Raw genomic sequence first — 55,404 nt, 5'->3', positions numbered from 1 at the left:
GGTAAATCATGAGTTTATTTAAACGAATTAAAAATATAATGAAAAGCCCAGAGCCACCGAAGCCGGAAAAGAGTCTTTTAACGTTAGCTCCTGGCGATATGATTGAAGTGTCATTAGTTATGTATGAATTAATTGGGAAAACGAGTATGCATTCGCGTAAGGAAATTGTTTTGACATTGCAAGATGGAAAAGACATTCGTTATTTAAAAATTGAAGATCGTGAAAATACGTATTACAAATTATATACACCAATTGATGGTCGCTTAGATTCAATTGATGAAATTCCGACGACAATTGAAATGGATGATACCGAGTACCATATGGAAGAACAATATAACGGACGTGTTGTTGTTATGGGAAAAACTCCATTCTCAGCTTCAGAAGAACAGTACGTATGGGAATTCCAATCAGATAATCGAAAATTATTGCGTATTGAATGGCAAAATGGTCGCACAATGATGTATGAGGGAGAAGCAATCATTCCTGCTGATGTACAAATTATAAGAGCAACGTAAGGGGGCGTAATCATGTCAAACCGATTGTTTACCATGATTAAATCGTTTGTAATCCCTATACTTGCTATCGTTATATTACTTGTTGTTGCTGGTTATGCCTTATCAGGTTGTCAAGGCGGGCAGACAAAGTCGATTCAAGACCGTTATCCACTTGAATCTGTTGCCAAGGAAGGTAAACAAGAATCTTACGTGTATAGGGCCGCCAATCGGTCAGTTCCTGAAGTAGCGAAGGAACTCATTAACGAAAGAGAACCGAAGCAAGCATCTAAAGAAGACGAAAATCAAATGTTCCTCGTTTATTCTGATAAGATTTATAACCTGCAAAAGGATAAAGAGAAACCATCTGATACGTTAATTGAAATAAGTAATAAAGAATTTGTCCGTCAAAATTACCAACCGTCCTTCTTGCAAGGATATATTATGGGTAGCATATTAAACGATATATTCGGTTCAAAAAGATCATCATCCGGTGATTACCGAGGATATAATGACAGACAAAATCATCAACCAGTTATTCCAGAAAGACCACCTACGAAAGAAGAAAAGAAAACCCCACCTCCAATTACGAAGGAAGGGAAAGGATCTATCATTAAGCGAGGCGATAATGTAGATTCGAAACCATCAGTAGGTGATAAGGGAAGTATTACTGAAAAAGGAAGTAATACGACGCCCCCACCTTCTACTGGAAGCAAGGGGAAAATTACGAAAACACCAGGCGGTTCAAGCGGATCAGATGTGAAGCCAAAATCATCTATTAAAACGCCGCCAAGGAATACATCTCCTCCGAAAACGAGGGTCGGTGGTTCAGGTAAGATTACGAAGAGAAGATAGTGTAGAGACCGAAAAGTGTAAATTGCTTTTTGGTCTTTTTTGTTATGGGAATTAATCCCTTTCAGTTGGTACGATTTAGGCATAAGGGGGCGAGTAAAAATATATCAGCGATTATTAGAATATATCGACCGTAATTTAAAATATATCAGCGATTATTGGAATATATCGACCACAACTCAAAATATATCAGCGATTATTGAAATATATCGACTTACCGACAAAAACTGACAACGATAGCAACTTAATAATAAACAGAGGGTGTGCCAAAATTTTGGCACACCCTCTGTTTCATAACGATTAATGAATATCACGTTTCTTGAAATTACCGCCTTTTACTTCTGCTACGTCATAAACTGTAATAAAGGCGTGTGGATCGATTTCATTAATAAGTTCTTTCATTTTACTTTCTTCTAAACGGTTAATTACGCAAGAAATTTCTTTGAATTTCTCTCTTGAATAACCACCGTATACTTCGTTATATGTTGCACTTCGGCCTAAACGATCGCGAATTGTTTCTACCATTAATTCAGGCTCTTTTGTAATAATTTTAAATGCTTTTGAACCACTTAAACCAACTTCAACGATATGAATCACTTTCGAAGCGATAAAGTAAGCAATTGCGGAAAGGATAGCTCCTTGAAGACCGAATACCGTTGATACGAAAATAAATACGAACATGTTTAAGAATAAAATAAGGTCACTCGTTCCAAATGGTAACTTACGAGAAAGCAATACAGCAAGCATATCGATCCCATCTAATGCCCCACCGTTACGTAATGCTAGTCCCATACCAAAACCGATGATAATACCACCAACAACTGTAACTAATAATGTATCGCCTTCAATAATAGCTGGTATTCCGTGCATGACAACGGTACCTACTGCTAATGAAGCAATTCCGATAATAGAATAAATCGCAAAGCTTTTACCGATTTGCTTATACCCTAACCAAACGAAAGGAATGTTAATAACTGCGATTAGAGCTCCTAATGGCAATCCAAATAATCTTGAACTAACGATACTTAAACCAGTCACACCACCGTCTGATACGTTATTTGGAATTAATACTGCTTCTAATCCGTACGCTGTGATAAATGCCCCAATAATAATCATCAAAGCTTTTGAAGCAATTTTTAGCTTATTGGGCTTGTTTTTGATAATTTTCTCCATATAATTTCCTCGTTTCAAACTAGTTTCTTATTTGTTACGTAATTCACACCTAAATTTTATTTTAACATTTAATTTGAAAAAATTCTCCTTTAATGGATGTATGCAGGGAATATTATCACCATATTATCTTTAAAATATTTTTGAAATCAGTATAAGAAATCCCATCCTTTCAAAGGATGGGATGCTATTAAGAAAATATAAAACTAAGTACTGATACGAATAAAGCGAAACCTAAAATAGTTCCACATATTTTCATATGGCGCTTACGTCCCATTACGACAATCGCAACATATTCGCGAATCATTGCGTTAGGCCAGTAATAAAATGCAGTTTTTGACCCGATTCCTTGGCTATTAAGACCAGCTTGTCTAGCGTATATGCCAGCGCGGAAAAGGTGGAAATTATTTGTGGTAAAAATACTTTTATATTTACCTTCAGGTTTTAAAGAATCCATAATTTCTTTAGAGAACAACATATTTTGATATGTGTTTACAGAGCGATTTTCTTGCACCGTATGTTCAAGAGGAATTCCTTTTTCAACAGCATAATTTTGCATTGCTTCTGCCTCTGGAAGACCTTCATCTGGACCTTGACCACCAGAGAAAATAATTGTTGGTGGTGTATTTACAGCTGCTTGTTTCCAATAGAAGTCGATAGCTTTATTAATGCGGCTTGCAAGTAATGGTGGTACTTTATCATTAATTAAGCCGCTACCAAGAACGATAATGAAATCTTGATTACGTCTTGGTCTGTTGAATTGGTATAAAAAATATGCGCTTAAGAAGTTAGATAAGTGTATAAAGAAATAGAAGCTTATAAGAGAAATAGCTGCAAAAATAGGCTCTAAATGCGATGAGACCAAACTTGCTGGGTTTATGATAGGGAGTAACATAAAGAATAACATCCCTAAAGCAGCAAGGAGTGTTAAACAGTTAGTGAACCGTCTTCCTTCTCGCTTCATTAAAATTCTAGCATTAAGAAATAGCCCAAACATTAAAGCAACAATACCGAAAGGAAGCATAATAAGAAGTGCTAAAATAGGTAAAATTATAATATAGCGTAGGACATCACTACTTGAATTTACAGATATAATCACACAAAAAAGAAGGAAAAAACAGACAAAGGAATTAAATAAAAAGCCGTTTATTATTTTTCGCGGATCTTTTAAATATGAGATAAGAAAAATAATAAATAATATAAGAGGAATAATTCCGAAATACATCATAAATATAGTACACCTCAATTTGTATAAGAATTTGACATACCTTTTATATTACATGATTTTATAAGTTAAAATGAAAGAAAAAGGATTTTGAATTTTCTCAATAAAATATATGGATACATATGTTACAATATATTCAAAGCGATATATTAAAAGTAAAATGGTTGAAAAGGCACTCAATAGAGTGCTTTTTCTTTTTGTATGCAATTGTGCATATTATATTTTTTTTCAAATGAAGAGGATTACAATATAATTTGTAGACAGACTTTATAAAGCAGAATTTAATACAAACATTTCCCTCTACTTTTTGTATCTAACAATCGTATAACAATAAATAATTCTGTTTTATAGTGTCTGTTTTTGAAAGGTGTCTTTTTTGAAGGCACCTTTTTTTATTAGTATAGATAATTTTCACTGTTAGCATAGTGTAAACTATCTATACTAAACATTAGCAATCTTCCGTATAAACATTATCAATTTACTATATATTCCAGTGGTGTTAACCTACATATGAAAGGCTTTCTTTTTCAAAATATTACCCCTAATAAAATTTTGAAGAAGTCAACTGTCTCCAAACTTGTCTTTATGCTTAAAGAAAAAGCACTCAAATTGAGTGCTTTTTCTTATTGAAACATGCTATTTTTCTAGGCGATTTTCATAAAATAAAAGTAAAGAAATGAAAGTGGGTGACAAAATGCCGGCAGTTGTGGAAGGTGTTATTATTGAAAACTGCAATGGAACAATTAATGTAGGGGATAAATATAACGTACAGCCGATTGAAAAGACGAAAGCTTATAATGGATCGGGATCATCAAATACAGGAATGAAAGTACAAACGTTTAGCGGGATTAGTACGGCGGATGTAAGGGATAATGATGCGTATGATCAAGTTATTCAATCAACGTTATAATTTTAAAATGCAAAATTGCATAAAGTAACATGTTTGTTGTATGTTACACTCTAGCTGTGAGCTGTTAATGATTCTTCTGTATTATAGTTGTTAGATTAGAAATATAACATCTTATCGAAAATCATACGTACAAAAAAAGACACTTCAAACGAAGTGTCTTTTTTTACTTTAGTGATACCCTTTAGCAGAGTCTTTATGAATTTTATTTTTAAAAATACTGTAGCTCCAAAGCTGATATCCAATAACGATTGGTACCATAACCATTGCAACGAAGAACATAATTTTTAAGTTTAATTGACTACCAGCTGCGTTATATAACGTTGTACTGTATGCATCGTTAATACGAGATGGTAACATTCTTGGGAACATACCTGCAAAGCCAGTTGTCATAAACATTGCGATTGTTAGGCAAACGAATGTGAATGCAAGGCCAATTTTATGTTTGTACACCATAATAAGTGCGAGTACACTCATTAGCATTGCAAGTACTGGAAGAATGAATAGTACCGGATATTCCGTAAAGTTTTGGAATAAGTTTGTCCGATTAGCAGTTGCTACATAGAAGATAGCTAAAATAATAGCAGCTGCCATTGAAAATGGTCTTGCGATTTTATAAGCACGATCAGATACTTCACCAGTCGTTTTAATCATGACCCAAAGGGCACCGGATACGACAAATATAGCAGTGAAGAAAAGACCACCTAATATACCGTAATGGTTTAGTAAGCTAAGTAAATTTCCTTCATAGCCATTTTTTCCGATTTGTAGTCCGTAATAAAGATTAGCGAACGTAACACCGAATAAGAAGGCGATTAGGAAACTGCCAATTGCAAATGCCCATTTACAAGTTTTTTGCCAAATTGGTGAATCATCTTTATGCATGAATTCCAGTCCAGCGGCACGAGCAAATAGTGCAAGTAATACTAAGAATAACGGTGTATATAAATAACTAAACATATTAGCATATGTGACTGGGAAGGCAGCAAATGTTGCGCCACCAGCTGTAATTAACCATACTTCATTACCGCCCCAGAACGGGCCAATTGCTTCTTGTAATTGATTTCGTTCTTGTCGGTCTTTCGTAACGAAAGGAAAAATCATTCCGTTACCAAGTGCATACCCGTCAAGAATGAAGTAAACTGTCCAAATCACGCCCCATAAACCGAACCAGATGATTGCAAGCATATCATGAGACATGAGCTACACCTCCCTCAGTAGCAGATTCTTCTAATGCGGCAGGTCCTTTTTTCGCGAACTTCAGCATTAAGTATACGTCTGCGATTAAAAGTAAAGTGTAGAATAAAATTAAACTAATTAATGAGAACCAAATTTGCGGGACAGATATAGGCGATACAGATTCTGCTGTACGCATTAGTTTATATACTGTCCATGGTTGGCGACCTACTTCAGCGACAATCCATCCTGCGTTAATCGCGATATAAGGAAGTAAGACAGACCATATTGTAATTTTTAAATAACGTTTTGAGTTTTCTAGTTTTCCTTTTCGGTTTAAATAGAAGCCATACCAAGTTAATGCCATAAAGAACATGCCGAGTGCAACCATTAAGCGGAAGCTATAATACACGAGGTTAACATTTGGACGTTCATCTTTCGGAATATCTTTTAAACCAACAATTTCGCCATTAAATGAATTTGTGTAGAAGAAGCTTCCGAGTTTTGGAATCGTAAGGAATTCAAAGTTCTTCTCATTTTTTACATCAGGAATTTGAACAATTGAGAAGCCTTGTCCTTTTCCAGTTTCCCAAACTGCTTCCATCGCAGCACCTTTTGCGGGTTGATATTTAGCTGCTGATACACCAGATTGATGTCCCATAAACGGTGTAATTGTTGCGGCGAATAAGCCTAACATTAAACCAAACTTAAATGATTTTTTGAAGAATTCTACTTCATTTTTACGTAATAAGTGATAAGCACTAATTGCCATAACGAAGAAAGCACCTACAATATAACAACCAATTACAGTATGGAAGAACATGTTCCAAGCGTATGGATTCGTAACGAGTGCCCAGAAATCATTTAATTCAGCGCGGCCGTTACGCACGACGTATCCAACAGGGTTTTGCATAAAGCCGTTTGCTGTAATAATCCAAAGGGCGGAAATGTTTGTTCCAAGTGCAACCATCCACATACAGAAGGCACGAAACTTTGGTGAAATTTTGTCTTTACCGAATAACCATATTCCCATGAAAGTAGATTCTAAGAAGAAGGCAACAAGTGCTTCAATTGCGAGAGGGGATCCGAAAATGTCTCCCATATATTTGGAGTACTCAGACCAGTTTGTTCCAAATTGGAATTCCATCGTAATCCCGGTTATAATCCCCATTACGAAGTTAATTGTAAATAATTTACCCCAAAAATTTGCCATTTTACGGTATGTTGGATTCAATGTGCGGGCGTATTGAGTTTCCATACATGCTACTAAAATGACAAGTCCGATTGTCAAAGGTACAAATAAAAAGTGATAAAAAATAGTAATTGCAAATTGAAAACGACTCAGTAACAGAACGTCGGACATAATAAATATTCACTCCTTTTTTACATTATCTACAATCAGTTTATAGTGAAAATACGTTTAAAGTATGTGAAACTTGTTACAAAGATGTGTGTATATTTTGAAAGAATTATGTCGATTATCTGAAAATATCTTATTTTTACTATAAAGCGATATCCTTTTTGAGTTTTTCATATTTTGGTACACTATTTATGTAGTGTAAACGAGAGAAAAGAGGGTCCTTTACTATGAAGTCATTAGAAGAGATTTTGCAGTACAATGAGAAATTTGTTGAAGAGAAAAAATATGAAGAGTTTGTAGCGGGGAAATTTCCAAACAAAAAAATGGTAATTATTTCTTGTATGGATACACGACTTGTTGAACTATTACCAAAAGCGATGAATATGCGTAACGGTGATGTGAAAATTATTAAAGTAGCAGGCGCTGTTATTTCACATCCATTTGGAAGTATTATGCGTAGTATTTTAGTCGCTGTATACGAACTTGGCGCTGATGAAGTATGTGTAGTTGGTCACCATGATTGTGGTATGGCAAAAATTCAAGCAAGCAGTACGATTGAGAGAATGAAAGAACGCGGTATAACAGAAGAGAAATTAGATATGCTTCGTTATTCTGGAATCGATTTAGAACAATTCTTGCGCGGTTTCTCTAGTGTGGAAGAAAGTGTAGAACATAGCGTATCAGTACTTCGCAACCACCCATTACTTCCGGAAGAAGTACCTGTTCACGGTCTTGTTATAGATCCTGATACAGGAAAATTAGATTTAGTTGTGAATGGTTACGACAATTAAGAATTTACTTTGTCATCCTTTTTATCTGGGACAGGATCAAATCCTCCCGGGTGGAAAGGGTGACATTTTAATATACGCTTACAAGTAAGCCAAAAGCCTTTGAATGCACCATGTTTTTGAAACGCTTCTAATCCATAATGAGAACAAGTTGGATAAAAACGGCATGTTGGTGGTGTCATCGGAGAAATGAACTTTTGATAAAAGCGTATAATCCCAATAAAAATCTGTTTCATAACGGTCTCCTTTTCAGCATATTCTTAAAGTATTATAGCACGACTGTACATAATACTTTACTAATGTGCATTTCCGTTATATCATATTGGATATAACGGAATTAAATTAAAAGCGGGAGAGATGTTGTATGCCATCAGTAGAAAGCTTTGAATTAGATCATACGATTGTAAAGGCACCTTATGTAAGACATTGCGGAGTTCACAATGTAGGTAGTGACGGTATTGTAAATAAATTCGATATTCGTTTCTGCCAACCGAATAAACAAGCAATGAAACCAGATGTTATTCATACGTTAGAGCATTTATTAGCATTTAATTTACGTAAATATATTGATCGTTATCCGCACTTTGATATTATCGATATTTCACCGATGGGCTGCCAAACAGGATATTATCTTGTAGTAAGCGGAACACCGACAGTACGAGAAATCATTGATTTATTAGAACTAACATTAAAAGATGCGGTTCAAATTACAGAAATTCCGGCTGCAAATGAAACGCAATGTGGTCAAGCGAAGCTTCACGACTTAGAAGGAGCACAACGCTTAATGAACTTCTGGTTAAGCCAAGATAAAGATGAACTTGAGAAAGTTTTTGGATAAAAAGAAAAACTGCCTGTGAAAGGGCAGTTTTTTTATTGTGCTAAGAGCGACCATACTCTTCTTTTGTATGAAAATATATTAGATACTCCAACATATAAAATAAAGGCAGAACAGAGAAAATAAACAAATGCTTTCGCTTTTTGTTGCTTCTTTATTTCATCGATTCCAAAAAGGATACACATAATACTTAAAAGGATAGACACGTAAGGTAAAAGAATAGTGAAGTTTGCAAAGAAGCTAAATAGGGCGAGAGAAAGAGCGATAGTGGCGATTATAATTTGAATGTTTTTTAACATGGAATCCCCCTTAAGTAGAAAGAAATAGTTACTGAGAGAAAATAATTATAAATGCTAAATTGGTCAAAATTTCATTCTACATATAACGAAAGTAGTTTGATATTAAAAAGAAGAATATGAGACTGGAAACGAAAAAATACGGGATACTCATTGATTTTCGTCCGGATTTCAATTCATTAATTCCTAGAAGAATAAAGAAACAACTGAGAATAAATTGTACGTATGGGAGAAGTGAAAAATTATCGGTAACATGGATATAAGTGCTTAGAATGAGTAAGAGAAGCATGAGAAATGCTAAAAAACTCCGTAATATAGTTAGAGTTAGCATTGTATAGCCTCCTTTAGACCATTTACTAGAATATTTCTGTGAAACCAATAAATAAAGCAGCGGCCCCTGCTAGTAGAGCGAGCAGACTACCTCCTGTTTGTCGTTTTAATATTTCCTCTAAACTTATGGTGAGGGCCATACCTCCTAAAAAGATGAACATATAAGGCATTATTTCTCTACTACCAGTAAAAAATCCATAGATTGCTATAGATAAGGCAATAAGTGATAAAGTAATCCGACCCCCTTTTAGCATAAAAGACCTCCTCTATTTTATGTAGGTAATAATGAGAACTATCCAAATGAAAGCACCGGCAATAATACAAATAAATCCAGTTGCTAATTCCTTTTTCTTTATTTGTTCAAATGCGATGAGAAACATTAAAGCCCCTAATAGAAATTGTGAAAGAGGTAAAAAATTATTTTGACCTGTATATAATCCAATTGCCGACATAACGATCACAGTGAGTGCTACTATGATGCGAAGTATACGAAGCATATTAGGAATTCTCCTTATTCTTTTTTGTATAAGGATTGTCTTCTAGTTTATCGACGGAATGTTTATAAGCATAGCCTTTATTAATTGTCATGATGGAGAGTACGAGGATGATTAGGACGATGATAATACCGATAATTAATATTTTGAACATAAAATCCCTCCTTTTCTTTATTTTACATAATTTTGTAATTGATGAAAACAATAGAAAATAAAAGGATGAAAGAAGGGTGTTACATGGAGACGAAAAAAACATATTATATATCAATAGGAAATGGTCAAATTTCACAAGTGAAGACGGCGGATACGTATAATTTTGAGATTTCCGCAAATGATGAGGAAATTACGGAATTAAGAGAGCACTTTGATCAAGCATATGTAGAAGATTTAGGGTCATTTGTACGCTCCCACGTTCCATTTGTTGAGTATCATCACGATTCAAATAATGACCGATATGATGAACAACTACAAAAAGCATATAAAATGATTTACGATTTAGGAAATCATGAGACGAAAGAATTAGTCGCGCAAATGGGAATAATCAATGGATTGTAATTGGATAATATTATGCAGAAAAGCGAGAATATGCTACAATTTGTGGTAGGAAAAACTTGTAACCATCAATAGGGGAGTAATGGCATGTACAAATTTAAAGATTATTACCACAACACTGTACAATTATCGTTTGAACGTTATCCATTTTCTCCTGAGCCAAAGCATGTTTGGGTTGTATGCCGGTACGGGGATCAATGGTTATTAACGCATCATTTACGTCGCGGTCTTGAATTTCCAGGTGGTAAAGTAGAACTAGGGGAAACACCGGAAGAAGCGGCAGTTCGAGAGGTTCATGAAGAAACCGGCGGCATAGTTTCTGATTTAACTTACTTAGGACAATACAAAGTATCTGGAAAAGACAAAATAATCATTAAAAACATTTATTTTGCAACAATTAGTGCGGTAGAAGAACATACGCATTACGAAGAAACGAAAGGGTCTGTTTTATTAAAAGACATTCCTGACAACATTAAAACGAATAGAAAATTTAGCTTTATAATGCGCGATGACGTATTAGCGCGTACGATGAAACATATAGAAGAAATCGGCTGTTTTACGAAGTAAAGTAGCCGGTTTCTTTTTTTTGTATGTAAGAATAAATGTAAATATATCTTTATATTATTTTGGGTATATTATACAATTTTGTAAAGATATATTTACATTTTAGGAGGGGAAAGATGGATAAAAGAAAAGAAACGACTGTTACTGTTTCGATGGTTAAATTAAACTTTTCTTTATTTTTTATAATAATTGCTTTGTCGTTTGGAATTGGTTATTTGCATATATTTCTTTCGGGTGGGGGCGGATTAAAGTTTCACTTTATCTCCACCTCTAAAAACGAAAGCACCTCCAACAAATCATCTACGATACGTGAATGCTTAAAATTCCCCCAAAACGAATCTTTTTTCCAAACACCAAGAATCCCTACTTGTTCAGAACCAAGCACATCGTTTTCTGGATGATCTCCAACATAAAGACATTCTTCTGCCTTCACATCTAGTCTTTGCAAAGCACGTTCGAAAATTTCAGGATGAGGTTTTTTAATTCCTTCAGCTTCTGAAACGAGAATGGTGTTTGTATACGTATGTATATGTAGTGCTCGAAGGTTGCTCATCTGAAATTCAGTAAAACCATTTGTAATAATACCAATTTTAATGTTTCGCTGTTTTAACTGTTGAAGTAGTTCATGCGTGTTTTTGAAAGGAATACAATGATGTTGGAAGTTTGTAATATAGTCGTGTAGTAGTTGTTCTTGCGTTAAAGTAGTAATGTTGTATTCGGAAAGGAGAGTAGCATATACTTTATCCTTCCACGTATAGCCATTATTATCGAGTTCAAGAAATCGAGAACAATACTTTGATTTCTCTATGCTCTTCAAATGTGAGGCGAAGCGATTATATTGCTCACAAATAAATTGTTCTAAAGATTGGCGCCGATCTAATAGTGTTCCATCTAAGTCGAATAAGATTGCACGAATCATGGGAAGCCTCCTTGCAGTTTTTATAATTAATTATCGCATATTCGTAAAAAAATGATTATGATATTTTGTAGAATGGAATAATGGGGGATTGTATGAAGAAACTGTATGGCAAGTTAGTGTGTTGTATTATAGCAAGCAGTTTAGTTGCAGGATGCGAGAGTGCTATCGAGGTTACGAAAGAAAAAGAAATTTGTAAAACAGAAGAAGAGTGCACGCAAATAGGAGATAAAACATTACAAAAAGTATATAAAAAGATAGAGGGACTTTCAGAACTTGAAAAAGTAGAGGATTATGACATAGAAGAGTATGAAAGTATGAATATGAAAGAGGCGGAACAGAAAAAAGAAGAGGATGACAATTACTTCTTTTTAGCTTCTTATTATATCGATGATGATGAAATTGTAGATCCTTATTTTGAGAAATTGGATCGTAAGAGATTGAATAAAGTTTTTGCAGATGACAAAGTAGCAAAAGATGATTTGTTAAGCCAGCGGCAAGATAGAGAGTATCATGAAACGTTATGGGACATGTACCGCACTCTCATTCCAGTGAAATATCGTGAGAATATAACAGGGTTGGATTTAATAACGGATGGTTATGACGGCGTTGTTGCCCATGTCATGCCAAGTATGGATGACCCGAGAGATTGGTTGCTTAGTTTAGACGTGCTCGATTCTGGGGTGAATATAGATGAAGTGATGAAAACATTAATTCATGAAACGGCTCACGTATTAACGATTGGGCATAAACAAGTACCAGTGGATAGGAAATATTTAGAGGCGTTTGATGAAGAGAAAGACATTTCATCATATCGAAATAAATGTAAAACGGTGTTCTTGAAAAATGGATGTGCGAGAAAAACTTCGTATATTAACCAATTTTATAATGAATTTTGGAAACCAATTGAGCAAGAGTGGACAGAAAAGAAAGTAGAAGAAAGTGAAGAGGCACAAATTGAATTTTATAAAGAAAAGCATGATGATTTTGTATCGCTGTATGGAATAACAAATGTAACGGAGGATATCGCAGATACATTTACAGCGTTCATTTTACAAGATTCAAAAAAGGTGAAAGAAGGAACAGAGTTAAAATATAAAAAAATTGCTTTCTTCTATCAGTTCCCTGAGCTTGTAAAAATGAGAGCGGAAGTGCTGTCGGGATTATATGATGTTTCAAAAACGATAGAACAACAAAGTGGAGACTAATGTGAGGTATGCTTTCGATATAGTTTCGTTAAAGAAAAGCGTGAAGAATTTTTAATTCTTTGCGTTTTTTTTATGTTGATAAAATTGAAAATTCTGTATTTTTATTAAAAAGAAGAAGGAACTTTCGGTATAAAATAGAATTAGTATAAAAATGTCACAATTTAGACACAATTATAATGCGCGTGTTGTAGGGACTATAAGTTTACTCTCGAGGAGGTAATGAAACGTATGAAAACGATTCTTGCTGTTGCTGGTCTCATTTGGGTAATGTCTCACGGTTTTCCGATTTTTGAAGGGGAGCAAATTCGTAGTGCTTTGAATGAAAAGTTTAATGATTATCATGTGATAGATCGAAAAGATAATGTCGTTACAGTACGTGTGAAAGACTGTTTCCATACAGTTACGGTTGCGGATGGAAACATTACAAATGAAACGAAAATGTGTGATAAAAGGTAAAAGAAAGAAGCTGACTATAGCGCACTGTTTTGAGTCAGCTTCTTTTTCTTTTTCCAATTAGAATTTTTTCAAATGCCTCAACAAATACATACATAAGAGTTGCAAGAACACATGTGAGTAGTACGCTAAGTAAGACGAGTGTGAAGTTAAAGACTTGGAATCCGTAGCTAATTAAGTAGCCAAGTCCTTGTTTGGAAACGAGAAGTTCTCCGAAAATAACACCGACCCAGGATAAACCAACATTTACTTTTAACGTTGAGATAATTGCTGGAAAGGATGCAGGGAGAACGACTTGCTTATAACATTGCCATTTATTTGCGCCAAATGTGTCCATCACTTTTATATAGTTAGAATCGACTTCTTGAAATGCACTGTAAATAACGAGAATGGTAATGATGATGGAAATGATTACTCCCATTGCGATAGAAGATGAAATGTTTGGACCGAAAATAACGATGATGATTGGACCGAGTGCAACTTTTGGCATTGCATTTAGGACGACGAGGTAAGGATCAAGTACGCGGGCTAGAAGTGGCATCCACCAAAGAAATGTGGCAATAATAGCACCGAGTACCGTTCCGAGAATGAAGCCTACTCCTGTTTCCAGCAATGTCGTCCATATGTGGACCCAAAGTGAACCGTCGATCCATTTCGTTAAGAAGAGATCCCAAATACTCGAAGGAGAACTAAAGAGTAAAGGATCGATCCATTCTTTTTTGCTAGCTATTTCCCATAGTGCAAAGAAAAGAATAAGTAGTAAAAGCTGTAATGAGCGAGCAATCCAAGCACGCCTGCGTTCTTTCTTTCGAAATTGTTCATGTAGTTGTTTTATATTATCCAAGTCGTTCCAGCTCCTTCCATATATCTTGAAAGAGGGCTGGGAAATCGTAGTGATGGCGTGCTTCTAACGGTGATAAAGAACGGATACTTTCCGGGACGATAAAGGTTTTTGCGATTTTTCCAGGATTCGCTTGCAGTAAATAAATACGATCACTCATCGCAATCGCCTCTTCAATATCGTGAGTAACAAGTAGTGATGTTTTCTTATATTTATTTAGTAAGTTGAAAACGAGTTCTTCTAGTTTTAATTTCGTTTGATAATCGAGTGCGGAGAATGGTTCATCTAGTAATAAAATTTTCGGATCAGTTGCTAACGTTCGAACGAGAGCAGCACGTTGACGCATACCGCCGGATAGTTCACGAGGATATTGTCCTTCTACCCCATGTAGACCGACTTGTTTTAAAAGATTTAAAGTATGTTCTTTCATCTGTTCATCATAAATCTTTCGAATATGAAGTCCAAGCATAATATTTTCTTCAATTGTTTTCCACGGGAATAAGTAATCTTGCTGCAACATATATCCCATAGATGAAGTTTTCGTTGTAATTGGTTCACCATCTAAAAAGACGATACCATCAATTGGATCAAGTAGTCCAGCAATGATTGAGAGGAGCGTTGTTTTACCGCAACCACTTGGGCCGAGTATAGAAATAAATTCGCCTTCTTCCACTTGTAAGCTCATATCTTCGAGAATAAGTTTGGCATTCTCTTTTGCGAAAAAACAGTGAGAAACGTTACGTATTTGTAAAAAACTCATACACTTCGCCTCTATTTCTTAATAACGCTTTCGGCAATTTTTGTATTGACGAGCGCTTCATGTGGGACTTCTTTTTGTAATTCACCAGCATCTTTCATAATCGTTTGGAGCTGTTTCCATTCTTCCGCATCTAGTAGTGGATTTGTCGCATAAGAATGTTGTTTTTTATACCGTTCAATTACTTTTACTGTAATGTCTTTTGAAGTGTCTTTAAATAGCGGAGAAACAGCATCAGCAATCTCTTCTGGACTATGTGTATCAACCCATTGCTGTGCTTTATAGAGCGCACGTGTGAACTTTTCAGCAGCAGCTTTATCTTTCTTTAAGAAACTTTCTTTTGCCATGAATGTTGTATAAGGAACAGTACCAGATTCATTTCCGAATGAAGCGACGATATAACCTTTACCTTCTTTTTCGAATATGCTTGCAGTCGGTTCAAAGAGCTGCACAAACTCTCCTGTACCAGATGCAAAGGCATTTGCAATATTAGCAAATTCGATATTTTGAATTAAGTTCGTATCTTTCCGAGGATCAATGCCATTTTTCTTTAAAACGTATTCCCCAACCATTTGCGGCATGCCGCCTTTACGCTGTCCTAAAAATGTAACACCTTTTACGTCATTCCAATTAAAAGAGTCTAGTTTTTTACGTGAAACTAAAAATGTCCCATCTGTTTGTGTAAGTTGTGCAAAGTTAATGACAGGGTCTTTCGCTCCTTGTTGATGAACGTAAATAGACGTTTCAGAACCGACGAGAGCAATATCAATTCCGCCAGATAATAGGGCGGTCATCGTTTTATCGCCACCAGCTGTTGTTTGTAGGTCAATATTTAGTCCTTCATCTTTAAAAAATCCTTTTTCAATCCCGACATATAATGGGGCATAGAAGAGAGAATGGGTAACTTCACCAACGCGAATGTTTTGAGTTTGTTCTTTCGTACTTTCTTTTTTACTACTACAAGCAGCAAAAGTAAAAACAGCTAGTAACATGATGCAAAAAATCGCGATTAATTTTTTCACTATATAACACCTCCTAGAAGTCACTCTACAAGCATGATATGTAGGTAAGTGCCCATATGTGAGTGTAGATAGCAGGAATTTTCTGGGTGGTAAAGAAGTACAAATATAAGGGGTGATAAAATGGAGTACGAATACGATGATAGCGTACATTTACATCTTGATTATTTCGGGACAGAATGTGATATGGAATCGATTGCTTATAAGAGGAAGAATGAAGACGTATGGGATGTGTATTTTAATTTTGGAGTATACGGTATTCAGAAAGGTGATGTAGAGTTAGGTAGGTTTATGGACGGATATGCCGGTTATTACGTTTTTTCTGTACACGCTCGCGATCTTAGCTGGGAATTTGGAAGTGCCCAGTTTGAAGAGTGGGTTTTGAAAAATCGGATAGTAGAAAAAATGCTACAAAAATAGGAGGAATTTTGTGATTGGATTTCTCATCTTATTATTTATTTTTGTGGCCGGATTTTTTATTATGCAAATGCTTATTTACCGATTTGCAAAGAAAAACATCCATAAATATACAAAAATAAAATGGTTTCATATGTGGCTACATATGAATATGAAAAAAGGACCGAGATTAGATTTTTTTGATTTTGTAGTTATAGTGCTCGTATGTATCGTATGGAAAATATGGCTGGTTCCTTTTATATAATACACATACTAATCATTTTCTCTTTTCGTTATAGTAATAGTTGTAAAAAACTTGCATTTATACGTAAAACAGTGAGTGGTGTTGTGAAAGATATTTTGACAAATACAGACACACATACATACGGAATTAAAGTGTGATTACAGAATGGACAAATTGGCCGTGTGTAAAGTGTGGGGGAATAAGAAAGAGGTCGTCCAACGGTGGACGACCTCTTTCTTATTATGCTTGATTAGTGCGGAAGAATGGAAGCTTCTGCACAATGTGAATTAATCCGTATGCAAGAATTAAGCACATAAGAGGATTAATGAAAAATCCATAGCGATTAATTGCTAAGAATAAGTTTGAGAAGATAATGTAAATAATTGAACTTGCTACTAGCATCATAACGCGTTTATGTTTAAATGAATTTAGCATGAAGCAGAAGCTGCTCAAGAATGTACCGATGATAAACACTCTATGACATAGTTGCATAAAGTTGTGAATACGATATTGGTCTACAGCAGGAGCTGTTTTGAATAATTCAATTGTTTTACCGACAGTGAACCAAGAGAACCAATAAGTGAAGTCCGTCTTAAATCCGTTCTTAATTAATTCTTTTGCGTATGCACCTTTGTCATCTAAGCCTTTAGCTCTCATTTCATTTACTATATTTTCATATCCAATTTTATTAAATGGATCTGCACCGGCAATTAGTGGATCTGCACCTTGGGTTGAGAATAAAATAAATTGGTTGAGTGCTAAGTAGTTACGAACAACCCATGCGCCAATAATAAAGAAAGGTCCGATAAACCATAACAATCCGATTCGAATGGATTCTTTAAATCCATATGTAAATAACACAACAAGAACAGGAATGAGCATCATTGGAGCTGGATTTGGACGGAACATAAGTAAAATTGAAACGACAATTCCAAACCATATATGGAATTTCACTTTATTGTATTTCCATGCGAGAACAAATACATATACACATAACGCCAATAAGAATATGGATGGAACTTCTGTTAGCAATGTACGGAAGTATGTATAGTTACTTGGATAAATAGCATATAAAATACTTGCAACAATTCCATAAATGTTTTTTTCGAACAATTCTTTTCCTATTAAGAATACTAATAGCACTGTGCAAAGGTTCATGATCATGTTAATAACAGTTGCTACGTAATAGTAAGGAATTGATGTAATATCAGAAATAATCATAGCGCCAGCTAATAGTAATGGCTGACCTGGTGTAATATATGCATTTTTCCCTGGAACTTCACTAGGTTCTAAATACACATAACCAAATACACCATGTTTTAATAGTTGTTCAGCTGTTAACGAATAGTTAAAGGCATCATTTGCACCATATGTTACTTTGACTAACTCTCCATCTAATCCTGGCTGTTTTACTAAACAAAAAACGTGCAACAGGAAAGAAAGCGCCAAAATTGCATATACCGCTTTAGGCAAACTCTTAAACTTAGTAAGCAAAAATGAGCAACTCCTTTTTTATTAATTCTTTCGTAATTTTATGTGAAATCTTTAATAGTATTAAGGATTTCCAAAACATAGTTATTATATCATAAAGTGGAATGCTGAAATTAAGTTTTTCAAGAATGAGTAATTTGTATACCACAATTTAACTGTTGATTAAGGGAATATTAAGACAATACATTTATGGTAGAAGCAAGTATGCTGACGAAATATGTAATATATGTTATTTTAATAGAAATAGTTCTTTCGATGCGGGGAAATTAAGACATAGAAACGAGGGAATGAATTGAAGTATGGTTCTACACTTTTTCATCTTCCAAAAAGAAATATATTAATTTCTAGCATTATAAGTAGTATGGTGACTTTATTAGTAATAACTATGCTGTTTATGATTTTAAAGGTTTTTAATTTAGACATGATGAAAGATCATTTAAATCAAAAGCTTGTTTTAAGTGTTATGATGATGTTCATATGGGGCATAACGTTTTATATTACGCATTTCATTAAAAAAGAGATGTCTATACTTAGAGCATCCCTGCGAGTGCATTTTATATTACTTTTATTAGCTCATACAGTAGCGTTATTTTATATTGTCATGCAAGTTAATATGAGTTTCATAGAGGCAATGAATTGGATTTACTTTTATAATATGCAGTTTATATTAAGTTTTGTAGTAATTTATGCGATATATATTCTTGTATATAATTTAATAGGTAAGGTTTTTCTAAGTATGGTTTTAACGAGCTGTACGTTAGTCATTTTATGTATTGTGAATTATTTGAAGCTTATTTTTAGAGGTGATCCGTTATATCCTTCTGATTTCACACAAATTACTCATATGCAATCTGTTATACCGATGGTGATGGACTATTTTAGTTGGAGTTATATTTTTGTCATTATCTTAAGTATCGTAGCTTGTATTGTAGCAGGGATATATATGAGAAGGTATATTCAAAATGTAAAGATTCATCTAGGAATAAGAGCCTTATTAGTAGTAGGATCTATTTTTGTTCTATATGCGTATGGCAATTTTGCGAATACATTTATGAATAAAGTATTTCAAAAATCAGGTGTAGATTTTGTTTTGTGGAATCAAAATGAGAACTACGCTTCAAATGGTTTTATACTTGGGTTTATTAGCAATTTAGATACAACAGTTATGGAAAAACCAAAAAATTATTCTAAAGAAAATATGCTTCAAATAGCAAACGATATAAAAAAACAATATAGTGGAAATATAGGGAGTCAAAAGAAAAAAGAGAAACCGAATATTATTTTTGTAATGAGTGAATCGTTTTGGGATCCGACGAAAGTAACCAACCTTTCTTTTAGTGAAGATCCTGTACCAAATTTACATCATTATATAGAAAACTTTCCTGGGGGACAAACTATTTCTCCTACATTTGGGGGAAATACGGCGAACGTTGAATTTGAGGCATTAACAAGTTATTCAATGAGTTTGTTAAAGCCAGGTTCTATACCATATCAGCAGGTTATTACAAATAAGAAAGAAATTCCATCAATCCCTACGGCGTTGAAAAAAGAAGGGTATTACACAAGTGCAATTCATTCATTTGGTCGCACATTCTTTAAACGTGATGATGTATATAAGGTGTTAGGATTTGATAAGTTTAATGCAGAGGACACGATGAAAAATGTGGATATTGATGGAGATTATATTAGTGATTTAGCGATGAGTAAAGAGATAATTGCTGAGTTAGAGGAACAAAAACAGCCTACATTTATTCATGCAGTTACGATGCAAAATCATTTTCCATTTACAGAGGGCCGATTTGGTGAAAACCTAATAGAAATTAGCGGGCTAGAAAATGAAGAATCAAAGGGAGAATTAGAGACGTATACAGAAGGGTTAAGACGTTCAGATGAGGCACTTCAATATTTAATAGAGCAACTAGATAATTTAGATAGACCTACATTATTAGTATTCTTTGGAGATCATCTTCCATCACTAGGAACAAATAAATCTTTTTATAAAGAAAACGGGTATATAACGAATGAAAAAACACCGAGTGAACGTTTAGCGATGGCGCAAACGCCGCTATTAATGTATGCAAACTTTGATATGCCAAATGATAATTTAGGTTTAGTAAGCCCAATTCATTTTTCTAATCTTATTTTTGATTATGCAGGATTAAATAAATCCTTATTTTATCAATTTTTATCGGAACTTTACAAGGAAATACCAGTGCTTAGAGATGAATTAAAAGTTGATAAAAATGGAGAAGTAATCAATGATTTAACAAAGAAACAAAAAGAAATGTTAGAGCAATATAAAATGCTCCAATATGATTTACTCGTTGGAAATCAATATAGTACAGATATCCTCTTTAAATAAAAGAAACAAAAAGAACTTGTATAACGATACAAGTTCTTTTTTCATAGTATTTAACGGGGTAACCAGACAAGCTGGGTTTAGGGAGTATTACCTGTACATTTAGTATATATGAAATGTAATCGTTTTATTTGTGTATTTGTGAGAAATATGTGAATTTTATGTTTTGTGAAAAAATCTATTATATTAACTTTCGTTCTTGTATTGCAGTTGTTATGCATGTAAAAATTTTATCAGTTCTTTATTTAATTCATCCGCTTGATCGATTGGTGAACCATGACCACTATTTGTAAGAGCATGTAACTGAGAATTTTTAATTCGTTGTTGCGTAAGCTCAGCACTTTTGTAAGGAATTAGTTGGTCGTGAACGCCGTGGAAGATTTTTGTTGGGACGTTAATTTTATTTAAATCTTTCGTTACATCTTCATTTGCAGCTGCTTGTAAAATTTTGATAAGGGCATAAGAAGCGGACTGCATACCGAGATAAGAAAACCATTCAAGGGTTGCAGCCCCTAAGTTTCTATTGAAAAAGGATAAAGATACGTCATTTAAAAATTTTGGTAAATTAGCATACATTTGATTAATGAGAGCATCTGCTTTTTCTTTCGGTACACCGTAAGGGGACTCTTGATTTTTAACGAAAGAGGGGGAGACAGCGTCAATTAATGCGAGCTTAGAAATGCGGCGCCCATGATAGCGAGACATATAGCGAATAGAAAGAGCACCACCAACTGAGAAACCGACTAATGTAGCGTTCTCTACTTGGAGTGCTTCTAGAACAATTGCGATATCATCGGCTAATCGATCATACGTGTAACCAGTCCATGGCTTATCAGATTGCCCATTCCCTCGTATATCCATGGCGATACAACGAAAGCCATGCTCTGGTAAAACATTGAGTTGATATTGATACATTTGATGATTTAAAGGCCATCCGTGAACGAAGAAAACAGTCTTACTACCTGGACCAGGATTAACGTCTTGCACAAAAATATGCACATCTTTCTCGACAGTAACAAACATAAAACTCCCCCTGTTCTATCAATAGGCTCCATTCTAAAAGCTTTGTTTTACTTTTTAGGCCGTCTATATAAAACATCCTCCATAATATACGTATTAATGATCATAGATTTTATGCTCTGTATATAGTCTAAATATATTGCGTTTTTGGTACGATTTTCCTCAAATGTTCGATTTATCTTTGTTTGTCTATGAAAATCATTTATTATAATAAATGGTATTCTTTGAGATGTTATTTTGAAGGGGTGTTGAAGTGAAAGAAAGTTTTCTATCATATAAAGAAGAAGAAAGGAATGCAAAACTCCTTTTATGGGTGTTATATGTCATTGTTATTGTATATCAAATTTTCTATGCAATCGTATTAGAAGATAAATCAATAATGGATAAGGGATACAACATAATATGGCAAGTTATTTGCGGAGTAGCAATACTATGCGTGAATATATATTTACTGAAAAAAGAGAAGGCAAACCTTGTTAAATATGCATGGATATTTGCATACATAGGGATAGAAATCGCTAATATAGTTTCGTATATTTTTTATAATAAGGCGGCGTTTGATGCGACAAATATAATGGAAATTATTCTCATTTTCTTTGTACCCATATTTTTAAATAAAAAATTTTATGTGTTTTTGCTTTCCTCTATTGTAGGAAAATATTTAATTTATTTATTTGTATTAGAGGAAATAAAAGCATTTATGTTCCTTATTATGTGTACACTTATGTTAATAGTTGTATATATCATTTTAAATCGATTTTTACAATATCTTTCAGCCGTAAAGGAAAGTATTGCGATTGCTAGTGAATCACAAAAATTAGCAGTAATCGGAAAAATGGCAGCGACTGTTGGACATGAAATTAAAAATCCACTGGCTTCATTAAAAGGATTTACACAATTACAACGAGAGAAGCATGAAGAGGATCCTATTTATAAACGTATGATTTTTGAAATAGAAAATATGAATAATATGATAAGTGAGTTGATGGAAGTTGCTACATGCAAACCTTCTATTTATAAGAAACATGATGTAGGAAAAATTGTATTACAAGTAATAACAAGTCTTCGCGGAAAAATGAATGAATTAAACGTGCAGTTTATTTCTAATGTGGAAGAAAAAACAATAGAAGTTGAATGTGATGAACGAAAAATAAGAGGAGTCTTTTTATATACGATAAAAAATGCTTTAGAGGCAATGGAACAAGGTGGCATATTACATTTGCAATTAGAGAATAAAGGGAAAGAATATGTAATAATCAGCGTAATCGATAATGGTCATGGTATTAAGCAAGAAAACTTAACCCGTGTTACAGAAGCCTTTTATACAACGAAACAAGATAAAATTGGTCTGGGACTTACGGTAGCGAATCGAATTGTCGCCGAGCACCTTGGTGAGCTGCATATTTCAAGTGAAAGAGATACTGGAACGAGAATAGACATCATTCTCCCAAGGAAGTGTGGAAATACTGAAATCCAAGTGGAAGAAAAGCTAGGAGTTACCATATGAATAAAGGCTATATATTTAAAAATGAAGAAATAAAGGCATTGAAAGTATTTTTAAGTTTATTTTTTATTATATTTTTTGTGTATGATCTTGCCTATGAATTTATCGTACCTTTAATCGCGGGAGAGCAAGAAGGCGTAGGAAAGTTTGAAGATGGTTTAGGTTTATGGCTTTACTTTTTGACGGTAGTATTGTTTTGCAGTGGAATATACTTTATGAAATGGAAGAATGTTTTTGTGGTAAAGTATATTATTCTAATTGGCTATAATGTATTAGATTGTATCCATAACATTATGATTTATTATGGTAGCGATGCGGAATTTGACGGTGGAAATATAGTAGAAGTATTTTTTATTTTGTTCGCACCAATCTTTGTGAACAAAAGATATTTCTGGTTAGTTCCAGCGATACTTGTCGGGAAGTACGCTCTTACAGGAATCATTATTCAATCTTCTCTCGTTTTAATCCCAATGGCATTATATAGTGTATTTACTATTATATGTTGGATTATATTTTTGAGGGTTCAGTCTTACGTTCGTACGCTTGAGATGATGGACAAAGAAATAAAACAGACAGAAAAACTAGCAGCTGTTGGAAAAATGGCAACGGTTATTGGTTATAAGATTAGAAGACCTTTAGCAAACTTAAAAAAACTTGTGAATAAACAAGCCGACAAGCATCCAGAGGATAAAATTTATAGTGATATTATGAAACAAGAAGTAGATCGGATTCATATAATTGCTACAGAACTTAGTGGATTTGAGAAATCTAAATCACTAGAATCAGAAACTCATAACATACAAGAAATTATCTCTTATGTTATTCGAGTTATGGAAAAGCCTGCTTTAAAACAAGGAGTCCACATACAAGGTATTTACAGTAAAGACTTACCGTCCATTACATGTGATGAAAAACGATTAAAACAGGTCTTTTTTAATTTAATCAAAAATGCAATTGAAGCAATGTCAGTTGGGGGAACAATTACGATTAAAGTTACTGTAAAAGATGGAATCATCGTTCAAGTGAAAGATGAGGGATGTGGTATTCCAAAAGATAAAATTCCAAAGTTAAATGAAGCCTTTTATACAACGAAAGAAACAGGAACTGGTCTAGGTTTAGTAGTTACAGAAAAAATTATTAAAGACCACAATGGTAAAATGAGTTTTGAAAGTGAAGTTGGGGTTGGAACAACGGTTGAGGTTATGTTACCACTGCATTAAATAGAAAAAACATCACTTATTTGGAAGTAATGCTTTTGTGTTCTTCTTAGGTAGACGTTCTAAAAAAGAGGACGATAACGAAAAATAATATATTGATAGTGTAAAAAGAAAATAATGGATGTTTTACTATGGAAAATATATAATGGCTTTGTCTGTTATTTGTTGTAGTTCATTTATATTTCTATTTGTTGACCCGAATCTCGGGTCTTTTTTTATGAAATGAATCGCTATATGTCAGTGATTAGAAAAATAGAATATATATTCATGCTGTAATACTGGTAGCACCAGTAAACTCGGTGCTACCAGTAGGTTCGTTTTCCGGCACAACGAAAGCATTTACGTTGGTACAGGTGGTGCTTTCACATTTCTCTATTTTTCTGTGGTCGATTGTATTGTGTATATAAATTTAAAAAATGATAGCGTTAGAGCCACCATTTCTCCTGCGGAAGCAAAATAACATCCACATCAAAATTTTCTTTAAACCAATCATACATCAATGTCTCTTTCACTAAATATTCAGAGGCAGAGTGTGACACACCAATTAGAGACATATTCGTTTCTTTTACATAATCCATAATGAGCGAGTATTTATGTCGGCCGTAATCATTGTCGATATGGCAATGGATTTCTCCTGTAATATATGCTTCAGCACCTTTTTCTTCTGCTTCCTTCATTAAAGATACAACATCGCCACATCCAGCGATAATTGCGATTTTTTTGATGGAATCATGTCGTTTACCTTCGAAGTCTGTGTAAGGAATCTGAAAGAGTTGTTTTAGATGTTTTTGGAGTGCTTCTGTTGATGTTTCATCTATTTCACAAATAAGGCCAACTGGTTCTTGTTCTGGACCTCCATATGCAAAGTCGTCCACTACAGTAGCATTTAATGCTTTTGCAATTGAAATACTCGTTCCATGCGTTTGATGAAAATCCATTGGTACGTGACATGTATATATAGAAAGTTGTTTTTCTTTTATTCCTTGCAAATATTTTTCAGGAATTGGTATGAAACCGCGACCTGATCTTCCAAGCGGATCACCACACTCCATTACAAGGGGATGGTGCATAAAGAGTAAATCACCAGGTGTGGATTGTGAAATGAATGTTTCAAGAACGTCATCTGTAGGGAATACAGCTAAAAATACTTTGTTTACATTTTCAGATCCGTGCATCATAAGGCCGTTAAATAAATCTACAAAATTTGCTTCGAAAAATTGTTGCCAAGGAAATTTGATAGGATCATATACGCCTGGGATAAATCGACTAAAGGCACTATCTTTTCCGTATTTTTCAATTTGGAATAAGTGATCGAGTGATTGCTCTATTTTTTTTAAGGCTGGCATGTTTGATAATCCTCCTTAAGATGATTCTTGCTTTATGAGTTGTTTGTATTCTTCGTAGCAAAATAAGAAGCGGATAGGAAACAAATAAAACCTAGGATCCAGCTAATAGAAGGAGAATAGGGAAGTACATGCTGTAATAGCATTCCGCTAGAAATGAAGAAACTACTAAATAGACCTAATAACATAGGATATCGTTGTAGTTTGAACAAAGATAGTAAACATCCTTTCTCCTGCATGAACTACTCATAAAAGCTCGATTACTGAAACTTTATCACATACATTGTATATTAGTCTTAATTTTCTGTATATAACTTTTAAGAAAAATGATGATACAATATATGAATGATAAGAGAAGAGAGGATGAAGATTAACATATGTACGTTACTGTAACAGAAGCAGCATATAAAAAGATTGTGGATACGATTCCAAGTGAAGCGAAATATATAAAGTTATTTTACGATAATGAGGGTTGCGGTTGTGTCATGAGCGGAATCATCGATTTAGTAGCTGTAGCAGAGAAAGATGAGCGCGATGTGGATATTGAATCAAGCACAATGAACTTTATCGCTGATCGTACAAAGCTTGTATTTATGGACGATAAGTTAACGGTTGATTGGCATGAAGGTGGAGGAACTTTTCAGTTGAAGAGCCCAAGCCAGTTTTATAATCCAAATATGAAGTTACACGTTCGAATATAGTAAAGGAAAGGTGATTCCAAAATGTATTTTGGAATCACCTTTTTTATTTTATAAGTCGCTATTATTGTCGATTTTTGTTGATAAGTCGATATATTGAAAAAATCGCTGATATAAATGGAGTTGCGCTGATATATTTGGGAAATCGCCGATATAAATGGAGTTGCGCCGATATATTCAGAAAATCGCCGATATAATTTCATTTACCAAAACGTTTCAAAAGTAAAAAGATTTTTTCACATAATGAAATGTACATGTGATTGAATTTTCTGTATAATCTTCTTTGCGGAGGGGATACGCATGAGAAGATGGGGAATTGAGTTGTTAATTTTAAGTGTTGTTATTATTTGGGGGATTAACTATACAATTGCGAAGTATGGACTTTTAGAATTTACAGCAATTGAGTTTACTGCACTTCGCATGATGGCGGCGGCACCGCTTCTGTTACTCCTTACCTTTTTTATTGAAAAGTCGGTTTATATGGAGCGAAAGGATATACCTAGATTAATTATCGTTAGCATTGTAGGTATTGTACTGTATCAAACGTTATTTATGGAAACTGTCAAATATACATCTGCTACAAATGCCTCTTTACTCATTTCTATTTCACCTATTTTTACAACTGCATTTGCGATTTTCTTGAAACAAGAAAAGTTTTCTTCTCGAAAGTTAATCGGTTCTATGACTGCCTTTGTTGGTGCAGCATTAGTTTTAGTAGCAGGACATTCGCTTACTAGTTCTTTTTATGGAAATGGAATTGGACTTATTACATCAATATGCTGGGGGCTTTATCCTGTTTTAGCAGGACCATTAATTAAAAAATATTCAGCATTACGTGTTACAGCATGGTCTGCATTAGTGGGTGCGATTCCGCTATTATTGTTAAGTGGTCCACATGTGTTTGTCATGCCATTTCACATTACTCACGGAATGACACTATTTGCTTTACTATATTCTATTTTCTTTGTAACAGTATTTGGTCTAGTAATGTGGTATGTTGGTGTTCAAAAAATTGGGGCGTCACATACGATGGTATATATGTATATAACGCCGCTTGTAGCTGTTTTATTTGCAGCTGTCTGGGCAAATGAATATGTATCGTTTCAACAAATCATCGGTGGAATTATCATTTTTGTCGGTCTATGGTTTGTGAAATCGGAGAAAGTAAAAGTTCATTCTATTGCAGGGGAACCTATATCAAAATAGGAAAACAGATCACCTATGATCTGCTTTCCTATTTTTTTATTTTTGGTAAGAAGATGAGAAATAAGATAGCAGTAATAAGTGGAATTAAGTTTAAAAATGGAATACGGAAGAGTGTAATAAGAATAATACCTGGAAGAAGAACACCGAGGACAGCGTAAAAAATGCTATGGTTTTTCGTGTACCAATACAATGAAAGTCCAATAAGTGCAGGGATAATGAGGTGAATGAGAGCCATTAAAAAATAAATCATTAGACGCCCCCTTTATGTGTGTGCTTATTACATCATATCCGTATGTTCATAGATTGATATCATTTTTTTCATAAATGGACGAAAAAAGTTTGAAAAACCGTCACAAAATATGAGAATATGATGTTTGAAATCTTGTATAATATTATTTCCTAAAAATATTTAAACAACATAAACATACTGTTTATGTTGTTTTTAATTTGAGTGAAATGGATGTAAGGAATATGAATTTGAAAGAAATTTTTTGTTGGATAGATAAAAATTACTGAAGAGGAGAACAGCATGATTAGTATGTCATTAAGATCGTTTAAAATTCAATCGTATTATTTACTAGGTTTTCTTTTACTAGGCTGGATGTTAACGCCGTTTTCAGCTCATTTTCTAGGTGCTGGAATTGGGCTTATTGTAAGTATGTATTGCGTTTGGCTTTTAGGGAGACGAATTGAGAAGCTTGGAGATAGTATTGTAAAGAAGACGAAAGCACCGACACTCGGTATGTTTAACCGTTTTGCAGCTGCAATTTTGGGTGCTATTATTATGTACGAAATTGAGCACCACATGGTTATGTGGGCATTTGCAGTAGGGATTTTGGGTGGGTATTTCTTAATTGTTGTTAATTTAGGATACTATAGCATGAAAGATGAGAAAGAACTAACAAAGAGCTAAAAAAGATAAAAGACTTCTTTTTAGATGGAATAGATGATCCAGCCACGGATAGAAGCGGTCAGGGCCTTTTTTAGCCCCATACGATGTGAAACCCAGTAGGGATATAATGTATATATTCGAAGCTGTAATTTTATAATCTAGGTCATAGATGAAGAGATTAGCGTTTCACTTTATATAAGATATAGAAAGAAGCTTACGTTTTCACGTAAGCTTCTTTTTTATGTAAGTGTGTGTAACCGTTAAGCCGCATTGGGTTTTGTCGGTGAGTACGCGAAACTTTACGGTTACACGACACTTATTCATATGAGTAAAGGGTTATTCCAACAGAAAGTTTTAATTTAAGCGATTGGACCGCCTAAGTTAATAATGTCTTCAGATACGCTGTCGAACTTTTTGAAGTTAGCTTTGAATTCATTTGCAAGTTCGATTGCTTTTGCTTTGTAAGCAGCTTTATCAGCCCAAGTTTGTTCAGGCATTAACACTTCGTCAGGTACACCTGGTACGTGAAGTGGAACTTCAAGACCGAAGATGTCATGTTTAGCTGTTTCAGTTTTCGCAAGTTCACCGTTTAATGCAGCTTGAATCATTGCACGAGTGTAACCTAAGTTCATACGTTTACCAACGCCGTATTCGCCACCAGTCCAGCCAGTGTTTACTAAGAATACTTTCGCATCGTGTTTCTCAATTTTTTCACCAAGCATTTCAGCATAGCGAGATGCATCAAGTGGTAAGAATGGTGAACCGAAGCAAGTTGAGAATGTTGCTTGCGGAGATGTAACACCGCGCTCTGTTCCTGCTAGTTTACTAGTGTAACCACTTAAGAAATGATACATAGCTTGTTCTTTTGATAACTTACTGATTGGAGGCAATACGCCAGATGCATCAGCAGTTAAGAAAATGATTGTATTTGGGTGTCCAGCAACACTTGGCAGTACGATATTGTCGATCGCATGCATAGGGTATGCAGCACGAGTATTTTCTGTTAAAGTAGTATCGTTATAGTCTGCGATACGCGTTTGGTCATTAATGATAACGTTTTCTAAAACAGATCCAAATGTGATTGCATCGAAAATTTGTGGTTCTTTCTCGTGAGAAAGGTTTACACATTTCGCGTAGCAACCGCCTTCAATATTGAATACACCGTTATCAGACCAACCGTGCTCATCATCACCAATTAATTTACGGTTTGGATCAGCAGATAATGTTGTTTTACCTGTTCCAGATAAACCGAAGAATAATGCTACATCGCCTTCTTCACCTACGTTTGCAGAACAGTGCATAGAAAGAATATCTTGTTCAGGTAATAAGAAGTTCATAATAGAGAAGATTGATTTTTTCATTTCTCCAGCGTATTCTGTACCACCAATTAATACGATGCGTTTTTCGAATGAAACCATAATGAATGCTTCAGAGTTTGTACCGTCAACAGCTGGATCAGCTTTGAAATTCGGTGCAGAAACAATTGTGAACTCTGATTCATGAGTCGTTAATTCTTCTTCAGTTGGACGAATGAATAATTGATGTACAAATAAATTGTGCCATGCATATTCGTTAATAACTTGAATTGGTAGGCGGTAATTGCGGTCAGCGCCTGCAAATCCTTTGAAGACGAATAACTCTTCTTTTTCTTTTAAGTATTCTAAAACTTTAGTATATAATTTATTAAAATGTTCTTCAGAAATCGGTTGGTTCACAGCTCCCCAAGCAATTTTGTCAGCAACCGATGCTTCTTTCACAATAAATTTATCTTTAGGAGAACGTCCTGTATATTTTCCTGTTGAAGCAGAAACGGCACCAGTAGAAGTTAATTTCCCTTCATTTCGCATTAATACTTTTTCCACTAATTGCGGAACACTTAGTTGAATCTGTGCATTGCTTCCGTTCAATAATTCGTGTAAACCAATTTGGACATTCACAGTACTCATATTTATATACCATCCTTTTCATTTAATGAAATATTTCTCGTAATCCCCAACAAGAGTATAACACAATTATATAAATAATGTATACTATTTATTTCTTTTTGTTTGTGTGAATGCATTATTTCCTTATTAATATTTCATTTCAGGCGTATTGAGAAAAACTTTCAGGAAAATGTGAATATTAATTGACAAATGAATATCATTTCTTTAGTATAGGTTGGGACGGATACTCTCTTATCCCGAGCTGGCGGAGGGACAGGCCCGATGAAGCCCAGCAACCTCACTTGTATTGATAAATGCAGGTGAATAGGTGCTAAAACCTGTGCGAGGCTACAGGTCTCGAACGATAAGAGCGAAGGGCAAAAAGCAGTATGCAAGTAGCAAATTAAACCTTTCCTCTATGTAAAGTAGGAAAGGTTTTTCTGTATGCTTGTGTGGGAGAATAAATGTATGTCGCAGTTTGTGGCAAATTAAGGATGAGTTCCGTACAATATATACAATTACTGTAGGGAGGTTTACCACATGACAAAAAAACGTCATCTGTTCACATCTGAGTCTGTAACTGAAGGACATCCAGATAAAATTTGTGACCAAATTTCTGATTCAATTTTAGATGCGATCTTATCAAAAGACGCAAATGCACGTGTAGCTTGTGAAACAACTGTAACAACTGGTTTAGTATTGGTAGCGGGGGAAATTACGACTTCTACTTACGTAGATATTCCGAAAATCGTTCGTGAAACAATTCAAGGCATTGGTTACACACGCGCAAAATACGGATTCGATGCAGAAACTTGTGCTGTTTTAACATCTATCGATGAGCAGTCTGCTGACATCGCTATGGGTGTTGACCAAGCGCTAGAAGCACGCGAAGGTCAAATGACTGACGCTGAGATTGAGGCAATTGGTGCAGGAGACCAAGGTTTAATGTTTGGTTTTGCATGTAATGAAACACAAGAATTAATGCCACTTCCAATCTCGCTTGCTCACAAATTAGCTCGCCGTTTAACTGAAGTACGTAAAGATGATACATTATCATACTTACGTCCAGATGGAAAAACGCAAGTTACAGTTGAGTATGATGAAAATGGTAAACCAGTACGTGTTGATACTATCGTAATTTCTACACAACATCATCCAGATGTTACATGGGAAGAAATCGATCGCGACTTAAAAGAGCACGTAATTAAAGCTGTAGTACCAGCAGAATTAATGGATGGAGAAACGAAATTCTTCATTAATCCAACTGGCCGCTTCGTAATTGGTGGACCACAAGGTGATGCTGGTTTAACAGGACGTAAAATCATCGTTGATACTTACGGTGGATACGCTCGCCACGGTGGCGGTGCATTCTCTGGTAAAGATGCAACAAAAGTTGACCGTTCTGCAGCATATGCAGCTCGTTATGTTGCGAAAAACATCGTAGCAGCTGGTCTTGCTGAAAAAGCAGAAGTACAACTTGCATACGCAATCGGTGTAGCACAACCAGTATCAATTTCAGTTGATACATTCGGCACTGGTAAAGTATCTGAAGACGTACTAGTAGAACTAGTTCGTAACAACTTCGATCTTCGCCCGGCTGGTATTATTAAAATGTTAGACTTACGTCGCCCAATTTACAAACAAACAGCAGCTTACGGCCACTTCGGACGTACTGATGTAGATCTATCATGGGAACGTACAGACAAAGCTGCAGCTTTAAAAGAGCAAGCTGGTCTATAATATATGAAAAAAAGCTTTGCGCGGTGAGCGCAAAGCTTTTTTTATTTATAATTACGTTGGAATAAAGCGAAGAGTTCAATGTCATGCCAAGTGCCGTTGCGGAATATAGCTTCTTTACAAGTTCCTTCATGTTGAAAACCAAGTGATTTATATAATTTAACTGCTCTATCGTTAAAAGAAAATACTCGTAAAGAAAGGCGATGTAAATTTAATTCTAAAAATGCATAATCCAATAATAGGGTTAAAGCTTCCTGCCCATAACCTTGCCCCCAGTAATCCTTTTTACCAATATCAATAATGCATTCAGCGTTTCGATTATACGAATCAATATGAATTAAAGAAGTAATACCAATTGGAAGATGCGTAGCTTTTTCTTCAATGATATAGTTCTTAGAGTTCGAAGAATGAATAAATTGCCGGCAAAGTTTTTCTGTGTCTTGAAAGGAATATTTATCAAGAGTGAGTGTAGTTGAACTCATAACGTCTATATCATTATGCCATTTATAATATGTTAGAATATCATCTTCGGAAAACTTTCGTAACTGGATACGGTTGGATTCAAACAATGTAAACACCCCTTTTGTATTTACTGGTTTTTGTTCATTATCTCAACACACGAACTACAATAAATTTGTCCTTCTAATTCAATATACTTTTTCATATTCGTCATGCCATTCGCCGGAAAGGGCATATGAATCCACGCTTTTTCATACGTTTGTATTTCTGTTTTACATGATTTACAAAAGATTGATTTCTTTTTGAACATATGTGATCAACCTTTCATTTGACGTGCTTTACTTGCGCAAAAGGCACTACTTAGTAAAAATAGTGTCGCGAATATAATGCTTACTAATGTAGCGTATGGAATTGCGCCTTTTAAGGAAAAGCCGACAGTGATTGAAGCGATGAATAAGAGGATAAATGTTGTTGTTAATTTTTTATAAAGTTCCATACAATGTAGACCTCCAATTTATTTTTTAGTACAAGTTTTAAAATTGAATTCTATTATGTAGAAAATATAAAGAGTAGCTAAAGATGTGTAGTCTAGGAGTATAAGAAAGTACACTTTCCTTTTTGTGGGTTAGTATACTTATATTGTATCATGGCGCATGATTGGCTTCATACATAATTGTGTAAAGGTATGTATGATAAAATGAAGAAAAGTCTTTAAGAAAGGAAAGATAAAAAATGAGTGTAACTGAACATAAAAAACAAGCTCCAAAAGAAGTGCGTTGCAAGATTGTTACAATTTCCGATACACGTACGGAAGAAACAGATAAGAGCGGACAACTATTACATGAATTGTTAAAAGAAGCGGGACATAAAGTAACTTCTTATGAAATTGTAAAAGATGATAAAGAAAGTATTCAGCAAGCGGTGTTAGCTGGTTATCATAAGGAAGATGTAGATGTTGTATTAACAAATGGCGGTACTGGTATTACGAAACGCGATGTCACAATTGAAGCAGTATCAGCGTTATTAGATAAAGAAATTGTTGGATTTGGTGAGCTGTTCCGTATGATTAGTTATTTAGAAGATATCGGAAGCAGCGCAATGTTAAGTAGAGCGATTGGTGGTACAATTGGGCGCAAAGTAGTCTTCTCGATGCCAGGGTCTAGCGGAGCGGTTCGACTTGCGATGAATAAATTAATTTTACCGGAATTAGGCCATATTACATTTGAGCTGCATCGCCAATGAGTAAGTATGCTGGAATTGTATTAGCGGGCGGTATGTCGAGTAGATTTGGTGAGCCGAAGGCGTTAGCAATTTGGAAGGGAAATACTTTTGTTGAGCATATTGTGAAAGTGATGGGAACTACTTTGCAAGACATTGTAGTAATTAGCCATACTGATATAAAAGAGCGAGTAGAGCAATTCGTACAAGTTCCTGTTATAGAAGACATTCCGCACTATAAAGGAAATGGACCGCTTGCGGGCATTGTATCAGGTATGGAATACATAGAAGCAGATTGGTACGCTATTATGCCTTGCGATGCACCAAACGTTTCGCATCAATGGTTTGCCATTTTACTAGAGCAAACGAGCAATGAATATGATGCGGTTGTACCTATTATTAATGGAAGAAAACAACCGCTACTTGCGGCGTATCATAACCGCGTGAAAGAAAAGATTTATGCTTTACTTCAGGAAGAAAAAAGAAGTATGGGCCAGCTTTTATCACAATGTAATGTGAAGTATGTTTCTGGAGAAGATGTACAAGCGAATGCGGATTGGTTTATAAATGTAAATACGAAAGAAGAATATGTGCAGGCTCAAAAAGACCTTTCAAATGAATGAAAGGTTTTTTGATATACAGAATTGGGGAACAATTACTGTATAAAGGTATGTGAGTAAGTTGATTTTAAGGGGAATTCTTAAAATCATTATACAGTTTAAAATACTGTATAACCATATATTAATTTTTATGGGTTTTTATTACAAGTCTGTTTAGTTATGTTTATTTTTGATATAATTAATATAGAAATAAAACAATGTTTAACCTTATGTATCATTTATTAAACTAAAATTTATGACCATGTAATAAACTCCCTTCGTTTTTTTGAAGGGAGTTTTTCTATTTAAGCAAGCAACTCTGATGCGTTATGCTGCAGGACTTCTTCATAATGGTTAAGCAAACCGCGAAAGATCTCATCCCAGCTCTTTGATTTCGCAAAAGATGAAGCTGATATTCCCATCTGCTCAAGTTTTTCTTCATTTTGTAATAAAAAATAAATGGATGATAGAAATGCATCTTCATTTTTAGGCGGACAAAGAACTCCCGTTTTTCCATCTGTAATAATATTTTTAACCCCGCCACTATTTGCACCAATGACAGGTGTACCGCATGCGAGTGATTCAAGTACGACATTTCCGAATGTTTCAGTAGCTGATGGAAACACCATTATGTTAGAACAAGCATATGCTTCAGCTAAATCTGTACTTTGTAAATAGCCAGTAAAAGTGATATTTGTTTTCGGAACAGCTTCACGTAAACTTGTTGCTAGAGGACCGTCTCCTGCGATGAGCCAATGAATATCGTTTCGAGTATGTGCTGTTTTAACGATAAGGTATTGCAGTGTATCAATATCTTTTTCAGGAGCAATTCGTCCAACATAGGAAAGGACATACTTCGCTGTAATATTATATTTTTTTCGGAATAGGTCTGTATTGTAAGCAGGATGAAAGAGTGTGCAATCTACACCACGTCCCCATATAGAGAGGGTCTGAAAGCCTTTGTTTTTTAATTGATGTAATGTTTCAAAGGAAGGTACAAAATTTTTTTGCATATGACTATGAAACCATTTTAAATAGTTCCACAGCATATTGGAGAGGAATTCGATTTTGTAATAACGTAAATAGGCATCGAAATCAGTATGATAAGAACCGACAACTGGGATGTTTAACTTTTTTGCATAATACAATCCACAAAGTCCCATGTTGAAAGGTGTGGCAATGTGAATAATGTCAGGTTTAAAGGAAAGTAGTTCCCGTTTAATGCGCGGAGTAGGAAAAGAAAAACGACATTCTGGATATAATATTGTTAACGGGATACTTCTCATCTTATTCACATTCGCTACAAAATTATCTTCAGCTGTATGCTGAGGGGCGAAAACAGAATAGGCGATCTGTTCTTTCTGAAAATATTGTGTTAATCGCTCTAACGTTTTCGCAACCCCGTTAACTTGTGGCGTAAAAGTATCGGTAAAAATGGCGACTCTCATCATATCACTCCTTTATGTGAAAAGTGGGATGAATTGATAAAAAGAGATGATGCCAGAACAAGTGCCAAGGCACATACCGACGAATACATCTGACGGATAGTGAAGGCCTAAATAAATACGTGAAATACCGACGCATAACGCTAACGGTAATAGGAAAGCAAGTAAGCTTGGATTATAGCAAATAAATGGAATGAAGACAGAGAAAACGGCTGTTGTATGACCAGACGGGAAAGAGTGGTCTTTTAATGGATGGACTGGATATTTTGCATCCTGAATTGTTAAATAAGGACGTTTTCGCGGATACCACCTTTTTAATATTTGCACAGGAATATGGCTAATTGCTAACGAAATAGCAGTTGCAATTGCAGCTTGATGCAAAGTTCCCTTTGCGAAAATTAAAAAGAAAAGTGTGAGTCCGATGGAGAAAGTCGCGCCACCGATATGAGTAATATTGCTGAAAAAGATATTTAATGTTTTTTGATCAAAGTAGCGGTTAATTCCTCTGAAAATGTAACATTCTATTTTATATAATCCACTGACCTTCATGAAAATTCTCCTCCCTCATCTACATATATATGGAGATATTAGCTTTTATTTTAATAAGATTTTGTTGAGGGAGTAATAATGTTTTGTAAAGAAAAAGTTAGATTTTATATAAAAAAAGCTGCCAATCTTATGGCAGCGGAAATTTACTTCTGTAATGATTTATAATATTGACCTTTTTCAACGTATTGCGTGCGAATACGCTCCATATCTTTACGGTCTTCTTCTGTTAATTCACGAATGACTTTCGCGGGACGACCGAAAGCTAACGTGTTCGGCGGAATTTTCTTTCCTTGTGAAACGAGGCTTCCAGCGCCGATAAAAGCTCCTTCGCCAATTTCAGCACCATCTAATATAATAGATCCCATTCCAATTAAAGCATCTTTCTTAATATGGCAACTATGTAAAATGACTTGATGCCCAATTGTTACGTCGTTTTCTAAAATAAGAGGATACTGCGGGCTTTGGTGAAGTGTACATTGGTCTTGTACATTTACTCGGTCTCCAATGATTGTCGGTGACACATCACCACGGATGACTGTATTAAACCAAATACTTGATTCCTCGCCAACGGAAACATCGCCTGTAATCGTAACATAGTCAGCGATAAAAGCACTACTCGCAATTTTCGGTTTTTTTTCTTTGTAAGGATATATCATGTAAAGTCTTCCTTTCCTAGAGACTAGTTTTAGTGTATCAAATTATGAGAAAGAGTGAAATGGAGGAGAGCCGTATGTGGAATTATGAAGCGGAGGAAGCAAAAGCTGTCATTGTTATTGTGCACGGCGCAATGGAATATCACGGACGTTACGAAGCCGTTGCGGAAATGTGGAATCATATCGGCTACCACGTCGTGATGGGGGATCTTCCGTCACATGGAACGACTTCAAGAAATAGAGGACATATTGATTCATTTGATGAATACATAGAGGAAGTTAAATTATGGGTGAAAGAAGCAAGAAAGTATAGGTTACCTATTTTTCTATTCGGTCATAGTATGGGTGGTCTTATTGTCATTCGTATGATGCAAGAAACGAAGAGAGAAGATGTAGAAGGTATTATTTTGAGTTCGCCTTGTTTAGGGGTAGTGACTGGACCCTCTGCTCCGCTTCAATTTGCTTCAAGAATATTAAATGTTGTGGCTCCAAAATTGCAATTTGCAACGAATCTTACGGTGGAAATGTCAACACGTAACCATGAAGTGAGAGATGCAATGGAGAATGATTCTTTGTTCTTGCGCAAAGTATCAGTACGTTGGTATAGTGAATTGATTAAGTCTATCGAAATTGCTCATAAAAAAATAGATGATTTTCCAGATGTTCCGCTCTTGCTAATGCAAGCTTGTGAGGATAAACTTGTAGATAAAATACGTGTCCGCACTTGGTTTGATAATGTTAAAATAAGTGATAAGGCTTTTAAAGAATGGCCGAATTGTTATCACGAGCTATTAAATGAGTATGAGCGTGATGAAATTTTGAGTTATATTCAGTCATTTACTGAAATGCATGTCAATAATATAGTAAAAACAAACAAATAAATCATTATTTGTACATTTAATAGAGGAGATGAAGGAAGAAGTGAACGTACCGAGTAATCCCATAACGCTCATGGCGAAAGTATACCGTGATGTGTTTCCGGTTGTACACCATGAGCTAGCGATGTGGAAAGAGCGTGCCTACCATATTCCGAATGATGAGCTTCATAGTCAGGCAATCGCAAGTATTGAGCATAAAACGTTTCATTGTGAGGGCGGTGGCATTTTAGCTCTGCTAGCAAATGAACACCGAGAAGAATGTATTCGTTTTATCGTAGCGTATCAAACGATCAGCGACTATTTAGATAATTTATGTGATCGCAGTACATCACTTGATCCAAATGATTTTGCCGCACTGCATGAATCGATGTTAATGGCATTATCACCTGAAGTAGAAGGTGGCGGTAATTATTATCGTTATCGTGATGATCAAGATGATGGTGGTTATTTAGATGAACTTGTTGAAACATGCCAAGATGTTTTAAAGAAAACGAAGCACTATGACAAAATTGCTCCTGTTCTTCATGAACTTGCTTGTTATTATTGTGATTTGCAAATTCATAAACACGTGAAATTAGAAGAAAGAGAGCCGCGACTGAAAAATTGGTTTGAAGCACATAAAGAAAACTTACCTGAGATGAGTTGGTTTGAATTTTCAGCATGTGCCGGTTCTACACTTGGAATTTTCTGTCTTGTTGCATATGCATTTCATGATGAATTACATGATGAAGATATTGCGAAAATTAGACAAGGATACTTCCCTTACGTACAAGGACTTCATATTTTGCTTGATTATTTCATTGATCAAGAAGAAGACCGTATAGGCGGAGATTTGAATTTCTGTAGTTATTACGAAAACGAGCAAGCGATATTAGATCGGATGAAACACTTTGTAGAAGAAGCAGAGAAGAGCATTGGTGATTTGCCTCATGCGAAGTTTCATCGTCTCATAAGCAGAGGGTTACTTGGTATTTATTTATCAGATCAAAAAGTATCAGCACAAAAGAATATGCACAAAATGGCACGGCGCATTGTAAAGTACGGAGGCCTCACTTCACGATTCTTCTATTGGAACGGGAAGATGTACCGAAAGAAAACAGCGCAGTGATGAAGAAAACCACTAATTTAGTTAAAGACACTCTTATGAGTGTCTTTTTTGTTATTTTGAAAATGGCGTATTTTATCAGTATACAGAAAATAAAAAGGGTCCACGATCTGTTGTATATAGTAGGTGGTGGGCTTTTTCAGTAGCCTCATCTTAAGTAGGAACACTTTTTTTCACCTATCATACAATAACCCAGAAAATAACTTGCTGTTTTTTGTGAAAAGGAGTATGACAATTATGACTATAGTAGCTTTAATTACCATTTTATTACTTTCGTTATCCTCTAGTATAGATAATTTTGGAGTAGGGCTATCTTATGGGATTCGTAATATTCGAATAGGTTTTTTAGCTAACTTTATAATTGCAATTATTGCTTTTATTTTTAGTGAAATGGGTATTTTGTTTGGGCAATATATTTCAAAAGTTTTTCCAGGTACATTATCTGACGTTATTGGTACATTGTTTTTGTTTGTAATTGGTTTACGAATTATTTTAATGACAATTCCACAAAAAAAGAAGGCTAATCAAGAAGTACTTGATGAAGATGAATCTGTTTCGAATGTTATTACTGGATATTTAAAATCTCCTGAAAAAGCTGACCTTGATAGATCAGGGAATATTAGTTTTTTTGAATCTATTGTTCTTGGTATTGCTATATCGATGAATGCTCTAACGAATGGACTAGGTGCAGGTTTATTAAAATTATCTCCATTTGCTATTTCATTATCAGCAGCTGTATTCAGTTTTTTCACTGTTTGGTTAGGAGTTAAATTAGGAAAAAAAGTTGCAAATGTAAAAATTGGATCTTGGACATTAGGACAATTTAGCACAGCTTTAAGTGGATTTATATTATTATTAATCGCTGTACACAATTTGTTTTAAGTACAAATTGTGGTGAATACATTGGGGGGATTTAATTTTAATGGTGGGAAGTGTGTTATTGGCTGGAAAGATAAAAAAGTTATTAATAAAAAAGAAAATGCCATTGAAGATAGATAAGTGATCTAGAGAGAAATAAAAAGCATTTGTACAACGCGTGTACAAATGCTTTTTATTATGATCGTATTTTTGAAAATACATATATAAGAAGTTCAATCGCAAAAATCACTAATACAGATAGTCCGAATAAAGGCATGGCAGCGCCTAGTATAACCATCATGATAAAGAAAACGATTATGCTTTTCTTATCTCTTTGCTTTGGTGGTGCTGCTAATTTTCCTTTCGGCTTTCTTGCTAACCACATTTTTACTCCGTAATAAATAAGAAGTAGTAGAGATAATGTCGTTAGTAAGCATAATATTTTATTTGGCCATCCGAATAAATGTCCTTCATGAAGCGGGATGCCGTAAGTGAACCATTGTGCAAGTAATCCATAATCACGATAGTCCGTTTTTGAAATGAGTTCCCCGCTATATTGATCAAAGTAAGCTGTTATCTCTTCATTTGGTGCAACATGCATACCTGTAATACCAGAACCGCTCGATTTCGAAACGGTGAATACACCTTTCGGATCAGCTGGTAGTGAAATAACATATGGCTTCTTTATTTCAATTCCTTTTTGTAATTCATCGACAGAAATTGCTTTCGGTTCATTTGAATTTGATTCAGGCGGAGCTTCTTTTCTTGTTGCCCACGGCAATTCTTTTACCTTTGATTCAGGCGGCGCCATATACAATTTCGGATATCCGAGCGATTCATTCGACGACGCAATTTTATAAATTTGGTTACCCATAAATCCTGACCATGGCAATCCAGATGCGACTAGCAGAACGAGTGGAATTGTAAATATAATACCGATAATAGAATGACGTCGTTTTGCTTTTTCTCGCTTATTGGATGCCGGTTTGTTTTTGAACTGGCGTATACTCATGTACAACCCAGTCACGATTAAAAAGATAGTCCAGCATGCCGCAAGTTCTACAGTATAGTTGACGACAGTGCCACCAACTAAAAGAGAACTATGTAATTCCCGCATGATATTGGCAAACGTGTCACTTGCATTTTGATCCCCAACAATTTGATTATTACTATCTAAATACACATATTTTTGTTGTCCAGTATACTCATTTGCAATGGTAAGTCTCGTATTATAATCCCCATTAAACTCACTAATTTTCGCCACACTATAATGTGGATATTTTTTCTCTGTTAACGAAATAGAATCAGCCATCGAAATAGATTCTGTTTGAGCGCTCTTCCCAAAATATAAATCTTTATAGATGAAATCTTCAACTTCCTCTCGAAATAAATACCCAATTCCGCTCAGTGACAACGTAATAAGAAGTGGCGTAATAAAAAGCCCAGCATAAAAATGCCAACGCCAAAAAATGTAATGAAGCGAACGATTTACTTTCATACTTTCAGTTCCCCTAACCTTCCCTATATGAATAACTACTTATTTAATATAGCGAGATTAAGTGTGATTACTTTGAAAGAATTGTGAAGAAAGTTAAAAGTTTGTGGGATTTTTATTAAACATAAAACACATTTTAGAAGGAGTGTTTTCTATGTTTATGAAGATCTCTTTATATTTGATAAGTACATCCTAACAACCGCTTTCGCAAGACATTGAGAAGAATCAACAAAATCCTCACTAGCCACAACATTCAAATCAGTACATGCGATAATTGCGGTATCTACTTCATCCTTCAACTGCACAACGAGCGCGCTCCATAATTTGCGAGCTTCTTCAACTTCTCCGCTTTTAATATACATAATAATTTGATTAATCATCGTTTGCCATTTTTCATAATGAATGTATTCTATATTCCGTTTTGCAATCCCGTCTTGATAAATACCAGCTTGAACTGTCGCTTCCGTTGCAAGAAGAGCGACTCTTTTTGCAGTTTCAGGAATTGCTTGTAACGTTTCGTCAACTATATTTAAAATCGGGATAGAAAGAGAACGCTGTAATTCTTCAAAATAAAGATGCGCCGTATTGCACGGCATAGCGATAAAGCTTGCGCCAGTACTTTCAAGTTTTTGTGCTTCTTCAATAATCGCTTTTTTCATCGCTTCGTGATCAATTAGGGCGATCCATGTAAAACGGTGTTGGGCACGAATAAATCATCATATGAGGAAAGTCCATATCATGCTTTGCTCCGTATATTGTTTGGCACCCTGCTACAACTGTATCGACGAATGGTCCAGTTGATTTTGGCCCCATTCCTGCTAGTATTCCGATCATTGTGTCGTCTCCTTTAATATGTAATTAAAAACGTTTTTTGCGAACGATAAAAAGAAATAAGGTAAATAATAAAAATGAATATACGATAGCCCAAGCTGTGAGCCATAGTGTGTGAGTCAGTATATTATATTTGTATTGGCCAAGCATTAGAAAGCTTTCGACAGGTGGTAAAAACCATAATAACTCTTTTTTAAACCGGATAGATGCGATCGTTATAAGCAATATAAAGGTAAGGCTAAGCCAAGCAGTGCCTGTTTTTTGAATCATATTTCTAGTAAATAATGTTGCGATTGAAATTCCTAGTATAGAGAAAGACATGTGAGAGAGAAATCCGACTAGAAATAAAGAAACTGTCATTTTTTCATTAAACATTTGCAAAATAATTGGATAGATTACGGATATAAAAGATAATACAGTACAAATGAGAAGAGCTGTAATATATTTACCAACATATAATGCGGAAATATTATTTGTGTGAGAAATAGTAATTTGTTCTTGTACAGGGTCTTCAGTATGAAAAATTGTGACCGTAATCCAGGCAGATAATAAATAAAGCGCGAGAGCTGTTTCTAAATATGTCGGTACAATAGGAGTCGGTTTATATGTATATACAAAAAGCAAGCTCACAAAGTACATCGCAATAGGAGGGACATACTTATACGATTTTGTATAGTCGAGAAAATGGTAACGAATAAGCGCAAACATAATAAACCTTCTTTCGAGTTAAAAGTTAGGTTGTAGCAGTGTGATAGATGCTTTTTTATGTAATAAAAACTGAAGTATTTCGTTTGTATATTCTTTTTCGATTTGTAATTGAATAAGATTTTGATTTGCATTGTGTGCAACGTGTATAAAACCGGATTGCTTTTGTAGTTCTATTGCTGAAAATGTGTCGTGAACGATTGCCTCAATATAGACCTGTTCCGCTACTTTTTGTGCAGAGGTATTTTCTGCAATTGTATGATTTGCTAACGTCACAATTCTATCGGCGAAGTTTTCTAATAGTTGTTTTTCGTGACATGTGAAGAGTATAGATATACCTTGTTGTTTTAATGAGAGTAAAATATGTTCTAATTCTTGCTGAGAGTTAGGATCGAGCCCAGAAAGCGGTTCATCTAAAATTAATAAATGGACGTCCGTAAGTAATGCTTGCATAATACCTGTTTTTTGTTTCATACCTTTTGAAAAGTTTCGTACAACGGAATGTCTTGCATGATGTAAGTGAAAAGTCTCAAGGAGCATCGGAATTTTATTTCTTAAATATGTTGTTGATAAGCCGTGAATGCAGCCGAGATGAAATAAATAATCCGCTAATGTAAAACGAATTCCTTCAGGAAAATGTTCAGGTACATAACCAATTTGTATATGTTCTTTTCTTTTGAGTGTCCCTGCCGTAGGTGAAATAAATCCTGCAATTATTTTGAGCAGAGTACTTTTTCCAGTCCCGTTCCCGCCAATAATAGCGAGCGCTTCTCCTTCTGGAATGGATAAATCAATGTTGTCTAGTATAAGTGATTTGCTATACTTCTTTTGAATTCCCCTTAGTTCTACTAGCAAAGTTCTATCCTTCTTTCTTTAAATAGTGTATATATCCATTATATAGGAGAATAACAAAAAGACGTGCAGTGAGTGCACGTCTTTTTTTGTTATGTTTTGTCGAATCGTCGATATATCCGAGAAATCGTTGATATATTGTAAGTTATGATAGATATATCGAAAAAATCGTTTATATATCCCGAGTTACGATAGATATAATTGAAAAATCGTTGATATATTACCCCGCATTAACGGGCAGTAAAACTCCCACCTTAAAATTCGCCTGGAGCAAAGATGTTAGGTGGGAGATAAACTGCCCATAAATGCCCGATTGGTTCAACTAATAATCAGTGGGGATTTCCCCCACTGATTAAAGTTTCACTTTATCGTTTCTCAATCGCCACAATAAATGGCGGATTATTTTGCTGGTTAATGAAGCCATATCGCAGTACGTGAGCTTGTTTTTGGTCTAGTTCTTCTGCAAATTTGAGAACAGCGTCGCGTTCTACTTGTCCTTCTGGGTGTCCGTGGTAAATGACGAGGACGATGATACCTTCAGGTGCCATTACTTCTAGTAATTGTTCAATTGCCGAAATTGTTGAGTTCGGTTTTGTAACGATATGCTTGTCACCGCCAGGAAGGTAACCTAAGTTGAAGATAGCGCCTGTTACTTTTCCTTTTGCGTCTTCTGGTAGTACGGATAGAAGTGTATCGTGACTATCGTGAACTAAAACAGTACGTTCAAAAAGTTCTTTTTCTTTTAGACGAGTTGTTGAGCTTTCAATCGCTTCTTTTTGAATATCAAATCCAAATACTTTTCCGCTATCCCCAACAATTTCAGCTAGGAAGCAAGTGTCATGACCATTTCCAAGTGTTGCATCTACAGCGTAGTCGCCTTCTTTAACAGCCGTTTGCAGCAGTGTGCGAGCAAACGGTAATACACGTTCTAATTTCATTGTTGTTTCTCCTCATTTGCATATTTTCCTTGCCAGCTTCCGCGGCGTACAAATTCTGCATCGATGGAATTTAATACTTCCCATTTATTTAAGCTCCACATTGGACCAATCATTAAATCAGGTGGGCCGTCACCTGTGATACGGTGCACAATTACGTCTTCTGGAATAATTTCAAGTTGGTCAACAACAAGACTTACGTAATCCTCAAGAGAAAGGAATTCGAGTTGTCCTTTTTCATATTGCTTCACCATTGGCGTTCCTTTTAATAAGTGAAGTAAGTGGATTTTAATTCCTTGTACATCAAGTTTCGCTACTTCACGAGCTGTTTCCATCATCATGTCGTAATCTTCAAGTGGAAGACCGTTAATAATATGAGAGCAAACTCTAATGCCGTGCTTACGTAATTTATTTACGCCTTCCACGTAAGACGGATAATCGTGAGCGCGATTAATAAGGTTTGCAGTGCGTTCATGAACGGTTTGTAGTCCAAGTTCAACCCAAAGATACGTACGTTTATTTAAGTCCGCTAAATATTCAACGACATCGTCTGGTAAACAATCTGGACGAGTTGCGATAGAAAGACCGACAACATCTTTTTCTGCTAGAAGCGGTTCGAATTTTTCTTTTAACACTTCAAGTGGTGCGTGTGTATTTGTGTACGCTTGGAAATAAGCGATACATTTTCCATCTTTCCACTTTGAGCGCATTTTTTCTTTCATTTCATGATATTGTGTTATAACATCATCGCGGCGATCACCAGCGAAGTCGCCAGATCCGGCAGCGCTGCAAAATGTACAACCACCGTAAGCAACTGTACCATCACGGTTCGGACAATCGAAGCCAGCATCTAATGAAACTTTAAAGATTTTTTCACCAAATTCATTTCGTAAATGGTAATTCCATGTATGATAACGTTTATTGTCGTTTGTATATGGAAAAGGGTTTTGAACCTTCATTATTTTCCCTCCTAAGCCGAGTCAAAATGAAACAAAATCCATTATAACATACTCATAAGGTAGAGATGGAAGGGACACACTAAAGGGGAATTGAAGCAAGGAGGGACAATTATGGCAGAGCGTCAATCACTTGAATCGTATATTACACAAGCGGAACAAGCGGTGGAATATGCAAAAGAACAATTAGAACAAGGCATGAGACAAGAGCATTACAATACGATGGAGTATTCAGATGCACAGTTACAATTAGAACAAGCGTATAACGATTTACAAACGATGCAACAACATGCGAATGATGAGCAACGTGAGCAATTAAATAGAGCACGTATGGCAATTCGCCAAGTGCAACATCAAATGATTATTACACCGCACTAATAAGGAGTGAATGTAATGGCGAAACGTTCAGATCAAAATAACCCAGAGCAAAAAACACAAAATGGACATAACGCTGAGTTTTCGAATGAACTTGATCCCATTGTTCAAGTAAAACAGCGTAATAGTAAAAAAGGACAACCTCAAAAATCAAAACAATCAGAGTAAACCAGGTCGAAATATGACCTGGTTTTATTTTGCTATATGACAATAGTGTAAGATTTCTGTAAGGTTTGCCGATAGTTGTAATTGTCCTTTTCCAGTAGAGTAAGGGAGGATTAAATTTTGGACAAGGAGCTGCTTTATGGGGAACAATATTACAAACAAACGAATTGATGAGTTAGATTACATTCGTGGCTTCGCATTACTGGGGATTATTTTAGTAAATATTTTAGCACTACTTAATATTAAAACTCCAGATCCTAATACAGTAGATGCTAGCTATCAAAGGTTTCTATACTTATTTGTAGAAGGTCGTTTCTTCTCGATTTTCTCATTCTTATTTGGAGTGGGATTCTATATCTTCATTACAAGAGCGATTGCGAAAGGGAAAAATGGATATGTTCTATTTTTCCGCCGCGTAGTTGCATTATTTATTTTTGGTTTAATTCATCAAATGTTTCAGCCTGGAGAAGCACTAGCGTTATACGCAATTTGTGGGTTAATCGTTTTGCCGTTTTATAAAGCGAAAAAAGAAGTGAACCTAGCACTAGGACTTATTTTGACAATTGCCTTCAGTGTAATGGGAGTTAAAGAACTATTACCACTTGGCTTAATTTTATTAGGACTTGCTGCAGGACAATATCGTGTATTTGAAAATCTTTCAAAAAACATAAAGCAAGTCGCTATTTTTACAGGCATTATGTTTGTTTTAAGTGTGGCAGCTGTATGGTATCAATATGGACACGTGCCTGCTGGCCCATTTGTAAATATGATATTGATGAATGAAGATGGAACAATGGATGCTGCAAGCCAGTTTCTAAAAATTGGTATTACTGTTGGACCAATTATTTCAGCTTTCTATGTAGGAGCATTAATTTTATTACTTCAGTTAAAACCAGTTCAAACATTATTAGCACCATTGAAATACTACGGTCGTATGGCTTTAACAAATTATATCGGACAAACGGCAATGATTTTAATTGCTGGTAGTGTATTTAACTTTGCAGGTAACTTAACATACATGCAGACGCTATATGTATGTATCGCAATTTATGCAATTCAAATTGTGTTTAGTGTAATTTGGATGAAAATCTTTAAAATGGGTCCATTAGAATGGGTTTGGCGTGTTATTACGTACTGGACGGTAACACCTTTAAAGAAATAAAGTGAAACTTTAATCAGTGGGCTGTTCCTTTCGCGGAACAGCCTATTTTTATTGTCATCTTTTGTCGATAAGTCGATATATTTTGGTAATCGCTGATAAAAGTGTAAGAATCGCCGATATATTTGAAAAAACCGCTGATATATTTTAACAATCGCCGATATAATTTCATTTACCAATTTACTATGTCGAAATGTGAACTAGTATGAAAAGCCAACCTTACACGCATCCATTTTCTATCTTACAAAAGTGTAAGGTAATTGTAATGTTAACAAATAGCAGTTCACTTCTAAAAAGCGCAAAATAGGTAATGGAAAAACAAGCGTAGGAGGATATATATGACGAAACCAGTTGTAGACGTGAAAAACGTTCAAAAAGTGTACGGTAAAAAAGGTGAGAACCAATCACACGCGTTAAAAGGTGTGTCATTCTCAATTCAAGAGGGTGAGTTTGTTGGAATTATGGGACCATCTGGTTCTGGTAAAACGACATTATTAAATGTAATTTCAACGTTAGATAAGGCAACAGGTGGCGTTGTTGAAATTGCGGGAACGGATATTACAAAAATGAAGCAAGGTGAGCTTTCAGATTTCCGTTCGCAAAAATTAGGATTTATCTTCCAAGATTTTAACTTATTAGAGAACTTATCTATTTATGAAAACATTGCACTTCCACTTTCTCTTCAAGGTGTCGCATCACGTAACATTGGACCAAAAGTCGAGAAAGTAGCGGATATGTTAGGAATTACAGAAATACTTCAAAAGTACCCATCTGAAGTATCTGGTGGGCAAAAGCAACGTTCGGCAGCAGCGCGTGCTTTAGTGCATGAGCCGGCAATTATTTTAGGGGACGAGCCAACAGGAGCGCTTGATTCTAAAAATGCAACGAGTTTACTTGATGCGATGACAAACTTAAATAAAGATCAAGGCGTATCGATTATGATGGTTACGCATGATCCATATAGCGCAAGTTACTGTCAGCGTATTTTATTCATTCAAGATGGTGAGCTATATAAAGAAATTCATCGCGGTGGTACGCGTGAAGAGTTCTACAAAGAAATTTTAGATGTACTTGCAGATTTAGGTACACAAAAGGCGTAAGAAAGGAGGTTCCAGTATGTTATTTAAACTTTCCATGTCGGGGCTGAAAAGTAAGCTGAAAGATTATATCGTCTTACTTGTCGGTCTTGTCATGTCGATTTCAATTTTTTACATGTTCCAAACGTTAGCACTGAATAAAGCATTTTTAGAATCTAATTCAGTGATTAAATCTATTGGATTCGTATTCCAAGCAGGATCATTTTTATTAGCAATTATAACGTTCTTCTACATTTTATATGCAAACTCTTTCTTATTATCTCTTCGTCAAAAAGAGTTCGGTATGTATATGATGTTAGGTGCGAAAAAACATAAAGTTACATTACTTATGTTTATTGAAACAATCGTATTAGGTGCTGCGTCTCTTGCAATCGGGATTGCAGTTGGAGTAGGACTTGCAGAAGGTATTGGACAGTTATTAATGAAACAGCTTGAATTTGCTGGTGAAGGGTATAAAGCATTTTATCTACCATCTATGACTGTTACTTGCATCTTCTTCTTTGCACTATTTGTATTATCAGCAATTATGAACAGTATTAAATTGTCACGTATTTCTGTATTGCAACTAGTACATGCAGATGCACAAACAGAGCGTGTTGCAGTAAAAGGTAAAAAGACAGTTGTAGTGGCATTCCTTGCTGTTATTTTATTAGGTATAGGTTATGCATCTATGATCTATATGGAAAAACTAAAAGAGATGGGAATCCTTATTGCATTAATTACAACGACAGCTGGTACTTACATGCTATTTGGCTCACTTCTTCCAGTCATTATTAAAAAGTTAAAAAGTAATAAAAAGCGTAGTGAAAAAGGACTTAATGCTTTTACATTTGCACAATTAAACTTCCGAATTAATAGTTTAACAAAAGTACTTGCAACAGTGGCAATGTTAGTTGCACTTGGAGCTGGTGCAATTTCAGGTGGTATGGCATTTAAAAATAACGTTATAAAAATGGTAGATGGTTTAGTAATATATGATTCAGTAGTTCATAATCCAACAGCTGAAGAAAAGAAAATTTTAGATGGTATTACATTTAAAGAGAAAAGCGAATATCGTTATAAAGTTGATGATAAATACGTTTACTATGTAAAAGAAGATTTAGAGAAAAATCGTCCTTTCGTAAAAGATATGGCAAAGATGAAGTCTATGAAGGATTTAGTAAATACGAAAAAAGTTTCAGAGGAACTACCGGTAGGTGCAGTTTCTAGAGAGATGAATCAAAAAGATGCGAATACTAAAGAACTTTCAGCGGAATGGACAGATGCTTTTAGTACAATCCATCCATATTATTTATACAATGATCATGCAATTAAAATTGTAGATCAAAAAATGTATGATGGGATAAATGGTAAAGAAGGTATAGCATTTATCGGAAAAACAGATGATTTTTTAACATATAAAAAAGAATGGAAAAAACTTGACGAGTTGCAGCTAGATAAATATAAAAATGTAAAAGCTGAACAAATGGATAGTAAATATCAAGCTTATAGTGGGTTCTATGGCATTGCGAGTGGAACAGTATTTATGGGATTCTTCCTTGGAATTGCGTTCTTAGCAATGATGGCAAGCTGTCTTATGTTTAAAATTCTTTCTGGTGCATCAAAAGATATTACGCGTTATCAAATGCTGCGTAAAATCGGTGTGCGCCGTGAGTTACTAACGAAATCGATTTATAAAGAGCTATTCTTAGTATTCTTATTCCCAGCAATTGTGGGTATCGCTCACGTATTAGTTGGTATGAATATTTTCGGATTTATTTTAATCGATCCGTACTTCCGTATTTGGGTACCAATTGTAATTTTCGTAGTTATTTATGCGATTTATTACTTCATTACAGTTCAATTGTATAAAGGAATTGTTCTTCCGAAAGAAGATTAATAATAAAAACCGAGCAAAAACGCTCGGTTTTTATTATTTTCAGAAAAAATACTTTAATGTTACTGAAATGTATAATATAATGTAAGTAAGTAACGTAATATAAAAGTAGAAGTAGCTGTATAAGGAAAGGAGGAATCCAATCTGTAGAAAGAAGCTGAACTTTTATCCCCACATTTTTTTACCGCAACGTATTTATACAATCGTAAGTTTCCACATTGAAAGTTTTCAGAACCACCTGAGTATATTGTGAAAATAATGGATAACACATGGAAATCTCATAGCATGATAAGGTAAAATGGACAACATAATGAGAAAATTACCGTTCATAAGATGAGGAGAATACATGTATGGAAGTTGTAGAGGCATTAAAAGATATAAGCCAAATTGAGGCTATGAAAAAATATTTAAAAGAGCACTCCCAGCGAGATTATCTTTTATTTGTTATTGGAATTAACACAGGATTAAAAATTACAGAACTACTTAGCATGAAATTTGAAGATGTATTAAATGAAGACGGGACTGTTAAAGAGTTTTATGCTCTTCCTGTGAAAGATGAAAAATTTAAACAAGATATTTATTTAAATACAAAAGTAAAAGAAGCGCTTTTAGATTACGTACAATCTATTGGCGTTAAAAGAGAAAATTACGTATTTCAATCTAATAAAACGCCAAATTCAATTACGCGCCAACAAGCGTATCGTGTAATTCATAATGCTGCAGAAGCAGTTGGAGTTGTTGGTAAAATCGGAACGAATTCAATGCGAAAAACGTTCGGATTTCATGCGTACAAAAGAGGGATAGCGATTGCGCTATTGCAAAAACATTTTCATCACGCGACTCCATCAGAGACACTAAAGTATTTAGGTATCTCAAAGGATGAGAGCTTTAAAACGGAGATTGATGTCGATTTATAAAAGCCGTAACTAAAAAATTAGGAGGCGGAAAATATGAATATTAGAGAGAGTGAACTGCCGGGTATTGGATGTAAGTTTGAAGTGATTACAAAAGGTAATGAAAAGATGGTTATCGTTATTCATGATGATGGCCGAAGAGAAATGTACCATTTTGATGCTGATCATGAAGAGAGTATTTCAAGCGTCTCTCTTCGTGATTCTGAAGCGAGACAAATTGCAGCTATATTGGGCGGAATGGTATATAGGCCACAAGCTTTAGATACGATTGAAATGGCTTTTGAGGGATTATCAATTGAGTGGTTTAAGGTGGAAAATAATGCACCAGTTGTACAAAAAACAATTGGTAGTTTACATGTTCGAAACACATATAACGTAACGATTATTGCCATTTTGAAAAAGAATATGAAGAAGTTCTTTAATCCAGGCCCAGATTCTATCATTGAAGCTGGCGATATGCTCGTATTATCAGGTGAAAGACATGAAGTGAAAAGAATTATTAATGAGTTGCTTTCAGTAGGAGGGGATTCATAATCGATGGATACTTTAATCTTTGAAGTTGGAACTGCGTTAGTATTAGTCGCTTTTGCAGCTATTCTCGCTGCAAAGTTAAAGTTCTCGATTATTCCGTTTCTTATTATACTCGGTATGCTAGTGGGGCCTCATGCCCCAGATTTAGGGCTTATCGATTTAAGATTTATTGAAAGTGGAGAAGTTATTTCCTTCCTCGGCCGTGTTGGCGTCATATTCCTCCTATTTTACTTAGGTTTAGAATTCTCAATTAAAAAATTAATTAAATCAGGAAAATCAATTGCTTTTGGGGGAACTGTTCATATATCGCTTAATTTTATATTAGGTTTACTTTACGGATATATAATGGGTTTCCCCTTATTAGAAACATTAATTATTGCTGGGATCATAACAATTTCATCGAGTGCAATTGTTGCGAAAGTAATTGTTGATTTAAGAAGATCTGGTAATAAAGAGACGGAGCTAATTTTAGGAATCATTATGTTTGATGATATCTTTTTAGCGGTATATTTATCAGTCGTTTCAGGATTAGTACTTGGAGGGGCAACATCATTTGTAGGTGCTCTTACATCTATTTTAATCGCAGTAGGTTATATGCTACTATTCTTTGTAGTTGCTAGGAAAGCTACACGGTTTTTAAATAAAATGTTAGATATTTCGTCCAATGAAATTTTTATTATTGTAATATTCGCTATTTTGTTCTTTGTAGCAGGATTTTCAGAAACGATTCATGTTGCAGAGGCAATTGGAGCATTATTACTAGGACTCGTTTTTTCTGAAACAGAGCATAGTGATCGAATTGAACAGCTTGTCGTTCCGTTTCGTGATTTCTTTGGAGCTATATTCTTTTTCAGCTTCGGTTTAAGTATAGACCCATTTTCACTTGGCGGAGCAGTGTGGTTGGCATTAGGAGCAGTTTTCATTACTCTTATCGGTAATTTTACTGCTGGAATGGTTGCGGGGCGTAAAGCTGGGTTATCGCATAAGGCTTCTACGAATATCGGTTTAACACTTGTATCACGCGGAGAATTTTCTATTATCGTCGCGAATATTGGAATTGCGGGTGGCTTAATGGCAGCGATTAAACCGTTCTCAGCTTTGTATGTTTTAATATTAGCATCGTTAGGACCTTTGTTAACGAAAGAATCTGGGAGAATATACTCGCTACTAGATAAGGTGTTTAAATGGAGTGCTAAAGAACGTGTGAAGCGAGAAAAGGAAGTTGGATAGTACAAATAAGGGTAGACTGCATGAAAATTTCATGCAGTCTACCCTTTTATATATTGTTACTGTTGTCGTTTTTTGTCGGTAAGTCGATATATTTTAATAATCGCTGATATATTTGTAGTTGCGCCGATATATTCTGATAATCGCTGATATAATCCAAGAAGCAACCAATATAAATTCATTTACCGACGAACTATTATCTGAATTTCATCAACTATTAATCAGTTGCCTTCCTATTTAAAAACGACTACAATTTTACTGTTATATATATGAACGAAAAAAATAGAATAGGAGGGGAAGCTATGCCAAGGAAAGTATGGCTATTAGTAGCTGGGATGATTATTAATGTCACGGGTGCTTCTTTTTTATGGCCTTTTAATACAATTTATTTACATGATCACTTGGGAAAATCTTTATCTGTGGCCGGAATGGTATTAATGATCAACTCGCTTACTGGTGTAATCGGAAACTTGCTCGGCGGTGTTTTATTTGATAAATGGGGCGGTTATAAATCAACTTTAGTAGGGATTGTGATTACACTTGTATCAATTTTAGGTCTTGTGTTCTTCCACGGTTGGCCGTTATATGTTGTATGGCTAGCGTTAATCGGCTTCGGTTCTGGAATGGTCTTCCCATCGATGTATGCGATGGTTGGTACGGTTTGGCCAGAAGGCGGAAGACGGGCATTTAATGCGATGTACGTTGGACAAAATGTTGGTATTGCGATCGGAACAGCATGTGGTGGATTAGTTGCATCGTATCGTTTTGATTATATTTTCTTAGCGAACTTTATTTTATACTTTGTTTTCTTCTTAATTGCTTTTATTGGATTCCGCGGTATGGAAGACAAGAAAGAGCCAGGAGTGCAAAAAGAAGTCGAAACGAAAAAAGGGTGGTCACTTACACCTGGATTTAAAGCACTTCTTATCGTGTGTGTAGCATATGCTTTATGCTGGGTTACATACGTACAGTGGCAAGGAGCGATTGCAACACATATGCAAGAATTGAATATTAGCCTTCGTCACTATAGTTTATTATGGACGATAAACGGAGCGATGATTGTTTGTGCGCAGCCACTTGTTAGTATGCTAATTCGCTGGATGAAGCGTTCTTTAAAACAGCAAATTATGATTGGAATCTTCATTTTTGCAGCTTCATTCATTGTGTTAAGTCAAGCGCAACAATTTACGATGTTCCTCGTTGCGATGGTAACATTAACAATAGGTGAGTTATTTGTATGGCCTGCGGTTCCAACGATTGCAAATATACTTGCACCAAAAGATAAATTAGGTTTTTATCAAGGGGTTGTAAATAGTGCGGCGACTGTAGGGAAAATGTTCGGGCCAGTCGTTGGCGGAGCAATTGTGGATTTATACAATATGGAAGTATTGTTTATAGCAATCATGGTAATGCTTGTAGTAGCGCTTATAGCAACGAGCATTTATGATAAACGAGTAAAAGTAGAAGAAACAGTTGAAGAAAAAATTGCAGTTTAGTTTGACGGAACATGTAACATGTTTTAGAATATATTTAAATAAAACAACCTTTAGAACAAGGGAGATAGCTCGGCTGTCTTAAGATGAATTCGTTAGTTATTAAGAGTAACGATTAACCGAGAAGTCCTCGCTTTAAGTAAGCTCTTAAGAGATACTAGGTGAAGGATAGTTCACGTAACTTATATGTGTAATAACAGTGAGAAGGAGTAGTAGTAATAGAAGCTGGTTTAGAGAGTTGACGGTCGGTGCAAGTCAATCCACGTTTCGTTATGAACTCGCCTTTGAGTTGCAGTTGTGAAACTAATAGTAGCAATTGCCGTTAATCCACGTTACGGATCTAAGCGAATGTATATTTGTACATTAATTTAGGGTGGTACCGCGGGAATCTATAACCTCTCGTCCCTTTTTAGGGATGAGAGGTTTTTTGTATTTTGGGCGGTGAAAATAAATAGAATTTCAAGGAGGGTATCTCATGAGCTTTAATCATCAAGAAATTGAGAAGAAGTGGCAAGGGTACTGGGAAGAGAATAAAACATTCCGTACGCCAGATGAGACAGAAAAACCAAAATTTTATGCACTAGATATGTTCCCATATCCATCAGGTGCAGGCTTACACGTAGGACATCCAGAAGGTTATACAGCGACAGATATTTTATCTCGTATGAAGCGTATGCAAGGATATAACGTTCTTCATCCAATGGGATGGGATGCATTTGGTCTTCCAGCAGAGCAATATGCACTTGATACTGGAAACAGCCCA

The 55,404-nt window shown here is 35.2% G+C and carries 62 protein-coding genes, 3 pseudogenes, 1 riboswitch and 1 other annotated feature (1 of these 67 only partly in view); of the genes and pseudogenes, 35 read left to right on the top strand and 30 right to left on the bottom strand.

Features of this window, described 5'->3' with window-relative positions:
* Positions 1 to 8 precede the first annotated feature (8 nt).
* A complete protein-coding gene (locus ACS2CR_RS01525) occupies positions 9 to 515 on the top strand; it encodes a DUF4178 domain-containing protein (RefSeq protein WP_000051746.1) in 507 nt (168 codons plus the stop codon).
* 12 nt (positions 516 to 527) lie between these two features.
* Positions 528 to 1,346 carry a DUF4247 domain-containing protein gene (locus ACS2CR_RS01520; protein ID WP_000071185.1) on the top strand — a complete coding sequence of 273 codons (819 nt, stop codon included), beginning with the start codon at positions 528 to 530 and terminating at the stop codon, positions 1,344 to 1,346.
* Between the two features lie 297 nt (positions 1,347 to 1,643).
* On the opposite strand, the gene ACS2CR_RS01515 is transcribed toward ACS2CR_RS01520, so the two are convergent.
* Both ACS2CR_RS01515 and ACS2CR_RS01510 read right to left on the bottom strand, forming a co-directional pair.
* On the bottom strand, positions 1,644 to 2,516 hold the full coding sequence (locus ACS2CR_RS01515; protein WP_000411244.1) for a YitT family protein: 873 nt from the start codon (positions 2,514 to 2,516) through the stop codon (positions 1,644 to 1,646).
* A gap of 187 nt (positions 2,517 to 2,703) precedes the next feature.
* A complete protein-coding gene (locus ACS2CR_RS01510; protein ID WP_000990102.1) occupies positions 2,704 to 3,741 on the bottom strand; it encodes a YdcF family protein in 1,038 nt (345 codons plus the stop codon).
* 673 nt (positions 3,742 to 4,414) lie between these two features.
* On the opposite strand from ACS2CR_RS01510, the gene ACS2CR_RS01505 reads away from it, so the two are divergent.
* Entirely contained in the window at positions 4,415 to 4,648 is a 234-nt protein-coding gene (locus tag ACS2CR_RS01505; protein ID WP_002062565.1) for a spore germination protein, read from the top strand.
* A gap of 168 nt (positions 4,649 to 4,816) precedes the next feature.
* Here ACS2CR_RS01505 and cydB read toward each other — a convergent pair whose 3' ends face one another.
* Both cydB and cydA read right to left on the bottom strand, forming a co-directional pair.
* Positions 4,817 to 5,845 carry a cytochrome d ubiquinol oxidase subunit II gene (cydB, locus tag ACS2CR_RS01500; protein WP_000017662.1) on the bottom strand — a complete coding sequence of 343 codons (1,029 nt, stop codon included), beginning with the start codon at positions 5,843 to 5,845 and terminating at the stop codon, positions 4,817 to 4,819.
* Positions 5,835 to 7,184, bottom strand: coding sequence for a cytochrome ubiquinol oxidase subunit I (gene cydA / locus ACS2CR_RS01495; protein ID WP_053514589.1), 1,350 nt, complete (start codon positions 7,182 to 7,184; stop codon positions 5,835 to 5,837). Before cydA ends, cydB begins: the two co-directional genes overlap by 11 nt.
* Positions 7,185 to 7,408: 224 nt before the next feature.
* On the opposite strand from cydA, the gene ACS2CR_RS01490 reads away from it, so the two are divergent.
* Positions 7,409 to 7,972, top strand: a complete 564-nt coding sequence (locus ACS2CR_RS01490) for a beta-class carbonic anhydrase (protein WP_000838164.1) — start codon at positions 7,409 to 7,411, stop codon at positions 7,970 to 7,972.
* Here the strand turns inward: ACS2CR_RS01490 and yidD are convergent.
* Positions 7,969 to 8,205: a membrane protein insertion efficiency factor YidD gene (yidD, locus tag ACS2CR_RS01485; protein ID WP_000809330.1), complete on the bottom strand. Its 237-nt coding sequence runs from the start codon at positions 8,203 to 8,205 to the stop codon at positions 7,969 to 7,971. The two genes, ACS2CR_RS01490 and yidD, sit on opposite strands and share 4 nt — an antisense overlap.
* Positions 8,206 to 8,333: 128 nt before the next feature.
* Between yidD and luxS the strand changes: the two genes are divergently transcribed.
* A complete protein-coding gene (gene luxS / locus ACS2CR_RS01480) occupies positions 8,334 to 8,807 on the top strand; it encodes an S-ribosylhomocysteine lyase LuxS (protein ID WP_001141371.1) in 474 nt (157 codons plus the stop codon).
* Between the two features lie 32 nt (positions 8,808 to 8,839).
* Here the strand turns inward: luxS and ACS2CR_RS01475 are convergent, their stop codons facing one another.
* From ACS2CR_RS01475 to ytzI, 4 genes are all read right to left on the bottom strand, one after another.
* Positions 8,840 to 9,103, bottom strand: a complete 264-nt coding sequence (locus ACS2CR_RS01475; protein WP_053514591.1) for a YczI family protein — start codon at positions 9,101 to 9,103, stop codon at positions 8,840 to 8,842.
* A 353-nt stretch (positions 9,104 to 9,456) separates the two neighbouring features.
* Positions 9,457 to 9,684 carry a DUF3953 domain-containing protein gene (locus ACS2CR_RS01470; protein WP_000911652.1) on the bottom strand — a complete coding sequence of 76 codons (228 nt, stop codon included), beginning with the start codon at positions 9,682 to 9,684 and terminating at the stop codon, positions 9,457 to 9,459.
* 12 nt (positions 9,685 to 9,696) lie between these two features.
* Positions 9,697 to 9,927, bottom strand: coding sequence for a DUF3953 domain-containing protein (locus ACS2CR_RS01465; RefSeq protein ID WP_000944457.1), 231 nt, complete (start codon positions 9,925 to 9,927; stop codon positions 9,697 to 9,699).
* Position 9,928: 1 nt separating this feature from the next.
* The gene (gene ytzI, locus ACS2CR_RS01460) at positions 9,929 to 10,078 is read right to left on the bottom strand and encodes a YtzI protein (RefSeq protein ID WP_000472791.1); all 150 of its coding nucleotides are present in this window, start codon (positions 10,076 to 10,078) and stop codon (positions 9,929 to 9,931) included.
* An 83-nt stretch (positions 10,079 to 10,161) separates the two neighbouring features.
* Here ytzI and ACS2CR_RS01455 point away from each other — a divergent pair, with 83 nt between their 5' ends.
* The 3 genes and pseudogenes from ACS2CR_RS01455 to ACS2CR_RS01445 all read left to right on the top strand — a co-directional run.
* Positions 10,162 to 10,479, top strand: coding sequence for a hypothetical protein (locus tag ACS2CR_RS01455; protein WP_000448409.1), 318 nt, complete (start codon positions 10,162 to 10,164; stop codon positions 10,477 to 10,479).
* A gap of 84 nt (positions 10,480 to 10,563) precedes the next feature.
* Positions 10,564 to 11,043 (top strand): antimutator 8-oxo-(dGTP/GTP)ase, encoded by a 480-nt coding sequence (mutTA, locus tag ACS2CR_RS01450; protein WP_000276385.1) that lies wholly within the window; start codon positions 10,564 to 10,566, stop codon positions 11,041 to 11,043.
* A 113-nt stretch (positions 11,044 to 11,156) separates the two neighbouring features.
* Positions 11,157 to 11,279: pseudogene (locus ACS2CR_RS01445) on the top strand (DUF3267 domain-containing protein); the annotation flags it as partial.
* Positions 11,280 to 11,293: 14 nt separating this feature from the next.
* Here the strand turns inward: ACS2CR_RS01445 and ACS2CR_RS01440 are convergent.
* Positions 11,294 to 11,959, bottom strand: coding sequence for an HAD family hydrolase (locus tag ACS2CR_RS01440; protein WP_000617254.1), 666 nt, complete (start codon positions 11,957 to 11,959; stop codon positions 11,294 to 11,296).
* Between the two features lie 92 nt (positions 11,960 to 12,051).
* On the opposite strand from ACS2CR_RS01440, the gene ACS2CR_RS01435 reads away from it, so the two are divergent.
* The gene (locus tag ACS2CR_RS01435) at positions 12,052 to 13,164 is read left to right on the top strand and encodes a hypothetical protein (protein WP_000737830.1); all 1,113 of its coding nucleotides are present in this window, start codon (positions 12,052 to 12,054) and stop codon (positions 13,162 to 13,164) included.
* Positions 13,165 to 13,392: 228 nt separating this feature from the next.
* Positions 13,393 to 13,620 carry a hypothetical protein gene (locus tag ACS2CR_RS01430; protein ID WP_000849112.1) on the top strand — a complete coding sequence of 76 codons (228 nt, stop codon included), beginning with the start codon at positions 13,393 to 13,395 and terminating at the stop codon, positions 13,618 to 13,620.
* Between the two features lie 34 nt (positions 13,621 to 13,654).
* Here the strand turns inward: ACS2CR_RS01430 and ACS2CR_RS01425 are convergent, their stop codons facing one another.
* From ACS2CR_RS01425 to ACS2CR_RS01415, 3 genes are read right to left on the bottom strand one after another with little or no spacing between them, the layout of a single operon-like run.
* Complete coding sequence (locus tag ACS2CR_RS01425; protein WP_000368771.1) at positions 13,655 to 14,461, bottom strand: ABC transporter permease; 807 nt, start codon at positions 14,459 to 14,461, stop codon at positions 13,655 to 13,657.
* Positions 14,454 to 15,218 (bottom strand): ABC transporter ATP-binding protein, encoded by a 765-nt coding sequence (locus tag ACS2CR_RS01420; protein WP_000009025.1) that lies wholly within the window; start codon positions 15,216 to 15,218, stop codon positions 14,454 to 14,456. The genes ACS2CR_RS01425 and ACS2CR_RS01420 overlap by 8 nt, the downstream gene beginning before the upstream one ends.
* Positions 15,219 to 15,229: 11 nt before the next feature.
* Positions 15,230 to 16,237 (bottom strand): ABC transporter substrate-binding protein, encoded by a 1,008-nt coding sequence (locus tag ACS2CR_RS01415; RefSeq protein ID WP_000733151.1) that lies wholly within the window; start codon positions 16,235 to 16,237, stop codon positions 15,230 to 15,232.
* Between the two features lie 120 nt (positions 16,238 to 16,357).
* Here ACS2CR_RS01415 and ACS2CR_RS01410 point away from each other — a divergent pair, with 120 nt between their 5' ends.
* The 3 genes and pseudogenes from ACS2CR_RS01410 to ACS2CR_RS01400 all read left to right on the top strand — a co-directional run.
* Positions 16,358 to 16,654, top strand: coding sequence for a DUF3986 family protein (locus ACS2CR_RS01410; protein ID WP_016110834.1), 297 nt, complete (start codon positions 16,358 to 16,360; stop codon positions 16,652 to 16,654).
* A gap of 10 nt (positions 16,655 to 16,664) precedes the next feature.
* Positions 16,665 to 16,895 (top strand): hypothetical protein, encoded by a 231-nt coding sequence (locus ACS2CR_RS01405; protein WP_053514593.1) that lies wholly within the window; start codon positions 16,665 to 16,667, stop codon positions 16,893 to 16,895.
* Between the two features lie 65 nt (positions 16,896 to 16,960).
* Positions 16,961 to 17,032 (top strand): annotated as a pseudogene (locus ACS2CR_RS01400) (DUF2196 domain-containing protein); the annotation flags it as partial.
* Between the two features lie 82 nt (positions 17,033 to 17,114).
* Here the strand turns inward: ACS2CR_RS01400 and ACS2CR_RS01395 are convergent.
* Entirely contained in the window at positions 17,115 to 18,368 is a 1,254-nt protein-coding gene (locus ACS2CR_RS01395; protein WP_000956220.1) for a glycosyltransferase family 39 protein, read from the bottom strand.
* A gap of 289 nt (positions 18,369 to 18,657) precedes the next feature.
* Between ACS2CR_RS01395 and ACS2CR_RS01390 the strand changes: the two genes are divergently transcribed.
* The gene (locus tag ACS2CR_RS01390) at positions 18,658 to 20,727 is read left to right on the top strand and encodes an LTA synthase family protein (protein ID WP_000873637.1); all 2,070 of its coding nucleotides are present in this window, start codon (positions 18,658 to 18,660) and stop codon (positions 20,725 to 20,727) included.
* Positions 20,728 to 20,937: 210 nt separating this feature from the next.
* Here ACS2CR_RS01390 and ACS2CR_RS01385 read toward each other — a convergent pair whose 3' ends face one another.
* Complete coding sequence (locus tag ACS2CR_RS01385) at positions 20,938 to 21,747, bottom strand: alpha/beta fold hydrolase (RefSeq protein WP_053514594.1); 810 nt, start codon at positions 21,745 to 21,747, stop codon at positions 20,938 to 20,940.
* 250 nt (positions 21,748 to 21,997) lie between these two features.
* On the opposite strand from ACS2CR_RS01385, the gene ACS2CR_RS01380 reads away from it, so the two are divergent.
* Together ACS2CR_RS01380 and ACS2CR_RS01375 are read left to right on the top strand one after the other, a co-directional pair.
* Entirely contained in the window at positions 21,998 to 23,251 is a 1,254-nt protein-coding gene (locus ACS2CR_RS01380; protein ID WP_053514595.1) for an ATP-binding protein, read from the top strand.
* Positions 23,248 to 24,468: an ATP-binding protein gene (locus tag ACS2CR_RS01375; protein WP_001032637.1), complete on the top strand. Its 1,221-nt coding sequence runs from the start codon at positions 23,248 to 23,250 to the stop codon at positions 24,466 to 24,468. Before ACS2CR_RS01380 ends, ACS2CR_RS01375 begins: the two co-directional genes overlap by 4 nt.
* 422 nt (positions 24,469 to 24,890) lie before the next feature.
* On the opposite strand, the gene ACS2CR_RS01370 is transcribed toward ACS2CR_RS01375, so the two are convergent.
* A complete protein-coding gene (locus ACS2CR_RS01370; RefSeq protein ID WP_053514596.1) occupies positions 24,891 to 25,811 on the bottom strand; it encodes a Nif3-like dinuclear metal center hexameric protein in 921 nt (306 codons plus the stop codon).
* Between the two features lie 374 nt (positions 25,812 to 26,185).
* Between ACS2CR_RS01370 and ACS2CR_RS01365 the strand changes: the two genes are divergently transcribed.
* Together ACS2CR_RS01365 and ACS2CR_RS01360 are read left to right on the top strand one after the other, a co-directional pair.
* Positions 26,186 to 26,509, top strand: coding sequence for an iron-sulfur cluster biosynthesis family protein (locus ACS2CR_RS01365; protein WP_053514597.1), 324 nt, complete (start codon positions 26,186 to 26,188; stop codon positions 26,507 to 26,509).
* Positions 26,510 to 26,806: 297 nt separating this feature from the next.
* Positions 26,807 to 27,712 (top strand): DMT family transporter, encoded by a 906-nt coding sequence (locus ACS2CR_RS01360; protein ID WP_001255414.1) that lies wholly within the window; start codon positions 26,807 to 26,809, stop codon positions 27,710 to 27,712.
* Positions 27,713 to 27,740: 28 nt separating this feature from the next.
* On the opposite strand, the gene ACS2CR_RS01355 is transcribed toward ACS2CR_RS01360, so the two are convergent.
* Entirely contained in the window at positions 27,741 to 27,962 is a 222-nt protein-coding gene (locus tag ACS2CR_RS01355; RefSeq protein ID WP_000639042.1) for a hypothetical protein, read from the bottom strand.
* Between the two features lie 279 nt (positions 27,963 to 28,241).
* On the opposite strand from ACS2CR_RS01355, the gene ACS2CR_RS01350 reads away from it, so the two are divergent.
* Positions 28,242 to 28,625 carry an ATP synthase subunit I gene (locus tag ACS2CR_RS01350; RefSeq protein ID WP_000624933.1) on the top strand — a complete coding sequence of 128 codons (384 nt, stop codon included), beginning with the start codon at positions 28,242 to 28,244 and terminating at the stop codon, positions 28,623 to 28,625.
* A 338-nt stretch (positions 28,626 to 28,963) separates the two neighbouring features.
* Here the strand turns inward: ACS2CR_RS01350 and pckA are convergent, their stop codons facing one another.
* Positions 28,964 to 30,550 (bottom strand): phosphoenolpyruvate carboxykinase (ATP), encoded by a 1,587-nt coding sequence (gene pckA / locus ACS2CR_RS01345; RefSeq protein ID WP_000108802.1) that lies wholly within the window; start codon positions 30,548 to 30,550, stop codon positions 28,964 to 28,966.
* A gap of 228 nt (positions 30,551 to 30,778) precedes the next feature.
* Positions 30,779 to 30,900, top strand: a riboswitch (SAM riboswitch).
* Between the two features lie 169 nt (positions 30,901 to 31,069).
* On the opposite strand from pckA, the gene metK reads away from it, so the two are divergent.
* The gene (metK, locus tag ACS2CR_RS01340; RefSeq protein WP_000163123.1) at positions 31,070 to 32,269 is read left to right on the top strand and encodes a methionine adenosyltransferase; all 1,200 of its coding nucleotides are present in this window, start codon (positions 31,070 to 31,072) and stop codon (positions 32,267 to 32,269) included.
* Positions 32,270 to 32,310: 41 nt separating this feature from the next.
* Here the strand turns inward: metK and ACS2CR_RS01335 are convergent, their stop codons facing one another.
* Genes ACS2CR_RS01335 through ACS2CR_RS01325 form a run of 3 tightly spaced genes read right to left on the bottom strand, consistent with a single transcriptional unit; the run spans position 32,311 to position 33,221 of the window.
* Positions 32,311 to 32,835, bottom strand: a complete 525-nt coding sequence (locus ACS2CR_RS01335) for a GNAT family N-acetyltransferase (protein WP_053514598.1) — start codon at positions 32,833 to 32,835, stop codon at positions 32,311 to 32,313.
* A gap of 20 nt (positions 32,836 to 32,855) precedes the next feature.
* Positions 32,856 to 33,035, bottom strand: a complete 180-nt coding sequence (locus ACS2CR_RS01330) for a hypothetical protein (protein ID WP_000473617.1) — start codon at positions 33,033 to 33,035, stop codon at positions 32,856 to 32,858.
* Positions 33,036 to 33,041: 6 nt separating this feature from the next.
* The gene (locus ACS2CR_RS01325) at positions 33,042 to 33,221 is read right to left on the bottom strand and encodes a hypothetical protein (protein WP_000424800.1); all 180 of its coding nucleotides are present in this window, start codon (positions 33,219 to 33,221) and stop codon (positions 33,042 to 33,044) included.
* 236 nt (positions 33,222 to 33,457) lie between these two features.
* On the opposite strand from ACS2CR_RS01325, the gene ACS2CR_RS01320 reads away from it, so the two are divergent.
* Both ACS2CR_RS01320 and ACS2CR_RS01315 read left to right on the top strand, forming a co-directional pair.
* The gene (locus ACS2CR_RS01320; protein WP_000117124.1) at positions 33,458 to 33,967 is read left to right on the top strand and encodes a MogA/MoaB family molybdenum cofactor biosynthesis protein; all 510 of its coding nucleotides are present in this window, start codon (positions 33,458 to 33,460) and stop codon (positions 33,965 to 33,967) included.
* On the top strand, positions 33,964 to 34,566 hold the full coding sequence (locus ACS2CR_RS01315) for a molybdenum cofactor guanylyltransferase (RefSeq protein WP_153602470.1): 603 nt from the start codon (positions 33,964 to 33,966) through the stop codon (positions 34,564 to 34,566). Before ACS2CR_RS01320 ends, ACS2CR_RS01315 begins: the two co-directional genes overlap by 4 nt.
* A 281-nt stretch (positions 34,567 to 34,847) precedes the next feature.
* Here ACS2CR_RS01315 and ACS2CR_RS01310 read toward each other — a convergent pair whose 3' ends face one another.
* The 3 genes from ACS2CR_RS01310 to ACS2CR_RS01300 all read right to left on the bottom strand — a co-directional run bounded on the left by ACS2CR_RS01310 (position 34,848) and on the right by ACS2CR_RS01300 (position 37,192).
* Positions 34,848 to 35,990 carry a glycosyltransferase family 4 protein gene (locus ACS2CR_RS01310; protein ID WP_001261606.1) on the bottom strand — a complete coding sequence of 381 codons (1,143 nt, stop codon included), beginning with the start codon at positions 35,988 to 35,990 and terminating at the stop codon, positions 34,848 to 34,850.
* 12 nt (positions 35,991 to 36,002) lie between these two features.
* The gene (locus tag ACS2CR_RS01305; RefSeq protein ID WP_000868595.1) at positions 36,003 to 36,536 is read right to left on the bottom strand and encodes a phosphatase PAP2 family protein; all 534 of its coding nucleotides are present in this window, start codon (positions 36,534 to 36,536) and stop codon (positions 36,003 to 36,005) included.
* Positions 36,537 to 36,679: 143 nt separating this feature from the next.
* Positions 36,680 to 37,192, bottom strand: coding sequence for a gamma carbonic anhydrase (locus tag ACS2CR_RS01300; protein ID WP_000640186.1), 513 nt, complete (start codon positions 37,190 to 37,192; stop codon positions 36,680 to 36,682).
* A 74-nt stretch (positions 37,193 to 37,266) separates the two neighbouring features.
* Here ACS2CR_RS01300 and ACS2CR_RS01295 point away from each other — a divergent pair, with 74 nt between their 5' ends.
* From ACS2CR_RS01295 to ytaF, 3 genes are all read left to right on the top strand, one after another.
* A complete protein-coding gene (locus ACS2CR_RS01295; RefSeq protein WP_000267423.1) occupies positions 37,267 to 38,070 on the top strand; it encodes an alpha/beta hydrolase in 804 nt (267 codons plus the stop codon).
* A gap of 40 nt (positions 38,071 to 38,110) precedes the next feature.
* Positions 38,111 to 39,175 (top strand): tetraprenyl-beta-curcumene synthase family protein, encoded by a 1,065-nt coding sequence (locus ACS2CR_RS01290; RefSeq protein ID WP_001102461.1) that lies wholly within the window; start codon positions 38,111 to 38,113, stop codon positions 39,173 to 39,175.
* A gap of 234 nt (positions 39,176 to 39,409) precedes the next feature.
* Positions 39,410 to 40,054, top strand: a complete 645-nt coding sequence (gene ytaF / locus ACS2CR_RS01285) for a sporulation membrane protein YtaF (protein WP_000156906.1) — start codon at positions 39,410 to 39,412, stop codon at positions 40,052 to 40,054.
* A gap of 172 nt (positions 40,055 to 40,226) precedes the next feature.
* On the opposite strand, the gene ACS2CR_RS01280 is transcribed toward ytaF, so the two are convergent.
* The 6 genes and pseudogenes from ACS2CR_RS01280 to ACS2CR_RS01255 all read right to left on the bottom strand — a co-directional run bounded on the left by ACS2CR_RS01280 (position 40,227) and on the right by ACS2CR_RS01255 (position 45,807).
* Positions 40,227 to 41,528, bottom strand: coding sequence for a PepSY-associated TM helix domain-containing protein (locus ACS2CR_RS01280; protein ID WP_053514567.1), 1,302 nt, complete (start codon positions 41,526 to 41,528; stop codon positions 40,227 to 40,229).
* A 155-nt stretch (positions 41,529 to 41,683) separates the two neighbouring features.
* A pseudogene (locus tag ACS2CR_RS01275) lies at positions 41,684 to 42,359 on the bottom strand (aspartate/glutamate racemase family protein).
* A gap of 24 nt (positions 42,360 to 42,383) precedes the next feature.
* The gene (locus ACS2CR_RS01270; RefSeq protein WP_000457775.1) at positions 42,384 to 43,064 is read right to left on the bottom strand and encodes a hypothetical protein; all 681 of its coding nucleotides are present in this window, start codon (positions 43,062 to 43,064) and stop codon (positions 42,384 to 42,386) included.
* An 18-nt stretch (positions 43,065 to 43,082) separates the two neighbouring features.
* Complete coding sequence (locus ACS2CR_RS01265) at positions 43,083 to 43,916, bottom strand: ABC transporter ATP-binding protein (protein WP_000959746.1); 834 nt, start codon at positions 43,914 to 43,916, stop codon at positions 43,083 to 43,085.
* Between the two features lie 362 nt (positions 43,917 to 44,278).
* Positions 44,279 to 44,851 (bottom strand): class I SAM-dependent methyltransferase, encoded by a 573-nt coding sequence (locus ACS2CR_RS01260; RefSeq protein ID WP_000764497.1) that lies wholly within the window; start codon positions 44,849 to 44,851, stop codon positions 44,279 to 44,281.
* Complete coding sequence (locus ACS2CR_RS01255) at positions 44,848 to 45,807, bottom strand: TIGR01212 family radical SAM protein (protein WP_000868034.1); 960 nt, start codon at positions 45,805 to 45,807, stop codon at positions 44,848 to 44,850. The genes ACS2CR_RS01260 and ACS2CR_RS01255 overlap by 4 nt, the downstream gene beginning before the upstream one ends.
* A 111-nt stretch (positions 45,808 to 45,918) precedes the next feature.
* Between ACS2CR_RS01255 and ACS2CR_RS01250 the strand changes: the two genes are divergently transcribed.
* The 10 genes from ACS2CR_RS01250 to leuS form a co-directional block, all read left to right on the top strand.
* Positions 45,919 to 46,182, top strand: coding sequence for a YtzC family protein (locus ACS2CR_RS01250; protein WP_053514566.1), 264 nt, complete (start codon positions 45,919 to 45,921; stop codon positions 46,180 to 46,182).
* 15 nt (positions 46,183 to 46,197) lie between these two features.
* Positions 46,198 to 46,347 (top strand): hypothetical protein, encoded by a 150-nt coding sequence (locus ACS2CR_RS01245; protein WP_001129340.1) that lies wholly within the window; start codon positions 46,198 to 46,200, stop codon positions 46,345 to 46,347.
* Positions 46,348 to 46,483: 136 nt separating this feature from the next.
* Positions 46,484 to 47,506, top strand: coding sequence for a DUF418 domain-containing protein (locus ACS2CR_RS01240; protein WP_053514565.1), 1,023 nt, complete (start codon positions 46,484 to 46,486; stop codon positions 47,504 to 47,506).
* 335 nt (positions 47,507 to 47,841) lie between these two features.
* Positions 47,842 to 48,603 carry an ABC transporter ATP-binding protein gene (locus ACS2CR_RS01235; protein WP_000165837.1) on the top strand — a complete coding sequence of 254 codons (762 nt, stop codon included), beginning with the start codon at positions 47,842 to 47,844 and terminating at the stop codon, positions 48,601 to 48,603.
* A gap of 16 nt (positions 48,604 to 48,619) precedes the next feature.
* Entirely contained in the window at positions 48,620 to 50,479 is a 1,860-nt protein-coding gene (locus ACS2CR_RS01230) for an FtsX-like permease family protein (protein ID WP_050822136.1), read from the top strand.
* 347 nt (positions 50,480 to 50,826) lie between these two features.
* On the top strand, positions 50,827 to 51,393 hold the full coding sequence (locus tag ACS2CR_RS01225) for a tyrosine-type recombinase/integrase (RefSeq protein ID WP_000454205.1): 567 nt from the start codon (positions 50,827 to 50,829) through the stop codon (positions 51,391 to 51,393).
* A 33-nt stretch (positions 51,394 to 51,426) separates the two neighbouring features.
* Positions 51,427 to 51,924, top strand: a complete 498-nt coding sequence (locus tag ACS2CR_RS01220; protein ID WP_001026053.1) for a cation:proton antiporter regulatory subunit — start codon at positions 51,427 to 51,429, stop codon at positions 51,922 to 51,924.
* A gap of 3 nt (positions 51,925 to 51,927) precedes the next feature.
* On the top strand, positions 51,928 to 53,151 hold the full coding sequence (locus ACS2CR_RS01215) for a cation:proton antiporter (RefSeq protein WP_000380174.1): 1,224 nt from the start codon (positions 51,928 to 51,930) through the stop codon (positions 53,149 to 53,151).
* Positions 53,152 to 53,450: 299 nt separating this feature from the next.
* Positions 53,451 to 54,644, top strand: a complete 1,194-nt coding sequence (locus ACS2CR_RS01210; protein WP_001137561.1) for an MDR family MFS transporter — start codon at positions 53,451 to 53,453, stop codon at positions 54,642 to 54,644.
* A gap of 187 nt (positions 54,645 to 54,831) precedes the next feature.
* Positions 54,832 to 55,051: a binding site (T-box leader), on the top strand.
* A 65-nt stretch (positions 55,052 to 55,116) separates the two neighbouring features.
* Positions 55,117 to 55,404: the 5' portion of a leucine--tRNA ligase gene (gene leuS / locus ACS2CR_RS01205; protein ID WP_000009466.1), read on the top strand. The gene runs 2,121 nt beyond the window's last position; only the first 288 of its 2,409 coding nucleotides appear in the window; the start codon lies at positions 55,117 to 55,119; its stop codon lies off the right edge, out of view.

The organism is Bacillus cereus group sp. BceL291 (assembly GCF_051776705.1).
GTDB classification, from domain to species: Bacteria; Bacillota; Bacilli; order Bacillales; family Bacillaceae_G; genus Bacillus_A; species Bacillus_A cereus.
Note: the sequence above shows the minus strand (reverse complement) of the source record. Positions and strands in the feature narration are given on the sequence as shown.

What these genes read in the sequence shown, in the direction of transcription:
- ACS2CR_RS01525 (WP_000051746.1), top strand. Translation starts at nt 9, where the DNA reads ATGAGTTTATTTAAACGAATTAAAAATATAATGAAAAGCCCAGAGCCA.
- ACS2CR_RS01520 (WP_000071185.1), top strand. Translation starts at nt 528, where the DNA reads ATGTCAAACCGATTGTTTACCATGATTAAATCGTTTGTAATCCCTATA.
- ACS2CR_RS01515 (WP_000411244.1), bottom strand. Translation starts at nt 2,516, where the DNA reads ATGGAGAAAATTATCAAAAACAAGCCCAATAAGCTAAAAATTGCTTCA.
- ACS2CR_RS01510 (WP_000990102.1), bottom strand. Translation starts at nt 3,741, where the DNA reads ATGATGTATTTCGGAATTATTCCTCTTATATTATTTATTATTTTTCTT.
- ACS2CR_RS01505 (WP_002062565.1), top strand. Translation starts at nt 4,415, where the DNA reads ATGAAAGTGGGTGACAAAATGCCGGCAGTTGTGGAAGGTGTTATTATT.
- cydB (WP_000017662.1), bottom strand. Translation starts at nt 5,845, where the DNA reads ATGTCTCATGATATGCTTGCAATCATCTGGTTCGGTTTATGGGGCGTG.
- cydA (WP_053514589.1), bottom strand. Translation starts at nt 7,184, where the DNA reads ATGTCCGACGTTCTGTTACTGAGTCGTTTTCAATTTGCAATTACTATT.
- ACS2CR_RS01490 (WP_000838164.1), top strand. Translation starts at nt 7,409, where the DNA reads ATGAAGTCATTAGAAGAGATTTTGCAGTACAATGAGAAATTTGTTGAA.
- yidD (WP_000809330.1), bottom strand. Translation starts at nt 8,205, where the DNA reads ATGAAACAGATTTTTATTGGGATTATACGCTTTTATCAAAAGTTCATT.
- luxS (WP_001141371.1), top strand. Translation starts at nt 8,334, where the DNA reads ATGCCATCAGTAGAAAGCTTTGAATTAGATCATACGATTGTAAAGGCA.
- ACS2CR_RS01475 (WP_053514591.1), bottom strand. Translation starts at nt 9,103, where the DNA reads ATGTTAAAAAACATTCAAATTATAATCGCCACTATCGCTCTTTCTCTC.
- ACS2CR_RS01470 (WP_000911652.1), bottom strand. Translation starts at nt 9,684, where the DNA reads ATGCTAAAAGGGGGTCGGATTACTTTATCACTTATTGCCTTATCTATA.
- ACS2CR_RS01465 (WP_000944457.1), bottom strand. Translation starts at nt 9,927, where the DNA reads ATGCTTCGTATACTTCGCATCATAGTAGCACTCACTGTGATCGTTATG.
- ytzI (WP_000472791.1), bottom strand. Translation starts at nt 10,078, where the DNA reads ATGTTCAAAATATTAATTATCGGTATTATCATCGTCCTAATCATCCTC.
- ACS2CR_RS01455 (WP_000448409.1), top strand. Translation starts at nt 10,162, where the DNA reads ATGGAGACGAAAAAAACATATTATATATCAATAGGAAATGGTCAAATT.
- mutTA (WP_000276385.1), top strand. Translation starts at nt 10,564, where the DNA reads ATGTACAAATTTAAAGATTATTACCACAACACTGTACAATTATCGTTT.
- ACS2CR_RS01440 (WP_000617254.1), bottom strand. Translation starts at nt 11,959, where the DNA reads ATGATTCGTGCAATCTTATTCGACTTAGATGGAACACTATTAGATCGG.
- ACS2CR_RS01435 (WP_000737830.1), top strand. Translation starts at nt 12,052, where the DNA reads ATGAAGAAACTGTATGGCAAGTTAGTGTGTTGTATTATAGCAAGCAGT.
- ACS2CR_RS01430 (WP_000849112.1), top strand. Translation starts at nt 13,393, where the DNA reads ATGAAAACGATTCTTGCTGTTGCTGGTCTCATTTGGGTAATGTCTCAC.
- ACS2CR_RS01420 (WP_000009025.1), bottom strand. Translation starts at nt 15,218, where the DNA reads ATGAGTTTTTTACAAATACGTAACGTTTCTCACTGTTTTTTCGCAAAA.
- ACS2CR_RS01410 (WP_016110834.1), top strand. Translation starts at nt 16,358, where the DNA reads ATGGAGTACGAATACGATGATAGCGTACATTTACATCTTGATTATTTC.
- ACS2CR_RS01385 (WP_053514594.1), bottom strand. Translation starts at nt 21,747, where the DNA reads ATGTTTGTTACTGTCGAGAAAGATGTGCATATTTTTGTGCAAGACGTT.
- ACS2CR_RS01375 (WP_001032637.1), top strand. Translation starts at nt 23,248, where the DNA reads ATGAATAAAGGCTATATATTTAAAAATGAAGAAATAAAGGCATTGAAA.
- ACS2CR_RS01370 (WP_053514596.1), bottom strand. Translation starts at nt 25,811, where the DNA reads ATGCCAGCCTTAAAAAAAATAGAGCAATCACTCGATCACTTATTCCAA.
- ACS2CR_RS01365 (WP_053514597.1), top strand. Translation starts at nt 26,186, where the DNA reads ATGTACGTTACTGTAACAGAAGCAGCATATAAAAAGATTGTGGATACG.
- ACS2CR_RS01360 (WP_001255414.1), top strand. Translation starts at nt 26,807, where the DNA reads ATGAGAAGATGGGGAATTGAGTTGTTAATTTTAAGTGTTGTTATTATT.
- ACS2CR_RS01355 (WP_000639042.1), bottom strand. Translation starts at nt 27,962, where the DNA reads ATGATTTATTTTTTAATGGCTCTCATTCACCTCATTATCCCTGCACTT.
- ACS2CR_RS01350 (WP_000624933.1), top strand. Translation starts at nt 28,242, where the DNA reads ATGATTAGTATGTCATTAAGATCGTTTAAAATTCAATCGTATTATTTA.
- pckA (WP_000108802.1), bottom strand. Translation starts at nt 30,550, where the DNA reads ATGAGTACTGTGAATGTCCAAATTGGTTTACACGAATTATTGAACGGA.
- metK (WP_000163123.1), top strand. Translation starts at nt 31,070, where the DNA reads ATGACAAAAAAACGTCATCTGTTCACATCTGAGTCTGTAACTGAAGGA.
- ACS2CR_RS01330 (WP_000473617.1), bottom strand. Translation starts at nt 33,035, where the DNA reads ATGTTCAAAAAGAAATCAATCTTTTGTAAATCATGTAAAACAGAAATA.
- ACS2CR_RS01325 (WP_000424800.1), bottom strand. Translation starts at nt 33,221, where the DNA reads ATGGAACTTTATAAAAAATTAACAACAACATTTATCCTCTTATTCATC.
- ACS2CR_RS01320 (WP_000117124.1), top strand. Translation starts at nt 33,458, where the DNA reads ATGAGTGTAACTGAACATAAAAAACAAGCTCCAAAAGAAGTGCGTTGC.
- ACS2CR_RS01315 (WP_153602470.1), top strand. Translation starts at nt 33,964, where the DNA reads ATGAGTAAGTATGCTGGAATTGTATTAGCGGGCGGTATGTCGAGTAGA.
- ACS2CR_RS01310 (WP_001261606.1), bottom strand. Translation starts at nt 35,990, where the DNA reads ATGAGAGTCGCCATTTTTACCGATACTTTTACGCCACAAGTTAACGGG.
- ACS2CR_RS01305 (WP_000868595.1), bottom strand. Translation starts at nt 36,536, where the DNA reads ATGAAGGTCAGTGGATTATATAAAATAGAATGTTACATTTTCAGAGGA.
- ACS2CR_RS01300 (WP_000640186.1), bottom strand. Translation starts at nt 37,192, where the DNA reads ATGATATATCCTTACAAAGAAAAAAAACCGAAAATTGCGAGTAGTGCT.
- ACS2CR_RS01295 (WP_000267423.1), top strand. Translation starts at nt 37,267, where the DNA reads ATGTGGAATTATGAAGCGGAGGAAGCAAAAGCTGTCATTGTTATTGTG.
- ytaF (WP_000156906.1), top strand. Translation starts at nt 39,410, where the DNA reads ATGACTATAGTAGCTTTAATTACCATTTTATTACTTTCGTTATCCTCT.
- ACS2CR_RS01280 (WP_053514567.1), bottom strand. Translation starts at nt 41,528, where the DNA reads ATGAAAGTAAATCGTTCGCTTCATTACATTTTTTGGCGTTGGCATTTT.
- ACS2CR_RS01270 (WP_000457775.1), bottom strand. Translation starts at nt 43,064, where the DNA reads ATGTTTGCGCTTATTCGTTACCATTTTCTCGACTATACAAAATCGTAT.
- ACS2CR_RS01260 (WP_000764497.1), bottom strand. Translation starts at nt 44,851, where the DNA reads ATGAAATTAGAACGTGTATTACCGTTTGCTCGCACACTGCTGCAAACG.
- ACS2CR_RS01255 (WP_000868034.1), bottom strand. Translation starts at nt 45,807, where the DNA reads ATGAAGGTTCAAAACCCTTTTCCATATACAAACGACAATAAACGTTAT.
- ACS2CR_RS01250 (WP_053514566.1), top strand. Translation starts at nt 45,919, where the DNA reads ATGGCAGAGCGTCAATCACTTGAATCGTATATTACACAAGCGGAACAA.
- ACS2CR_RS01245 (WP_001129340.1), top strand. Translation starts at nt 46,198, where the DNA reads ATGGCGAAACGTTCAGATCAAAATAACCCAGAGCAAAAAACACAAAAT.
- ACS2CR_RS01240 (WP_053514565.1), top strand. Translation starts at nt 46,484, where the DNA reads ATGGGGAACAATATTACAAACAAACGAATTGATGAGTTAGATTACATT.
- ACS2CR_RS01235 (WP_000165837.1), top strand. Translation starts at nt 47,842, where the DNA reads ATGACGAAACCAGTTGTAGACGTGAAAAACGTTCAAAAAGTGTACGGT.
- ACS2CR_RS01230 (WP_050822136.1), top strand. Translation starts at nt 48,620, where the DNA reads ATGTTATTTAAACTTTCCATGTCGGGGCTGAAAAGTAAGCTGAAAGAT.
- ACS2CR_RS01225 (WP_000454205.1), top strand. Translation starts at nt 50,827, where the DNA reads ATGGAAGTTGTAGAGGCATTAAAAGATATAAGCCAAATTGAGGCTATG.
- ACS2CR_RS01220 (WP_001026053.1), top strand. Translation starts at nt 51,427, where the DNA reads ATGAATATTAGAGAGAGTGAACTGCCGGGTATTGGATGTAAGTTTGAA.
- ACS2CR_RS01215 (WP_000380174.1), top strand. Translation starts at nt 51,928, where the DNA reads ATGGATACTTTAATCTTTGAAGTTGGAACTGCGTTAGTATTAGTCGCT.
- ACS2CR_RS01210 (WP_001137561.1), top strand. Translation starts at nt 53,451, where the DNA reads ATGCCAAGGAAAGTATGGCTATTAGTAGCTGGGATGATTATTAATGTC.